Below are 57,671 nucleotides of genomic sequence, written 5' to 3'. Positions count from 1 at the left end.
CCGAGTGAGCGTATAAGGCTCTGGTTTGGTCGTCAATTTCAAACGCCCACGATCAGCGCCGATAAAGTACGCCCATTTCTCATTGGTCTGCCATTCGCTGCGTCTTTTCTCCACCTCCTTGTCAGCGAACCGCATATAACGGTTGATAATGTCAAAAGCGGTACGCTCTGCGTCATGGTAGGTCAGCAGGTCACGCACCGCATAATAGGCTCGCTCATTTTTCAGCCGGATTTCAAAACGGTTCTTGATTTTCGCATCTTCAATCGGAGTATCGTATTTCACATACTGCTCATAGTCCTTTTCATAGATACAGAAATAAACCTCTGATTTGAGCGAACCGATATAAAGCGTATTTCCCATTCCGTATCTGTCCTGTTCATTGCTTCTCACCAGCTCACCGCTGCGGTAACTCTTGAAGCTGCGGAATACGGAAATACATTCTTCACGGTTGCATTTCTCTGTCAGCTCTGGAATATCCAAGATTCCTGCCATATCGTTGATGGCAAGGTCAAGACGTTTCATCACACCTCCTTCCACCAGAGCGTCCATGAGAAAGTCATACCAGCTCCTATGCTGTGCCAGCAGATAACTTTCCATCTGCCGACAGCCTTTGCCTTTCAGCTCCAGCAGTGTGCCTTTCTCTTTATCAGGTGATGTTAGCACGAACACATCACCAAGCACATAATATTCCGCATAGGAGTAGAATCCGTAGTCCTCATGTATCATTACATCCAGCTTTAATTGCAGAATATCTTCAACAACGTGCCGAACGTCCTGTGTGGGGAATCGGATTCTGACGTAATCCAAGACCATTTCCAACGGATTCTCTGGATTCAGCTTTTCCAGAGCGTCCGTGAATTTCCCCTTGATTTCTTCTGTCAAGGCTACTTTTCCAGATTCAATCCTGCTGACATACTCACGACTGATACCAGCCATGACCGCAAGACGATTCTGGGAAACGCCGTATTGCGTCCGTTTTTCCTTAAAATCGTTTATCCAATCGGTATCATTCAGTTTCAATCCCTCCAATCGAAAAAGGAATGTGACAGTTACCGATTTTGTCACACTCCTTTGAATGTTTGAAAAGTCCTCTGTTTTCAAGGACTTTTTGATATGTAATTGACTGTTTCCAGATAATTTGTGCCCCCCTGTTAGATAACGGGGGCAGATGGTTGGGGCGGCTTACGCCACCCCAACACAGGCTAGTCCGTACCTGCGTCTTTCGCTTCGCACGCCGCCTGTCCGTCCTGCCTGTTTTGTGACAATCCTCCTATCTCTTTTAAAAAGTCATGTCCTTTGGGTACAAGGGGAGTGTAAAACTCGGATATGACACTGTTTCCCGTATCAACATAGCCACGCCCTTTAATCTGCTTCAAGAAAAAGTCCTTGTCTACTTCACCGAACATCATACTGTACCCAAGCTCCGACATACGCCCAAGAGCCACACGGAAATTGAACTGGTCACGGATTCCATCACCGAGATACTTTGCGTCTGGACGCTGACAGGCGAGAATGAGAAAATATCCTGCCTGTCGTCCGAGCATGACTATCTGTTTCAGCTTGTTAAGGACAGCAGCATTCTCCTTTGTGGTGAGCATTTCCATGAACGCCACATATTCATCAAAAATAAGGAAGTGGGGCGATAGTCCTAAATAGGCATAGTTTTCACCTGTCCTGTAATTCTCCATGAGCTTCATTGCTTCACTTCTTGCCATCATACCGTCATAGAACCTGTCAATACAGGCGGTTATATCGTCTTTCTTGTACCAGACTTCCGGCATGACAACGGATAAATCCGCAAGGTCAGCGTTCTTTGGGTCTAAAATATACATGACTGCATTGCTGCGGAGCATAGCTTCAATGAGTGTGAGAATAAAATACGTCTTTCCTCCACCAGTACCGCCAGCAATCAGCATATGAGGGAGCTTGTCATACTCCCACCAGACATTTTTCATCAGACGTAAACTGCCATGTTCAGCCTGTACCTCATTGATAGTGATTCTATTAGCGATAGTGTCATAAAGTAAGACATACTCCACATAGGAATCATGTAGCTCTTTTGACACCAGCTCACAGTACAATCCTGTTTCCAGCTTCTTTTCCAAGTGTAAAAGTTGGTCTTGATATTTCCCTAATGTAATTTCTGTACGGATATACAATAGACCATGTTCCATACGGTAATACAGTTTTGGAAAGTAGTTGATTTTCTCTTTCTTGCCGGACGCTGGCAAGTCCTTAAAAAATCCGCTGTCCTGTGTGGATTCTGATTCATACCAGCCATTCTCTAAAATCATGCGTGCCAGCTTTTGACGGTGAAAAAGCTGTTTCACTCTGTCATACTGGAATCTGCGGTAGAAAAGGGCAGACAACACACAGACCAGAGTCGCCACAATGATAGTCACTATCCTATATGGTGTAATCGGCAAGTAGACGCTGCCATCTTCAAAAAGTGAGATTGCTTTCCAATCCGTAGTGATGATTGACTTTAGGTTCAGCAGCATAACCACCGCAAGGAATAATAGAAGCAGCAAACCAGCCGAGAAACGAAAAACCAGTGATTTATCACTGGCTCTGATACGATATCCTCTGTATGTTTGTAATCTCATAGTTCCTCCTTTTAAGCATAAAAAGCAGCAAACTCCATAGAATTTACTGCTCTAACATTTATTTATTCGGAAAAATACTCCTTTTGATTAATTTTTTCTAATTCACATATCAATTTATAATACTCTGCAAAAAAATTATTATTACATTGACTAAAATCAACATCATTTGGAACAACCAATAATCTTTTCATCATGGAATGATAAGTGGAATTTAAGATATCTTCAAGAACTTTCATAAGTTCTACAGAAATATCTGTGGGATAATATTTGTAAAGTTTATCAATTTCATCTTCGGTTTTACGAATACACTCTCCAAGCCATTCTCTTACAGAAAAATAAACCATATTTTCTCGAGTAGTCCTATTTGCATTTAAAACTTTCACTTTATCTGAAAATCGTAACTGTAACAAACTAGACAATTCTTCAGCAGTATAATCAGTACCTGTATGACCATCTAAATAAATTTCTGCAAGCGAAGATAGACTGTTTCGCATATTTTTTATAATTTGTTTTAATCGCATAGAAACATTTCTTCTAGCAATAGAATCCCTCTTATTGTTAGGAACATAAACTTGTGTGATATAAAACATAAAATTTATTATATATCCAACAGATAATTGAAATAAAAGATTAAACCATTGTTCGGCTCCTCTAAACAGTTCGGGCAAATCCAGTGTTAAATAATATGAAGTAATGATGACTATAGATATTATAAAAAATGCAGAAATAAGCGTATTTCTTTTTATGAATATAAGAATATTTTTTCTTAACATTTGTACTAATTCCTTTCCATCGATTTATCTATATGCCAATAATTATAATATCATTTTGCAGATGAAGCAATTATTGCTTATTTATTTTTGTTACTGTTTGTGATGGATTTGTCATAGTGTTTGACACAGAATGCTTATTCTTCAAGACAATATCATCTGCCTTGATATACCAGTCAACGTCTGCACCTTGAAACGTAGCGGTTGCCACCGTATCAGCCACAGGATTGATGATTTCCACCTCTGCATTGTAGTCAAATTCCTTTAACGGAACAGAAGCCGGAATACTTACCTGTATCATACGTCCTTGTTCTTTGCACTTCAAATCGTAGGTACGTTCTTTGATTTCTTCAGAAACCGTACCGTCCTCATTCTGGATATGTACCTCTCGTCTTAATGCGGAGAATTTCAATACTCCGAAAGTCTTTTCCTTGTCAATAATGATTCCGTTTGCTAATCTCATATACTCAATACCTCCTTATGCTTTCACCATATCGTCAGCCGATAAGATATAATTTGTGAATCCTCTTGTACCGATTTTATAACCCTCTGCAGTGATTTTTGGATTGATAAGTTTTACCTTTTCCTCTGATTCAAAGTTCTTCTCACCAGCAGAAGCAGGCAGCACCACGATAATATCATCTGCTCTCTGTACGTCCGAATAAAGGTTGAAGCTACGGGAAACGACCGTCATACGTCCGTTGATCCTACGCTGTTCCACCTTATTCTCACCAGCAAATTCTAAAGTTCCGAATGTTTTTTCCATATTTGGGATAACGTGTTTTAATTCCATAAATTGTTTACCTCTTTTCTTTCTATATTTTTAATGATTGATTGTGTCATTCTGCTATCGGAATAATATCTGTCTGCCTGTGAATTATCAAGGGCAAGCGTTGTGCTGCCGCACCCTTGACAATCCCCATTCAGAAAGATAAATGTTAATCAAGCAGAATTTAGTTGAGTTGCCAGCCACGGACTGACTTTTTTTATGATGGGAGGTGAACGGGGAGTTGCTTTCATAAACCGATACCTCCTGTATTATTTAGACTTCTTTACTCTGCGGAATCTCTTATATCCGGCAAAGATAAAACCAGCAGCGGAAATTCCCATCATGGCGAACAATGCGACAAATGGTGTGTTGTCACCTGTTTTTGGTGAATCGCTTGTCTTTGTTGGTGTGCTAGGTTCTTCTGGTGCCGTAGGGGATTCCAGGTTTTCCTTGACCGTCACAGTCTGCCCCTTGTCCTTGATGTCCTTATGTTCAGCTACCTTGATAGGCTCGTCTGGATTGGTTACGTCATATAATTCTTCAAATGTCACAAGCTCTTTGCCGCCAAGCTCCGAAGCATTGAATGTAAATTCAATCTGAACCTCCATTTTAGAATCCTCGGCAGTAAAAGTAAGGTCATTTTCTACACGCTTGCCATTCATTAGAAGTTCAGCATTTTCAGACTTCACCATTTCCCAACCTTTAAGAGTGTATTTCACGCCTTTTTCAAGACCATCTAAAGTGACCGTATCAACGATAGTTACTTTGTCGTCTGCTTCAATCGTCTTTTCACCTGTCGCCTTATCAGTAGCGGTTGTGTGTATAGTGATGATACGTTCCGTAATCGTCACTGTTTGCCCCTCGTCCTCAATATCTTTATGTTCTGCCACCTTTGTAGGCTCGTCTGGATTGGATAAATCGTACAATTCCTCGAATGTCACAAGGTCTTTGCCACCAAGAGCAGAAGCATTGAACGTATAGGAAACCTCAACTTCCATTTCTGATTTTTTCGCAGTGAATGTGTAATCATTTTCCACAGGTTCACCGTCAATCAAAAGCTGTGCATTTTCAGACTTCACCATCTGCCAGCCTTTCAACTGATATTTTGTGCCTTTTGTCAGACCATCTAAAGTGACGGTATCAACGATAGTCACGCTCTTTCCGGCAACGATTGATTTTCCACCTGTCACCTTATCTGTGGCAGTCGTATGGATAATGATTTCTGGTTCATATTCATCTGTGAGTGTACCCAAGTCCACGACTACTTTATTTCTTGACACCACTACATCAAACGCCGGAATCAGCGTCATTCCTTTGTTGGAATCGCAGCGTAATTCTTCGATTGTGTAAGTATCGTAAAGCAATGCACCTTTGCTGTCGTCTGGTGTGGAAGTACCAAACCAGATACCGTCCTCACTGGTCTTTCCGGCGTTGGTATTCTGTTTATGAGATACCCAGTCAGAAGAAGTGGAGAATTGACCGTTTGCGTCCGTAACAATGATATGGCTCTCACCAGTCGTCTTGCTTGTGATCCTAAAGGGAACATTCGTAAGTCGCTTGTGAGTACCGTCACCAATTTTCACACCCTCGATATCCCCACGGATAATCTGGTTGTAGATGGAATGTGCTTCATCTGTTAAATCCATGATTTCACCGTCATTCACAATGTCAAACTCACAGTCAACCGCACCAGTTGTCAAATATCCTGTCGGATTTTTGGATTCTGAAATTTTATAGTGACCGTAAGGAAGTGTATCAGCGTCAGTCGTAGCGATACCGTCAACGCCTGTATGGATTGTCTTGACTGTTTCATTTTTGTTGCATAATTTGCCATCTACCAATACCGCATTATCATTTAAGGAAATGATTTCAAAGGTAGTATCTTTCAATGTTGCACTGCCTTGTGGTTTTGTGTCTTTTGTTTCAAGGTCACGCTTTTGGATTCTCACACCTCCACGGATAATCTTGTCCGATACGGAATACTGGTTGCTGCCGCTTAATGCTGCAAGTTCGCCATCTTCTGTAATCTGTGCCACATACACGCCTTTTATCTGTTCAGAACTTCCAGCGGCTTGCATATAAGCACCATCTAACAAGTAACCGTTTGGAGCAGCTTTTTCTTCTACAGTGATAGTACCAAGCGGTAAACAGATAGTACCGTTTTGTGTATAGAAGCTGTCACCAGATACCTTATAGGAATCTGCCAATCTTGTGATATAGTGGATAGTGTTATCGCTGCCTTTTTCCGCTTTTGTCTTTGTCGTCCATGTGCGTGTTGGTTCTGATGAAAGATTATCTTTTGTGTAATAACCGTCATAATACTTCCAGACGAACTCCGCACCCTCTAAAGAAGCGTTACCCTGTGCGGTTGCTTTTCCTGTTTCCATATCAATCTTGAAAAGCTCAACCAAAGTGTCTGTGACTTTTGGTGTATCGCTGACTTTCAATGTGGAAGTTTCACCAGCCTTTACCGTAAGGGTATAGACGTTGTTATCTAACTGGAATCCTTTTGGAGCTTCGATTTCTTTTACATAGTATGTAGAAGCTCTCAACTCCACCGTATCCGTATTCCCGTTGCCATCTGTCATAAGTGTGGCAACTGATTTCGTGCAGCCTTTATCAGAATAGACACCATAAGTCGCACCAGATAAAGAATAGCAGTCATTAGATTTTGTAATCGCTGTATTACTGGACGATTTCTGAATCTTGCCATCACCGACAGCTAACTTCGCCCAGAACTGTCCTAAGTCCTGTCCTTCACCAACATAGATGTAACCACCGCAATCGTAACGGTCTTTATTTTCTTTAGCGAAAGCCTTTGCGTTCTCATAGACTTCTGACTGGATTTTCTCTGACACTTCATCATAGGCAGCTCGTACATTGTTGTACCCCCAGCCTAAGTGAACGCTCAATCTTCGCCAGACAACACATTGTTCCAACAGATAGACTTGTTTGCTGGAAAGACTGTGCTTTTCTGCATACTGTTTGACGTATTCCAGATTCAACGCCACATCAGATATTTGGTCGTCGCTCATTCGCTCCGTTGCATTGATACGATTCTTATATCCCGATTGGAAATTTGTGTTTATATCAATACAGTAGGCAATCTGCCCGTCAGCGTTCATTATGCTTTCTTCAAAGCTGGAAACCTCTGAACCGCCATTGTCAATCTTGACGATTGTTCCTGCTTTACCGTCCGTAGTAGTATAGACGGAATCCGCAGCATGAACCTGTGTGACAGGTAATGCAGTAAATACGGTTGCAAGGGTAAGTACACCTGTAAGCAATCGCTTCATAATCTTTTTCATAATGTTTGATTCTCCTTTCATTTTGGGTAAAAAAATAGACGCTCATTGTTGAACGTCTTAGTTGCTGAAACCATTGGAACTATGTAGGATAGCTTGCTTCATCTTCATTTTTCTATGTTTTTGTTCTTATGCAATCGTAGCAGGAAAAGGCTTGTCCTACGCAAAATGGCGTATTTTCAAGGGTTTCCAGCTATGTTGTTCCTACGAGGTCGCACCAGAGCAAAAAGCACGTACAACCTACGATAACATTCTGCGCCTTGTCAAAGATCCGGAAGTCTGCGAACCAATCCGTTTCCTGCGTGAACGCGAAATCGCACACTATCAACGTTTCGGTGAAAGTCTGCGCATCGTACAGGATCATCTGGACAGTAAAAACTTCTATGCGTTTAACCCGGAATTTGACCTCCGGGCATGTTTCAAAAACAAAAACTAAACAGAAAAAGGATTCCCGGAAAAATTCCGGAAATCCTTTTTATTATTTCAATAGCATATATACAATTACTGCTGCTACAACTACGATTGCAATTCCAAGAATGATTACAGGCGCTTTGGAAAGCTTCTCTTCTTCCTCATAAACATCATCGTAATCATAATCTTCTTCTACTCTTGCAGTTTTTTTCTTTTTCTTTCTGCCATCTTCTACTGCTAACAGTTCATCATATGCTTTGCGCATCTCATCTTCACGTTTCTTACGAACGCTCTTTGGTGGAATATTCGAATACTTCTGTTCCTGCTCTTCCTCTTCCTGACGCTGCATAGATGCTTTCTTAATAGATCTGTGCAATGTTTCCTGCGTTGCCGGTTCTCTTCTTTCCGGAGCATGCTTCTGTTCTTTCCTGTTCTGTGGTACTTTGAACTTCTTCTTGCAATTATAACATAACAGGTAATTTGGATCTTTTTTACCCGGCCAGAGCTGTTGGCCGCAAATCGGACACTTCATTGGTATATTTTGCCTCCTCATATCGTAATCTACTTAGCATTATACTACAAATCACAGAAAATGGCAAAAACATTTCTCTTACTGTGTATTTTACTTATTGTGTGCTTTTTCCAAGTGTAACTTTCACGGTACGCTCTTTATAACTTCCATTTGAATTTGGAACCTGGATCGTCACTTTAACTTTCTCGCCAACTTTGTAATACTGCAGTTCTTCTTTTAATGCAGACATACTGTCCACTGTTGTTCCTTCCAGTTCTGTGATTACGCATCCCTTTGTGATCCCTGCATTTTTTGCTCCTCCGCCAGAGATAACATTAGATACATACACACCTGTTGGCATATTATACATCTGCGAACTGTCGGAAGTCACATCCACGCCTTCAATTCCCAGATATCCCTGTTTGCCTTCTGCTACTTTTGTTTTTGTCTTCTGATTCATCAGATTTTTGATTACATCACTTGCGCTGGAAATTGGAATCGCATATCCCATACCTTCTACTGCATCTGTCGCAACCTTAGCAGTATTAATACCAATCACTTCACCCTTTGCATTCAGAAGTGCGCCACCACTGTTACCCGGATTGATTGCTGCATCTGTCTGGATTAGTTTGCCACTAACTCCATCCAGTGTACGTCCGGTTGCTGATACAATACCTGTTGTCACAGACTGACCGTAACCAAGTGCGTTACCAATTGCAATAGCCGTCTCTCCGACCTGCACTTTTTCTGAATCTGCAAGCGTTGCAACTTTAATTTTATTTAATGTAGAATCTTTGATATCACTGAGCTTTACAGCGATAACTGCAAGGTCTCTGGAAGAATCTGTTCCCTTTACCTGTGCTTCCACACTCTTATTGTCAACAAAAGAAACTGTCAGCGTTTTATTACTTTCCACTACATGGTTGTTCGTTACAATCAGAAGTTCTGAATCTGTCTGGGAAATAATAATACCAGAGCCTACACTCTTGCTTTCCTGCTCCTGTACTCCACCAAAGAAATTCTGAACCTGCTGTACACTTAAATTGGTAATTGATACAACCGATGGCATTACATTACTTGCAACTTTGGAAATATCTGAGCTTGTTGAACTACTGTCTGAACTTGTTGAAATCTTTGCACTGTTTACAGTTGCAACTTCTTTTGTCTTACTGCCTGATGTGCTGAAAACCTTGCTACCCACAAGATTACTTGTCTGAAAAGCCGCACTTGCTGCCACACCAAATGCCAGTCCGAAACATACTGCTTTTACCCAATGTGATGTTTTCTTTTTCGGTGGTTTCTCATCCTGCGGCTGATACTGATAACCTCCCTGTCCATTTTGATTCTGATCATCCTGATCCGGTGTATAATAAGTATATTGATTTTCCATAAATCATTACTCCTTTCACTACTTCGTTTATACTAAGTAGTCTAATCTATAATTGTGTTTAAACTGTGATAAAACTATGTTTAAACCTTAAAAAACAACCTGGATCAAAAACATATATAATGCTGTACCAACACCAATACTTAACAGGTTATTACGTTTCCATACATGAAGTCCTGCCGTCACTGCCACAGCAAGAAATTCTGGTATGCCATGTGGCGATACAAAAACTGGTGTATTCTTTAGGCAGTAAACTACTAACATCCCGATCACCGCCGGAGTCAGTACTTTTCCCAGATACTGGATCACTGGCGGTATTTCTTTTCCTTCTGGAAACAAAAGAAACGGAAATACTCTTGTTCCAAAAGTTGTCAATGCAACTGCCAGAATAATAATTGCTGATAACGCTGCATTTACTGGCATGACAGGTTCACCTCCTTTTGAAGCTGTTTTTTCGATACAAATAAAATCATTACAATTAATAACATGGATGGCAGTACAAATCTGGATGCCCCGAAAATCTGCAATCCAATAAATGCTGCTGCCACTCCGATAATTTCCGGAATCCGGTTCTTTTTATCCAGCCACTGTTCAATAAAAATGACAACAAACAATGCCGTCATTGCAAAATCAATTCCCTCTGAATTAAATGGCAGTACACTTCCCGCCACTGCACCAATGATTGAACCAGCTACCCAGTACATCTGATCCAGTGAAGCAATCGCAAACAGGAATTTTCCTTCATCAATGCCTTCCGGAATCTTCGTCGTACACAAAAGGGAATATGTTTCATCTGTCAGGCTGAAAATCATATACCATTTTTTCTTTCCCATACCATTAAATCGTTCCAATAAGGAAATCCCGTAAAAAACATGACGAATGTTAACCATTAATGTCATAAAGACAACCTGAAAAATTGATATTCCGGGAACAAAAAAATTCACAGCAAGATACTGTCCGGAACCTGCATATACGAGAATACTCATAAGCGCAGCCCATAAAAATGAATATCCTTTTTCTGCAAACATAACTCCGAATGCTACTCCAATAAATATATATCCGGTCAAAACCGGAATCGTATATGGGAATGCTTTTTTGTATGCCTCTCTGTATCCTTTCATCTTATTGCTCGCTCCTTTTTTCATCTTATGTATCCAAATGCCGTTTTCTTCGTTGTATAGACACAGGTAAACTTCCGGCACTGTAATGCTATACATAAAAGCCAGATCCTTTTGCAAAGATCTGGCTTCTCGCTCTCTATCAAGAATGATTCAGTGCTTTCTGTAACTCCTTTACCGATTCCTCAAGTAATGCATCCGACTTCAGTGCCGTCTGATACTGTCGGCGGCTATTTTCAAGCAGTGCTTTCACATCATGTTGTCCGGCAAGCAATTTTATATGGTCAATCTCCTGCCTATCCAGTTGTTTCACCCTGACCTGGAAATTCTTTCCATCCTTTTCCGTAATATACAAGGTTCCTACTCCCGGAAGCTCTGTATAGACCTGCCTAATCTTCATCCGGTACATTACAAATGCTACATATGTATCTGCATATTCTCCATCTTTTATATAAATCTGGAGATGATTGTATGTTTCTACAAAGTCCGTCTTCTCTGCTATACATCTGTAATAATCTCTTACCGCCTGTCTTAATTCCGGCGATCTATTCTTACGCAGAGGATTCAGTTGTTCAACTTTACATCCCATATTTCTTGTTCTGCGCTTTTCTCTTACTATCTTTTGTGCTTTCTTCTGTGTGTTATCTCCCGTGAGTCCGATTCCGGTGCTCAACAAGATCAGGATAAAAAATAAGAAAAGCAGGCATCTTCTGCTTTTTCTCTTCTGAATATTCCTGTCTGTGAAGCCCGCTCCTAACGCACCTTTCATAAGAGTACCTCCACATACTATGCACTTTTAAAATACACACCCGGGCGGATTCGAACCGCCGCTCCCGCCTCCGGAGGGCGGTGCTCTATCCCCTGAGCTACGGGTGCATGACAATTTTCTTCAAACTGTATTATTTATACTACCATATTTTTCTTTTAAAGTAAAGGAAATGCTATAGACATTTCGTACATTTCCTTTACTTTATCATTTCTACTTTTCCTGATTCTTTTTACAATCTCAACAACTAATAAATGTTTTTTTACAGCCAATTTATACATTGGATTCTTTTATGCCTTCATATCAGCATATTGCAAGCCGGTCCTCTATTCTGTCATAATAATAGGCATGATTTTCAAGAATTTCTTCCGGCAATACACAGGCTGCATTAATGCTTGCAACCATTTCGTTCAGATTCATGCAGTCATCGGTCTCCTTTTCGGGAACAATGATCACTTCATGCACACTGCTTGGCAAGACGTAAAAGTTTTCCTTCAGATATGTACCAATCTGATTTAAACATCCTGGATATATCATAGTTGCTGCCCCGAAACTTTTCTTTTCATTCGTCAGTACATACATTCTTGCAGCTTTATCTACAGCAATTCCTTCTTCGGAAAGCACATTCTGTATTGAATGAAATCTTGCCGGAAGGTGTTTTTTCATATTCATCATTGCAATTGCAAGAAGTTCCTTTTCATCTACGTTCCATTTTTCCATTGTTTCATTGCTGATCTGCATGGAAGCCATGCCGTCTTTGGTTATCTCTAAAAGTATATAGAAAATAATCTCCAGATCCAGAATCGGCACATGTGGAATTTCTTTCAAAAATTCTTCATTCCTACTTCTCTGGACAAGCCTGAATACGATCTTATTCTTTATCTTTTCATAATTAAAAATCTCCGGCTCTTCCCATGACTGATCAAATTTCACTTTTTCATATACATTTAGAACTTCTTTTGCCAGCTCATCTACCTGGCTTCCAGACTGGTACTGTTCATAATAACCTTCCAGATAAATCGTCGGCGAAACATTCACACGCTGTTCTGAAATCACCAGACCGCTCCGGATGATTCCATTATTCTTTTTATTTATTGTTGCATAATTCGACAGACAAAAGACATCCTGCCATTTCTTTCACACTTTTTTCCAATGCCTCAGTAAATTGATGATAAGTCATATTTCTCCTCTTTGGCCATTGTTGTAGTTATCTTCCGGAAATTGATGCGGGAAAATCCGCTTTTTACATCTTGTAGAAATTTAGAATAAATATTATGGTTTTATTATTATAAAAAAGCCTTGCAGAAAATGCAAGGCTTTTTTAATATTTCTTTTAACTCGAAAAGATTAGTTTGCTCTGGATAAGTACTCTCCGGAACGTGTATCGATCTTAATCTTCTCTCCCTGCTCAACAAATAACGGAACTGCAACCTGTGCACCGGTCTCAACAATAGCCGGTTTGTTTGCTCCCTGAGCTGTGTTACCTTTGAATCCAGGCTCCGTCTCTGTAACAACCAGTTCAACAGTAAGCGGTGGCTCGATTGCGAAAGGTTTCTCCTGATATAAACTTACAGTAACTTCTTCGTTCTCTTTTACGAATTTCAGAGAATCACCAACATCTTCTGTCCCTACAGCGATCTGGTCAAATGTCTCATTATCCATGAAATAATACAGATCTCCATCATTGTACAGATACTGCATTTTCTTTCTCTCAATATATGCTTCCTGGAAAGACTCTGTAGGACGGAATGTTGTCTCTACTACACCACCGTTGATGATATCTTTTAATTTAACACGAACAAATGCTGCACCTTTTCCCGGTTTAACATGCATGAAATCAATAACCTGACATACTTTACCATCAATCTTCAGTGTCATACCATTTCTAAATTCACCTGCTGTCTTTGTTGCCATACTTTTATCCTCCTTAAATTATGTGTTTTCACACTTTATCAATTCTACTCACTTGTTCCATTCTATAATATCTGAGCGTTTTTTTCAACTATTTTTTATCTGTACAGCCCCATTTTACCGTCCTTTTCGCTCTTTTTTATAAAAATAAAGAACGATTTTCTCCAGGTAACGTTTTAATACAATCTGTATCTCTTCTTTTGGATGGATCGGCTTCACAAGAATATTTCTGATTCCGGCTCTTTTTGCTCCCCAGACATCCGTAAAAAGCTGATCTCCCACAAATACTGTATTGGAAACATCCGTTTCCATAATCTCCATTGCTTTTTTGTAATTTTTCGTTGAAGGCTTATGCGCATCACAGATATAATTCACCTGGATATCCTGATTGAACATCTTCACACGTGGCTCCTGATTGTTGGAGATCAGACAGCACTGATAACCAATCTTTTTAAGTCTCGCAAAAAGTGCTTTCGCACGGTCATCTGCCGGTGCACCATGCGGAACAAGCGTATTGTCAATATCAAAAATTACGGCACGTATTCCTTCTTCATACAGTTTCTCAAAATCTATTACATAAGTAGATGCAACATATGCATCCGGGAAAAATCTATCAAACATGTCTATTCATCCATCTCCATTAATCGTTGTACCAGTTCTTCACAGATCTGCAGAACAGTCTTATTATCTGTCTGGATAACAATATCTGCAGCCGCTTCATATTTCTCACGTCTCTGCTCCATCAGTTCGGAAATGCCTTCAACATTCTTGCGGCCGGTCAGAACCGGACGGTCATTGCTGTCCTTTACACGTTCATAGATTACCTGTGGACTTGCTGTCAGAAGTACAACTCTACCATTCTTCTTCATCTCCTGCACATTATTCTTGCGAAGGGCAGCTCCTCCTCCGCAGGAAATAACTGTATTCTTCTTCTCCTGCATTTCCACAAGAAGATTGGTTTCCAGATTACGGAAATATTCTTCTCCATACGTTTCAAAGATATCCGGAATACTCATCTCTTCTCTCTCTGCGATAACCTGATCCATCTCAACAATTTCCATCGCAAACATCGTACTTAAATAATCTGAGATCGTAGATTTGCCTGCGCCCATAAAACCAATGAGTACAATATTGTAATCAAACAGTTTTCTTGCTTGAATCCGCTTGCTGTTCTTGCGGATACAATGGAAAATGTCACAGATCTCATCCTTGTAACGATTATCTGAAAGCTTTTCTTCCAGTCTTCTTTTCTGCTTTGCTTCCTGTCCCGGCTGAAGGATCGGCATACCATATTCTTCTTTGTATGCCATGATTTTCTCTATGATCATGCTTCTTTCCACAAGGGCATCAATAATTTTATCATCACACAGAGCTAACTGCTCTCTGTACAGTTCCAAGTCGTTCATGCTTGCCTCTCCTGTTTTCCTTACGATTTCTTTCTTAATTATGTATAAATATACATACGCTTATATATTATAGCAATATCACTTTGATTTTTCCAGTGCTTTTTTTACATCTTTCCGGAACTGTTTCCAGGCATTTTCATGTTCTACAAAATATTTCGGACAGTTCTTTCCTGTGACATCATAATGCCGAATAATATCATCCGGTGACAGAGCAAACTTCAGGCAAAGCCAGGCACACAAATGTATCACTGAGCGATAAGTCGCTTTATTAAATTCCCCCGTCTTATCCGGATGGCAACACTCAATCGATACCGTATCTTTATTCCGGTTATTGGAAGCATACGCCACTTCCCATGTCGGCACACACTGCACGATTTCTCCATCCAGCCCTACAATGAAATTACTGCTCGTTTTTGTCACATGACTGTCTTTGAGCCCCTCAAAGTAGTTTCGGTTTCCCATTGCTGTTGCACCCGGATTTGCCGTATAATGCACAACAATTCCCTTAATCTTACCGGTTTTTATCCCCGGTCTGGAATACGGATTCGGCGTCAGAAGTTTCACTGTAATATCAGGTTTAGATGCATCAACCTGTGCATTGTCTATTTCACTGTATTTTCCAGACAGCCATTCCGGATGTAAAATCCTGATTCCTGCTGCCAGAACCATAACAATCACCAATAAAAGCAGGCCCAGCCGCATCCTGCGCTGAGCCTGTTTTTTCTGTTGTATAGTTGTGAATGATTTTTTTCTGTTTTTAATCTTTTTTGTTCTCTTCATACTACACATTATTCATATGGCATATATTCTATGCCTTTTGTAAATTCTTATTGAATAGAAAACTGATATACCGTTTTGGATGTAAATAGTTCATTCGCCTTGATAACCGGCTGCGCAAACTCCGAATGATGAATGGCATCCGGGAAAAACTGTGTTTCAAAGCAGGCAGCATTGCGGATACGGTATTCAGCTCCGCCTTTGCCTTTCTCATAATCAACATAGTTTGCTGTATACAACTGCATACCCGGAAGATCTGTATATACATCCATATGGATTCCTGTCTTATCAGAATACATGGAGGCAGCTTTGCGGAATCCTTCACCTCTGATCACCCAGTTATGATCGTAACCTTTTCCATCAATCAACGGCTGGTAATCCGCTTCTATATCCTGTCCGATCGCTTTTGCTTCATTAAAATCCATCGGTGTTCCCTTTACAGGTGTCAGTTCACCTGTCGGAATACTCTGGGCATCTGCAAGAGTAAAATAATCTGCACTGATCGTTACTTTCTGATCCAGTACATCGCCACTTCCCTGTCCGGCGAGATTAAAATAACTGTGATTTGTAAGATTCAGCAGTGTATCTGCATCTGCTGTTGATCCATAAACAATTTCCAGTTCATTCTCCGGTGTAACCGTATAAGTTACTGTCAGCTTAAGATTTCCTGGAAATCCCTGGTCTCCATCTGGGCTGTCAAGTGATAAAGTCACGCTGTTATCTGTAGATTCTTCAACTTTCCACATACGCTTATTCATCATATCTCTACCACCGTGTAGTGTATTATCCCCATCATTCTTTGTCAGTTCATAAGTCTTACCATTTAATGTAAATGAGCCTCCTGCAATACGGTTTGCCACACGTCCTACAAATGCGCCAAATACACGGTCGCCTTTTTCATAACCACTGACATCGTCATATCCGAGAACAACATCCGTCGGATGTCCTTCCTTATCCGGTACGATCACATTTACAATCGTTGCGCCATAATCGGAAATAGCAACTTCCATCCCTTTTTCATTCTTCAACAGATACAATTCTGCCTTTTCTTTTGTTTTCAATGTTCCAAATGCCCGCTTCATATCTTGCCTCCTGCTGTAATGTCTATTATAACGCCAAATTTCTCTGGTATTATTCTCTTTTACTCATCTACACTGTAGTTTGGAGCTTCTTTCGTAATGTGAATGTCGTGCGGATGACTTTCTTTCAGAGATGCAGATGAGATCTTTACAAACTGTCCTCTCTGTTTGAGTTCTTCAATTGTTGGAGTTCCGCAGTAACCCATACCGGAACGAAGACCTCCCATCAACTGGAATACAGTATCTTCTACAGTTCCTTTGTATGCTACACGTCCTTCTACACCTTCCGGTACTAACTTCTTCGCATCTGTCTGGAAATAACGGTCTTTGCTTCCGTTCTCCATTGCAGCAATCGATCCCATGCCACGGTATACTTTGTATTTTCTTCCCTGATATAATTCAAATGTTCCCGGGCTCTCATCACATCCTGCAAAGATTGATCCCATCATACATACATTCGCACCGGCTGCAATTGCTTTTGTCATATCTCCTGAATATTTGATACCACCATCTGCGATAATCGGAATTCCATATTTGTCTGCCGCTTCATAACAACTCATAACTGCTGTGATCTGTGGAACACCGATACCTGCAACGACACGTGTTGTACAGATAGATCCAGGTCCAATACCAACCTTTACTGCATCTGCTCCTGCTTTGATCAGCGCTTCTGCTGCTGTTCCTGTTGCAACGTTTCCTGCGATAACCTGCAGATCCGGGAATTTGGATTTGACCATATCTACGGTACGGAGTACATTAGCAGAATGTCCGTGTGCAGAATCCATAACAACAACGTCTACATGCGCGTTCACAAGTTCCCGTGCACGTTCCAGGCAGTTTGCGGTAATTCCAAGTGCTGCACCGCAAAGCAGTCTTCCCTGGGAATCTTTAGCTGACAGTGGATATTTGATCTGTTTTTCAATATCTTTAATCGTAATAAGACCTTTCAAATTGAAATCTTTGTCTACGATCGGTAATTTCTCTTTTCTGGCTTTTGCAAGAATCTTCTTTGCATCTTCCAGCGTAATTCCTTCCTGTGCTGTAATAAGTCCCTCAGAAGTCATTGATTCTTTAATCTTCTTCGTAAAATCTTCTTCAAATTTCAGATCACGGTTCGTGATAATGCCTACCAGTTTTCCGTTTTCTGTAATTGGTACACCTGAAATGCGGAATTTTGCCATTAAATTATTGGCATCTTCCAACGTATGTTCCGGAGACAGATAAAATGGATCCGTGATAACACCGTTCTCAGAACGTTTTACTTTATCAACTTCCTCTGCCTGCTGCTCGATCGTCATATTCTTATGAATGATACCAATTCCACCCTGACGAGCCATTGCAATTGCCATACGGTGTTCTGTAACCGTATCCATACCTGCACTCATCATCGGTATATTCAATTTAATATTTTTTGTTAAATACGTGGATAAATCTACTTGATTTGGAATCACCTCAGAATATGCCGGTACAAGCAGCACGTCATCAAATGTAATTCCTTCTCCAATAATTTTTCCCATGGTAAACTCCTTTCACTCTTATCCTTATTTATAGCTTATCGGAGTAAAAACTCCGTTTTGCTCTTTCCTATAATTAACTGGTATCATAACGAACTTTGCTATCGTTTGTCAACTTGTTTTTTTATACATACAAAATACATTTTTCTGACTATTTTGCAGATTTGTATGTAACTTTTCCCGGAATCATTCCGGCATACCCGTCTATAATCGTCTGATTCGGTTCAAAAATAATTTTTCTTAATTCTCCTGCCCTGGAAACAACTAGCACATAAGTCTGATCATTGCGTCTGCCCGAGCTATAATCGCTTTTCTTTGCCCGCTGGTACTGTCTGAGTTCACCTGTTCCAAATGGAGCCAGGACCTCTATTTCTTCTAACTTTATTGTACAGATTCGTCTTCTTCTCGACTTATGTATGATCTTGTCAACATCCAGTTCCCCATTCACAAATAAATATTCATATTCCGCATCAAATTCCAGATACAAATATATATCCATTACAAGTAATATAACTGTAAGCACTATAAAAAAAAGACAATGTACGACACCATATACACTCAATAAAGTCGCTGCAAGCACCATTCCTTCCAGAAACCACTGACCTTTGCTTTTCTTCCTTTTAATAAGCTGTTCCGTACATATGTCATTCATGTCTTACATCCTCCGCTTTTCTCAATGTGTCTATTGTAGCACAAAAACAAGAAAAAAGAAAACTCCCCATACAGGGAGTTTTCTTAACTTTTTCTTACATCATGCCCATTCCGGCACCTGCACCTGCAGGCATAGCCGGTGTCTCTTCTTTGATATTAGCAACAACGGACTCTGTTGTCAGCAGTGTAGATGCAACACTTGTTGCATTCTGCAGAGCACTTCTTGTTACCTTAGCCGGATCAAGGATACCATGTTCAACCATGTCTACATATTCCTCAGCTAATGCATCAAATCCGATTCCTGGTTCTGACTCATATACTTTATTAATGATTACTGCGCCTTCCAGTCCTGCATTTGCAGCGATGCGGAGCAGTGGAGCTTCCAGAGCTTTCAGTACAACATTCGCACCTGTCTTCTCATCACCATCCAAATCAGCAACGATCTTGGCAACTTCTTTTGCACAGTGAATATAAGCAGATCCGCCACCTGCAATGATTCCTTCTTCTACGGCTGCTCTTGTTGCTGCAAGTGCATCTTCCATACGAAGTTTTGCTTCTTTCATCTCAGTCTCAGTTGCAGCACCTACACGGATAACTGCTACACCGCCTGCAAGTTTTGCAAGTCTCTCCTGCAGTTTCTCTCTGTCGAAATCAGATGTTGTCTCTTCAATCTGTGCTTTGATCTGTGCTACACGGTCTGCGATTGCCTGTTTGTCTCCGCATCCGTCAACGATAACTGTATTTTCTTTCTGAACTTTTACAGATTTTGCACGTCCAAGCTGATCCAGTGTTGTATCTTTCAACTCCATACCGAGTTCTTCTGAAATTACCTGACCGCCTGTCAGAATTGCAAGATCTTTTAACATCTCTTTTCTTCTGTCACCATATCCAGGCGCTTTAACACCTACTACATTGAATGTTCCACGCAGTTTGTTTACAATCAGTGTTGTAAGAGCCTCACCTTCAATATCTTCTGCAACGATCAGGAGTCTTGCTCCGGACTGTACGATCTGCTCCAGAACTGGCAGGATCTCCTGAATGTTAGAAATCTTCTTGTCTGTAATCAAGATATATGGATCATCCAGATTTGCTTCCATCTTATCCATATCTGTAGCCATATATGCAGATACATATCCACGGTCAAACTGCATACCTTCTACAAGGTCAAGTTCTGTCTTCATAGTCTTGGATTCTTCAATTGTGATAACCCCGTCATTGGAAACTTTCTCCATTGCATCTGCAACCATCTTTCCAACTTCTTCATCACTTGCAGAAATAGCTGCAACTTTTGCGATCTGATCTTTGTCTTTTACTTTGCTGGACATTTTAGCGATCGTCTCAACTGCTTTGTCTGTTGCTTTCTTCATTCCTTTTCTAAGGATGATCGGGTTTGCTCCTGCTGCCAGGTTCTTCATTCCTTCATGTACCATTGCCTGTGCAAGTACTGTAGCTGTTGTTGTACCATCTCCGGCAACATCATTTGTCTTAGATGCAACTTCTTTGATAAGCTGTGCACCCATATTCTCAAATGCATCTTCTAATTCAATTTCTTTTGCAATTGTAACACCATCATTAGTAATAAGCGGTGCTCCGAAAGATTTGTCAAGAACTACGTTACGTCCTTTTGGTCCTAACGTAACTCTGACTGTATCAGCCAGCTTATTAACTCCTTCTTCTAATGCTGCTCTTGCTTCTGCGCCATATTTAATTTCCTTTGCCATGATCAAATGCCTCCTATAATCTTTGTTTCTCTTCTTACATCTACATCTTACTCACAAATTGCAAGGATATCGTCCTGTTTTACGATAATATATTCTTCATCATCAAGCTCTACAGATGTTCCTGCGTATTTAGAATAAATAACTTTCTGTCCTACAGTGACATTCATCTTCACTTCTTTTCCGTCAACTGTTCCACCAGGTCCTACAGCAACGATCTCTGCCTGCTGTGGTTTTTCTTTAGACTGTCCAGGAATTACGATTCCTGATTTTGTTGTCTCTTCTGCAACCAACTGTTTTAATACAACTCTGTCTCCTAATGGTACTAATTTCATATTTATTCCTCCTTAAATGATATACTTATTTATTTTGTTAGCACTCACAAAAAGAGAGTGCTAAGAAACTCTAGATATAAAATAGCACTCTCTTAATATTTTGTCAACCGCCTTTGTTTAGTTTACAGTATTTTTATAAAATCCATTTTCCACATGGAAAACAAGTACTTTCCCTCTCTTATCCCAGTACCGTTCGACAATCTTTCCTCTGCATTTGACCTCTTCTTCCTCATCCGTCATCGTGCACTCATAGATACTGTCCAAAGAAAATTCTGACAGTTCCGTCTTCCCCGTTAACAGATATATGCATTCCTCTTCTTCATTATACTTAATCATCTTACACAGATAGATATTATCGTTAAAATATCCCCCGTCAAGAATCGTTTTTATCATCTCGAGTTTCACCGTATCGTCCTGAAATTTTTCCATTATATCCTCCAGTAAAATTCATCTCATCTTCAATCAAAGAAAAGGGTACCAGTCTCCCGATACCCTTATACTTCATCTTAATTGTTGCGCTCTGCTTTGATCTTATCCAGTTCCGTAAATACATAATCATTCACAACTTTGATATAAGTACCCTTCATACCGGAAGATCTGGATTCAATAACTCCGGCACTCTCAAACTTGCGAAGCGCATTCACGATCACAGAACGGGTGATTCCTACACGGTCTGCAATCTTGCTTGCAACCAGGATTCCTTCTGTACCATCCAGTTCATCAAAAATATGAATGATCGCTTCCAGTTCAGAATAAGAAAGTGTGCTGATGGCTGACTGTACAATGTGTTCTTTTCTTGTTTCCTCCGCACTTTCTTCATTTACAGAACGAAGCATCTCAAGACCAACAACTGTTGTTCCATATTCACTTAAAATGATATCATCAATCTCATATACTTCGTCTTTCTTATAGATGAATAATGTGCCGAGTCTCTCTCCTGCGATATCGATTGGAGTTATAATAGCCTGATAACCTTTTGAGGCTTCTTCCGAAAATCCAAGAGTCTCAAGATTCACATTTTCCTTTGTCGAAAGAATGCTGAGCAGACGTTCATTTAACATATCATCAATATGTCTGCCTACTTCCTTCTGGATCAGTTCTTCTATATACGGAACACCTGTACATTTGCTTCCTCCGAGAACTTTTCCTTTTTTGCTGACCACCAGTACATTCGATGACAGAATCTCTGTCAGAACTTCACAAATATCATTAAAGACCACTTTACTTGAATTATTGTTGTGAAGTAACTTGTTGATTTTTCTAGTTTTGTCTAATAATTGTACACTCATTTGCACTCCTCCATCCTATGAAGTTATATTATCATACAATTCACTATAATTCAACGAATATTATTGTTATTTATCAGAATTTTTCTTATTTTCTACATATCCGCACTGAGCGTCACTACAACAGATCTTATTTCCCTTTTCGACCATATAATTTCCACATCTCGGACACTTTTTCTGAACCGGTTTCTGCCATGACATAAATTCACAGTCCGGATTGTCTTCACATCCGTAATATTTTCTGCCTTTCTTTGTCTTACGGAGCACAACATCTTTTCCACAAAGAGGGCAGGAAACACCGATTTTTTCCAGATAAGGCTTTGTATTTCTACACTCCGGGAATCCCGGACATGCGAGGAATTTTCCGTGTGGACCGTATTTGATGACCATGTTGCGTCCGCACTGTTCACAGACAACGTCAGTCACTTCATCTTCGATCTTGACTGTCTCTAATTCTTTCTGTGCCTTTTCCACTGCGGCTTCAATATCCGGATAGAAGTTCTCGATAATCGTCTTCCATTTTACCTTACCTTCTGCCACACCATCAAGCAGGCTTTCCATGTTGGCTGTAAAATTCACATCTACAATGCTTGGGAAGGACTGTAACATGATATTATCTACAACTTCTCCCAGTTCTGTCAGATACAGATTCTTGTTCTCTTTTGCAACATATCTTCTGGCAATAATCGTTGAAATTGTCGGTGCATACGTGCTTGGACGTCCAATGCCCAGTTCTTCCAGAGCTTTTACAAGTGTTGCTTCTGTATAATGTGCCGGTGGCTGTGTAAAGTGCTGCTTCGTATCAAAACTTTCTTTTGTGAGCTTTGAATCCATATCCAGCCCTTTCATCAATACAGCTTTTTCTTCTTTCTCTTCTCCTGCTTCTGTATAAACCAGTCTGAATCCCTGGAATACAATCTTGGAAGCAGCTACTGTAAAACGATATTTTCCTGCACTGATCTTCACAGATGTTGTCTCATATTTTGCCGGCTGCATTCTGCTGGCAAGGAAACGCTTCCAGATAAGCTGATACAGACGGAACTGATCTCTTGTCAAAGATTCTTTGATTGCCGCCGGTGTTCTTGCCGGATCTGTCGGACGGATCGCCTCATGCGCATCCTGGATGATCTTTCCGCCTGTCTTTGCTTTTGTTTCGCCAACTGCAACATACTCTTCTCCGTACTGTTCTCCGATATAAGCACGTACATTTGCATCTGCTTCATCTGAAATACGAGTAGAATCGGTACGCAGATACGTGATCAGACCGACGGTTCCATTTCCTTTGATATCAACACCTTCATACAACTGCTGTGCGATCTGCATCGTTTTTCCTGTAGCAAAATTCAATGCTTTGGATGCTTCCTGCTGTAATGTACTGGTTGTAAATGGAACCGGTGCTTTCTTTGTACGTTCCCCTTTTTTAATCTCAGCGACTTCATAAGATGCACCTTCTAATTCTTTTAAGATCTTATCCAGTTCCTCTTTGGATGAAATCGTCATCTTTTTCTTATCTGTTCCGTAAAACTTGGCATTCAGGAGTTTTCTCTCACCTTTGACTTTCAGATTCGCATCCAGGCTCCAGTATTCTTCCGGAATAAATGCATTGATCTCTTCTTCACGGTCAGCAATGATACGAAGTGCTACAGACTGTACGCGTCCCGCACTTAAACCTCTTTTTACTTTCGCCCAGAGTACCGGGCTGATTTTATATCCAACCACGCGGTCAAGGACACGTCTCGCCTGCTGGGCATCTACCAGATCCATATCAATCTCTCTGGCATTTTTCAGAGATGCTTTGACTGCGTTTTTCGTAATCTCATTAAAACTGATTCGGTACGTTTTCTTGTTTTCCAGTTTCAGGGCTTTGCATAAATGCCAGGAAATCGCTTCTCCTTCGCGGTCCGGGTCAGTTGCAAGATATACTTTATCTGCTTTTTTCACTTCTTTTCGAAGATTTGCAAGAATCTCTCCCTTGCCACGGATTGTTATATACTTTGGTTCATAGTCATTCTCAGGTCCGACACCAAGCTGGCTCTTCGGCAGATCGCGCACATGTCCGTTAGACGCTACGACTACATAATTACTTCCTAAAAATTTTTTAATTGTCTTCACCTTCGTCGGTGACTCCACGATCACAAGATAACGTGCCATATATGATTTCCTCCATAAAATCCGCCCCGCTTTTCAGCGCATTTTCACATAATAATTCTTCGATATTTCTTTGACAAACCCTTGCAGTTCAAGCGTTATCAACTCTTCCATAAGTATCTCCGGAGCCAGTTTTGTCTCCTGCGCAAGCTCCTGAAGTCCCTTTGGAAACAAACCGACACAACTATACACCATATTTTCTGGACTTTCAAGTACTTTTTTCTCCGATGATTTATTTTGTCTGCTTTTTGACAAACAAATTCCCATCGTTTCCATCAGGTCTTCCGGACTTAGCAAAATCCCTGCACCCTGCGCGATCAGCCGGTGACACCCCTGACTTAAAAGGCTTGTTACAGGTCCCGGAAGTGCATAAACTTCCTTCCCCTGTTCCAGCGCCTGGTCTGCCGTAATAAGAGAGCCGCTTTTTTCTTTTGCTTCTATTACAAGTACGATATCTGCCATCCCGCTGATGATACGGTTACGCGCAGGAAAGTACCTGGCAAGAGGCGGGCTTCCCGGACTCTGTTCTGAAATCACACCGCCTTTTTTGATCAGATCCTGATATAGTCCGCGATGTTCTCCCGGATAACAGATATCCACGCCACATCCTAATATACCATATGTCATTCCCCCGGCATTTAATGCACCTCTTTGTCCGGCGCCATCAATTCCTCTTGCCATCCCGCTGATAATACTAATCCCGTTTTCTGCCAGCTTTTCTCCATATTCTAATGCCATTCTCTCGCCATAATGCGTACAGTTTCTTGCACCCACCAAAGCAGCCGCAGGTCTGTCACTGTCCGGCAGCCTGCCTCTCACATAGAGTGCATATGGAGGCGCCGGAATATTCTTAAGGCGCACTGGATATTCTTCCGAAAAATATGGAATAAAACGGATATTTTTCTCTTCCAGCATCTCCCATTTTTCTTTTATATCCTGCTGTTTTTTTGCTTTTATAAGTGCCTGGATTTCTCTGTCCGTCAGTATCCCCAGTTCTGTTAATTTTATTTCTTCTATATAATAAATCATTTCTGCTGTCTTTAAAATTTCACGCAGTTTTTTCTTTTTCATACAGTTAAGCCCGGAAATCCCCGCATACCAATATTCATAAATCATAAGCCTTTCCCCCAGTATTTTTTATCTACCGTACGGTATCCGATTGCCTCTTTAATATGCGCCGGAGTGATCACCTCACTTCCGGCAAGATCTGCGATCGTCCGTGCCACACGCAGAATCTTATGATATGTCCGCGCTGTCAGACCAAGTGTACAGAATGCCTGCTCCATAATCTGTTCCGTCACAGCGTCTAGCACACAGTGTTTTCGGATTTCCTTTGCTCCCAGCCTTGCATTTACCGAAAACGGCAATCCTTCATATCTCTTTTTCTGTATTTCTCTCGCTGCACACACGCGTGCACGTATATCTACTGAGCGTTCCTGCTTCTGCTGTGTATGGAGTGCCGCATAATCCACGCGCGGTGTTTCGATGCAGATATCCAACCGGTCTAAAAACGGCTGACTGATCCTTGCCAGATAATTCTGGATCTGCTGTGGTGTGCATGTACACGTCTGAGCCGGATAATTTCCGCAGGGACATGGGTTCATTGCCGCAACAAGCATGAAATCTGCCGGAAATGTATAATTTGCCTGATTCCTGGCGAGATGGATTTTCTGCTCTTCCAAAGGCTGGCGGAGCACTTCCAGAACAGACTTTTTAAACTCCGCAAGCTCGTCCAGGAAGAGTACACCTCCATGTGCCAGACTGATCTCTCCCGGAACAGGGTAATTCCCGCCACCGATCAATGCCGCTTTTGTAACCGTATGATGCACCTCCCGGAACGGTCTTCCTAACATCAACGGATGGGTTTCCTCCACTTTTCCAACGACACTGTAGAGACTTGTAACTTCCATCGATTCTTCCAATGAAGGCTTCGGTAAAATGGTTGGAATTCTCTTTGCAGCCATCGTCTTTCCACTTCCCGGTGGTCCAACTAACAGCAGGTTATGTCCACCGGCAACCGCCACTGTCGCAGCTCTTTTTACAATTTCTTGTCCCTGTATCTCACTGTAATCCAAAAGTTCCGAATCCAACAGTCTCCCACATTCTCTGGCATCTTTGCACATCGCCGGTTCCAGCTTTTTTTCTCCTTTCAGATAACTGCACACTTCCTCCAGTGAATTCACACCATATACCGTGATCTTTTCTACCAGTGCACCTTCCGCCGCATTCTGCTCCGGTACAATACAGCACTTAAAGCCTTCTCTTCCTGCTTTCTGTACGATTGGTAAAATTCCGGAGACCTTTTGTACACTTCCGTCCAGCCCCAGTTCACCGGCAATCATTACATCTCGCAATCGTTCTTCTGGAAATATTTCAAGTGCTGCCATAATACTTAATGCAATAGGAAGGTCAAACGCTGTTCCTTTTTTCCTTATTGAGCCGGGCGCCAGATTTACAATGATTTTCTTCGGAGGCAGCACAATACCACTGTTACGGATCGCTGTCCGCACACGTTCTGCTGCCTCCCGTACCTCACCGGACAGATATCCCACCATATGAAACACAGGCAGACCATTGCTGACATCTGCCTCCACCTGTATCATCTTCGCTTCAACACCCTGAATCACTGCTGAATTTACTATACAAACTCCCATGTATCCACCTCTTTCTTCCTGCTTATTCCATGCGTTTACTGCTGTACCTGCAAAACTCCGCCAGCGACAGTTTCCTCCGGCTACTATAACAGCTAAAAAAATGTACGCAGTTTTTCGATCGCACTTTTCTCAATCCGTGATACATAAGAACGAGAAATTCCAAGCTGTCCGGCAATCTCCCTCTGCGTATACTCCTCTTCCCCATAAAGTCCGTATCGCATTTTCAGAACCAGCCGTTCTCTCTGAGATAATTCCGACTCCATTTTTGCATACAAAATCCGGACCGATTCTTTTAATTCCGCATGTCTGTGCGCATCTTCTTCTTTTGTTTCGATCACATCAAAAAGCTGGATTTCATTGCCTTCCCTGTCTGTCCCGATCGGCTCGTACAGTGAAATTTCCCGGGACATTTTTTTCTTCGCACGCAGATGCATCAATATCTCATTTTCAATGCACCGCGCCGCATATGTTCCCAGACGCACACGTTTTTCCGGATCAAAACTTACAACTGCTTTAATAAGCCCGATTGTCCCGATCGACAAAAGATCTTCCACATCCTCCTCTCTGGATGGATATTTTTTCACAATATGTGCAACAAGGCGCAAATTCCGTTCGATCAGAATATGTTTTGCTTTCAGGTCGCCCTCTGTATACTTTTGCATATAATAAGCTTCTTCTGCTGCAGTGAGGGGTTTCGGAAATGATTTCAAGGAACGCACCTCTCAGGGTATTTGCTTATAGTTTATGTAAGAGTATTCTTTTTTGTGCTTTTCCATCTGTTATGATCTTTTTCTGGTATTTTGTTGGATCGTATCTGTTTATGTCTTTGTTGAAAAATTATAAGATCTGTTTATGAAAACCATCACGCATATGTGACAATTTCAGATTATAGATGTTCCGGTTAAGATCTGCCGGACTCTCTTTCTTATGTGGCTAATAGTATACTGTATCTCTATCGAAAATACAATCATTTTTTATAAAAGCGCTTTAGGACGAAGTTTTCTGGCATAGAAAAGAATGCCAGACAGAGTCCGCATATAATAGGTTTCTCTGTCTGACATCCTATATTCTCAAATCATCTGTTTTTAAGCCTCTATGTCTTCCGCTCTTCTTAAAATATCATACTTCTCTGCTTTTTTATCCAGTTCGATATAGAGAACCTGTTTGGAATGCGGGGCACTCTCCTGTGTTTCCCCGTCTTCATTGATAATCGCCCGGACAACCGTCTCTATGTTTTGTCCATCCGGCTTCATAATCTCAATCGTCTCGCCAACCGAAAATTTATTTCTCTGCTCAATGCGGTATCTTCCGTCTGACTCTTTGCCAATAATTCCAAGATATGTGTATTCTCTTACATAAGTGTTGCTGTCGTAAATCTGACTTGTCTCATCCGGTTTTCCAAAGTAAAATCCGGTTGTAAACTGCCGGTATGTGCAATTTGAAATCTGATCCAGATACCACAGCATATGTTCTTCATACAGCTTCGGATCTTTCAGATAGTCATCAATCGCAAGGCGGTATGTTCTTGCAACTGTTGCGACATACAGCGCCGTCTTCATACGTCCTTCAATCTTGAAACTGTCAATTCCTGCTTCGATCATCTCCGGAATGTGCTCGATCATACAAAGATCCTTGGAATTGAAAATGTAAGTTCCTCTTTCATTTTCATATACTGGCATATACTGTCCCGGCCTTTTTTCCTCTACAACTGCATATTTCCAACGGCACGGGTGTGTACAGGCTCCCTGATTCGCATCTCTTCCGGTAAAGAAATTGCTGAGCAGACATCTTCCGGAATAAGAAATGCACATTGCACCGTGAATAAAACTTTCAATCTCCATCTCCTCCGGAATATGCTTACGAATCTCAGAAATCTCTTTCAAGGACAGTTCTCTTGCCGAAACTACTCTTTTTGCTCCCTGTTTCCACCAGAAATTGTAAGTGCCATAATTTGTATTATTCGCCTGTGTACTGACATGACGTTCAATGTCCGGGCAGATCTCTTTTGCCATTTCAAAGATTGCCGGATCTGCAATGATCAGCGCATCTGGTTTTAATTCCTTCAATTCGCAGAGATATTCCCGCACGCCTTCCAGATCATCATTATGTGCCAGAATATTTACGGTAACATGCACACGTACACCATGTTCATGCGCAAAACGGATTCCGGCAGCCATATCATCTTTGGAAAAATTCTTTGCTTTTGCACGTAATCCGAATGCCTCTCCTCCGATATAAACAGCATCGGCTCCAAACATAACCGCCACTTTGAGTACTTCCAGATTACTTGCTGGAATTAATAATTCCGGTCGTCTACCATTCATCTTACTTTTCTTCCTCCTTTTTCACACTCAGTGCCACCCCGTCTCCCAGTGGAAGAATGGATGTCTGAAGTCCTTCGTGGTGTTTCAGTTCATACAAGTATTCCCGCATGCGACTGTGAATTGTACGATTCCTTCTTTCAACAGCAAATCTTGACTGTGTTATATCGCCGTCTTGAAGTACATTGTCTGACATCAGTACTCCTTCCGGCGCCAACAGACGCAGTACTTCCGGCATATAATGAATATACTGTCCTTTCGCTGCGTCCATAAAAATAAAATCATACGGTCCTTCCAGCGTTTTCATCACTTCAAGAGCATCTCCCTCCAGCAATGTGATCTTATCTTCTTTCTCCGCCCTGGCAAAATTTGCTCTGGCAACCGGGATTCTTTTTTCATAATTCTCAATCGTGATAATATGTCCGTCCTTTGGCATATAATGGCTCATTAAGACAGCCGAAAAACCTACTGCGGTTCCTACTTCCAGGATTCTTTTCGGTTTCTGTATCGTCAATAATACTTTCAGGAAACTCTGTGTCTCTTTTCGGATGATCGGCACATAAGCTTCCAGCGCTTCTTTTTCAATCTCTTCGATCACCGGAATATCCGGCATTTCCAGAGAATGTAGGTAGGTTGTAATTCTGTCATCTACGATCACAAAGTCTTCCTCCTTCTGACATAATACAGGACGTAGTAAAGACTGCTCTACTACGTCCTTTTTCTTCTATACGTCCATAATGATCGGAAGGATCATCGGTTTACGTTTTGTTCTCTTCCAGATAAACTCATTCATCGTATCACGGATCACAAGCTTAATCTTGCTCCAGTCCGCATTTCTCTGATGTGTCAGACAATCTTCCACGGCATTTGTCAGAACATTGCGTGCCTCTTCCATCAATCCTTCAGATTCTCTTACATATACAAATCCTCTGGATACAATATCCGGTCCCGCAAGCAACTGATTACTTCCTTTCTCAAGCGTCAGCACAACGATCAAAATTCCGTCTTCAGCAAGGTGCTGACGGTCTCTCAACACAATATTCCCAACATCTCCAACGCCAAGTCCGTCTACAAGGATCTCGCCTGTGTGAACCTTATCCACAACTTTTGCTTCATTCTCACTGACTTCCAGTACATCTCCGGACTGTAACAGGAAAATATTTTTCTTCGGAATACCCAGGGATCTTGCTACTCCCGCATTGGCCTTCAAATGACGGTATTCTCCATGAACCGGAATCGCATATTTCGGTTTTACAAGAGAATAAATAAGCTTCAGTTCTTCCTGGCAGGCATGCCCGGATACATGTGCATCCTGGAAAATAACATTGGCACCTTTGGAAGAAAGCTCATTAATAACCTTGGAAACAGATTTTTCATTTCCAGGAATCGGATTAGAACTGAAAATAACTGTATCACCCGGCATAATTGTAACCTTCTTATGCACATCTGCCGCCATACGCGACAGTGCTGCCATAGATTCTCCCTGACTTCCTGTCGTGATCAGGACCGTCTTCTCCGGTGGATAGTTTTTCAGCTGATCAATCTCAATCAATGTCTTGTCCGGCACATTCAGATAACCTAATTCCTGTGCAACCTGAATGATATTTACCATACTTCGTCCTTCTACAACAACCTTACGGTTGTATTTGCATGCAGAGTTAATGATCTGCTGAACACGATCTACATTTGAAGCGAATGTAGCAATAATAATTCTCGTATTCTGATGCTCTGCAAAAATATGGTCAAATGTAATTCCTACTGTACGCTCTGACTGAGTAAATCCCGGTCTCTCTGCATTCGTACTGTCTGACATCAGCGCCAGAACGCCTTTTTTGCCAATCTCTGCGAAACGCTGCAAATCGATTGCATCTCCGAATACAGGCGTATAGTCTACTTTGAAGTCTCCAGTATGCACAACAATACCTGCCGGAGAGTAAATTGCAAGCGCTGCTGCATCCTGAATGCTGTGATTTGTTTTAATAAATTCAATCCTGAACTTGCCAAGATTAATAGACTGTCCATGTCTGACTACTTTTCTGCGCGTACTGCGGAGAAGATTATGCTCTGAGAGCTTCTTCTCAATAATTCCCATTGTCAATTTCGTTGCATAAATCGGAAGATTCATCTCACGAAGTACATAAGATAATGCTCCAATATGATCCTCGTGTCCGTGTGTGATCACAAATCCTTTTACTTTCTGAATGTTCTCTTTCAGATATGTCACATCCGGAATAACGAGATCGATTCCGAGCATATCATCTTCTGGGAATGCAAGACCGCAGTCCACAACAATAATACTGTCTTCAAACTCAAAGGCAGTAATGTTCATTCCGATCTTCTCCAGACCTCCAAGCGGAATGATACGCAATTTTCCGTTGTTTTCTCTTTTCAATTTAACACCTCCATGTGCCTCTCCGTACTACTTTTTCCGGCATTTTTTACACTGTCCGTAGAATTTCAGCTCATGGTCCAACACATGGAATCCTGTCTCTTCCTCAATATGACGTTCTAGTCCGTCCAGCAGATCGTCCCTGAAAGGGAACACTTTTCCACATGTTTTACAGATCAGATGATGGTGATGATGGTGTGGCTCACCCTCTCCGTCATTTGCCTCACCAATCTCATATCGCACACATCCGTCATCCAGATTGATCTTATCCACCAACTGCATCTCGAGCAAAAGCTGCACTGTCCTGTATATCGTCGCCAGTCCAATCTCCGGATAGTCTTCTTTTACAAGTTCATAGATATCCTCCGCAGTCATGTGTCTGTCCCGATGTGCGGCAAGGACTTCCAGAACGAGCAATCTCTGGTTTGTAACTTTCAAACCTTTTTCTTTCAGCATTTGTTTAAACTTTTCCTGACTGATAGACATAAAGTTCTTACCTTTCAATCTCAATATCTTCCAGTAACTCCTCGAACACTTTTAAAATTGCTGACAATTCTTTCTCGTCTTCTACAATCTCATAAATGCTCTCTTTTTCTTCTTCCGCTGATGTATCTTTTAAAATTAAACACTCTGCATCGTCTTCTTCTGAATCCGTCACAAGAATGTAAGACACTCCATTTAATTTCGTCTGTTCCAACACAAAGAATTCTGTCTCTTCCTGCAGTTCATCCGATGTAAATCTTATTTTTTCCATACAAAAAACACCTCACGACTTTACCGAGTCCAAGTATCCCTGCAAAATAAATACTGCAGCAATTTTATCGATATATTTTTTGCGGTCCTCTCGTCTGATATTGCTTTCGATCAGGGTACGTTCCGCTTCCATTGTTGTAAGTCTTTCGTCCCACATCTGCACTTCCAGACCTGTCCGTCTTTTTAACATCTCTGCGAATTCCATTGACTTCTCAGCTCTGATTCCAATGTCATTGTTCATATGCTTTGGCAACCCGATGACGATCTTCTCCACCTGATACTCTTCGATCAGAGCCTCAATTCTTGCACAGGTCTTACGCAGCTTGTTCTCATCTTTGCGTGTAATTGTCTCAATTCCCTGCGCAGTAATGCCAAGTGGATCGCTGATTGCAACGCCCACCGTCTTCGAGCCGTAATCCAGTCCCATTATTCTCATAGATATTATACCCACTTGTTGTGCTCAATATACGTCTTGAGCATCTCTTCCACCAGTTCGTCCCGCTCCATCTTCATGATCAGGCTTCTGGCTCCGTTATAACTTGTAATATAAGTCGGATCTCCTGACATAATATATCCAACGATCTGGTTGACCGGATTGTATCCCTTCTCAACCAATGCCCGATAGACAATTTCCAGAATATCTTTTGCCTGAATCTGCGGGCCGCTTTCTACCTGGAAAAACTGTGTACTGCTTAAATCTTTCATATACTCACGTCCTTCAAAAATACTTTTCATTTTATTCTAACTTATTAACACCGAAAATTCAATGTATTATTTGCAAACGGCTCTCAATTTCTACATTTATGAGCTGATTTGCCAGATTTTTTTCTGTTTTATATCCAATTTTTACATATTCCTTCGTATGCCCGATCTGCCAGATTCCGTCTTCTCTCTCTATAGCTTCTTCCATCAGCACTTCCTGTGTAGTTCCGATCAGTTCTTCCTCAAAGCGGCTCTGTTTCTCTTCACTTAATGCAATCAGTACTTTGCTTCGCTCTGCCTTGATCTGCTCCGGTACCTGATTCGGCATAACGGCAGCTTTTGTACCTTCTCTTCTAGAATATTTAAAAATATGTGTCTCATAGAAATCAATGCTATCTACAAACGCCCTGGACTCTTCAAATTCTTCCGGTGTCTCTCCCGGAAATCCAGTGATCACATCGGTTGTAAGTGCCGGATGTGCAAAATATTTGCGCAGGAGCTGACATTTTGCAGCATATTCTTCTGCCGTATATCTACGATTCATTCTGCGAAGTGTCGCATTACATCCGCTTTGCAGAGACAGGTGAAAATGTGGGCACACCTTCGGCAGTGCGGAAATCGTCCGGACAAACTCTTCCGTGATAATCCCCGGTTCCAGTGAGCCAAGACGGATACGGTGGATTCCATCCACTTCGTGTACAGCCAGAATAAGAGAAAGCAGGCTATCCTCTATATCTACTCCGTAAGAGCTCAGATGGATTCCGGTCAGTACGACTTCCTTATAACCATTTGCAGCAAGTGTCTTTACTTCCTCGATCACATCTTCTTTGGCACGGCTTCGCACTCTTCCTCTTGCATACGGAATAATACAGTAAGAGCAGAACTGATTACATCCGTCCTGTACTTTGATATACGCTCTTGTATGCTCTCCTGTACGGCTCAGATGAAGATTCTCATACTCCTTTGTATGTCCGATATCAATAAGATCGGTTGTTCTTTCTCTCTCCTCTTCGTACTGTTTGAGGATCTCCACAATATCTTTCTTTTTATTATTACCAATCACAATATCAATGCAATCGTCCACTTCCTGATTCTCAGTCTGCACATAACAGCCGGTTGCCACTACGATTGCATCCGGATTCATCTTTCTTGCCTTGTGCAGCATCTGTCTGGACTTACGGTCCGCAATGTTTGTAACTGTGCATGTATTGACTACATAAACATCTGCACCTTCTTTGAACGGCACGATCTCATAACCGTTTTTTTCCAGAAGCTCCTGCATGGCTTCTGTTTCATATGCATTTACTTTACATCCAAGATTATGCAATGCTGCTTTCTTCATAATTTTCTTTTTTCCTCTCTTTACAAATTATTCCTTGACTTTTTGACTACAAAAAACTAAGATAAACGTGTAGAAAAAAATGAAACCAAGGAGGTATATTCAATGAAAACAGTTAAAATTTCTTTGAATTCCATTGACAAAGTAAAATCTTTCGTAAATGAAATCACAAAATATGATTATGATTTTGATTTAGTATCCGGCAGATACGTGATCGATGCCAAATCCATCATGGGTATCTTCAGTCTGGATTTATCTAAGAGCATTGACCTCAACATCCATGCTGATGACAGCGAAATCGACAAGATCCTCGAAACATTAAAACCATACATCGTAGAGTAATTATTTTTAACCTTTAAAAGAATGTGCCGGAGCACATTCTTTTTTATTTTACGGTGTTACTTCAATCACTTCTACTGTATCGATTGCTTCCTGAACCATAGCATCGATCTTCTCAGCCAATTTCTCCTCTGATCTGCGAATCACTTCTATATTCGGCTTTGTAACCGGATGTTTAGCCACAAAAATCGTACAGCAGTCTTCGTACGGCTGAATCGATGTCTCATAAGTGTCGATCTTCTCTGAAATATCTACAATCTCCTGTTTGTCAAATCCAATGACCGGACGATATACCGGAAGTGTGCATACATCATTTGTCGCTGCAAGGCTATGCATTGTCTGACTTGCGACCTGACCAATGCTCTCTCCTGTGATCATTCCAAGACATCCGTCTGCTTTTGCAAAATGTTCTGCAATCCGCATCATATAACGACGCATAATGATCGTCAGCTCATCATGCGGACACTGATCATAAATATAGAGCTGGATATCTGTAAAGTTTACCACATGAAGCTTGATCGGTCCGGAATATCTTGCTACAATCTTTGCAAGGTCTACAACCTTCTGCTTTGCACGTTCACTTGTATACGGTGGTGCATGGAAATAAGTTGCTTCCAGTCCAACTCCACGTTTGGAGATCATATAGCCGGCAACCGGGCTGTCAATGCCGCCTGACAGAAGAAGCATGGCACTTCCATTTGTTCCAACCGGCATTCCGCCTGCTCCCGGAATGATCTGTGAATACACATAAATCTCATTACGTACTTCAACATGCAGCATTACATCTGGTTTGTGCACATCTACATGTGTCTCCGGGAATGCATCCAGAATTGCCTCTCCCAGATCACAGTTGATCTCCATGGAAGTCTTCGGGTAAGATTTTCTCGCTCTTCTTGCTTCCACTTTGAAAGAAAGCTTCTTATCCGGATATACTTCATCCATATATGCAACGACATCTTTTTTCAACTGGTCAAAGCCCTGATCTTCCATCCGGACAACCGGACAGATACCTACCAGTCCGAACACTCTTTTTAAATGCTCTACTGTATCATCATAATCATATTCACCTTCACAGTCCACATAAATACGTGCCTGTGATTTATAAACAGTGAAAGTTCCTTCTACATCTTTTAAAGCGTAACGCACCTGTCTTACAAGTGCATCTTCAAAAAGATAACGGTTCTTTCCTTTAATTCCAATCTCTCCATATTTTAACAAAAAAGTATGAAATCTCATCTTATGTCTCCTTTTCGCTTCCGGACCGGTTAGTGTCTGGTATATTTTCTAAGCACCGGTACTATATTATAAAGGGTATCCAAAGTATAGTCAATCTCTTCTGATGTAGTAAATTCCGACATACTGAAGCGAAGTGTGGCATCTAAAAATTCCTGCCCTGCTCCGATTCCTTTTAACACGCCGCTCACCTGCGGATGGTTGGAAGCGCAGGCAGATCCGGAGGATATATAGATTCCCTTTTCCTCCAGTGCATGCAGGAGCACTTCGCTTCGGATACCTGCAAATCCGACACTGATAATATGCGGCGCACTCGTCTCATCATAGAGCCCATGGATCGTCGTATTTTCAATCCTGGCAATTCCTTCGATGAAATGCTCTTTCAGCTTACGCATCTTCTGCACTTTTTCATCCAGATCCTCGTAAATTGTCTTCGCTGCAAGAGACAGTCCTGCAATACCCGGAACGTTTTCCGTACCGGAGCGGATATTCTTCTGCTGTTCTCCTCCAAACAGAATTGGTTTGATCTTCACTTTGCTGTCAATATACAGCACTCCCGTTCCTTTCGGTCCATGAATCTTATGACCGCTGATGGAGCAGAGATCTACACCCAGTTTCTTCGGATGGATCCTGTATTTGCCAAATCCCTGTACTGCATCTACATGAAACAGAATATTTTTATTATATGCTTTCACAATACTTGCCGCTTCTGCGACCGGCTGTACAGAACCAACTTCATTATTTACATACATCACAGACACCAGTATCGTTTCATCACAGAGTGCCTCCTTCAATGCCTCTAACTGCACTCTTCCATAACGGTCAACCGGAAGAAATGTAACCCGGAATCCCTGTTCTTCCAGATAGCGCATCGTATTGATGATCGCAGGATGTTCAATTCCTGTCGTGATCAGATGATTACCTGCGCGTCTGTTTGCCATTGCTGTTCCGATCAGCGCTAGATTATCACTCTCTGTTCCTCCAGATGTGAAAAATATTTCTTTTTCCTGTACTTTTAAAAGTCTGGCAAATGTCTCTTTTGCATCTTTTATATATTGTTCTGCTTCAACGCCTTTTCTGTGCAGAGAAGATGGATTGCCATAATCTTCGCACATCACATGCGCAACCAGTTTTCCGACACTGTCGTAAGCTCTGGTTGTTGCTGAATTGTCCAGATAAACTTCTTTCATGTTCTTCTCTCCTGCTTATTTTCACTATTAGCTTATGTATCATTCTTCCAAATGGAACATAAGTACCGACAACGTTGTAAGTCCCGCTGTCTCCGTTCTTAAAATCCTCTTTCCCAGTGTGATCGTATGTGCGCCTGCCGCCAGTGCCTGTTCGATCTCTGCTTCTTCAAATCCGCCTTCCGGTCCGATAAATATCCCAACGCTCTGCCCCGGCCATATTTTCTTAAGAAGTGTTTTTGTTTCTTTCATACCTTCTGCACATTCATACGGTACGAGAATGATATCCAGCTGCTTTGCCTGTTCCAGTGCTTCTTTAAACGTACACACCGGTATAACTTCCGGGATTACACTCCGGCCGGACTGCTTTGCCGCACTTCTGGAAATTTCCTGCCATCGTTCCTGCTTCTTTGCTGCCTTTTTCGCATCCAATTTTACAACGCAGCGCTTCATGGAAACCGGAACAATCTGATAAGCTCCAAGTTCTACCGACTTCTGCACGATCCACTCCATCTTTTCCTGCTTTGGCAGTCCCTGGAACAGATAAATTCTGGATGGAAGTTCTGTACTGCTCTCTTCCTGCGATTCTATTTTAAGTACGGCCTCCTTATCTTCATAAGAATCAATCACACACTGGTATGTCTTTCCAGCTCCGTCACTGACTGTCACACGTTCCCCCGCATGCATACGCAGAACGTTCTTCATATGATTCACATCCGAACCATTCAGACGTATCCACTCACCTTCTGCCTGGGACGGTTCAATAAAAAAATGCTGCATCTTTTTTTCTCCTGTCTGAGCTGCCTGTTTTTATTTATGCATTTTTACGTGCGACAACAGAAACCCATTCCCCCTGGTGGTTCACTTCCAGGACTTCCAGTCCTGCCGCCTTTACAGCCTCTGTTACAACTGTTTCTTTGTCCTCAATGATACCACTTGTAATATATACAGCTCCCGGTTTCATCTGGTGTACGATTACCGGAGTCAGTGGCTCCAGAACATCCGCAAGGATGTTAGCAAGTACAATGTCGTATTTTTCATATCCGACAGCATCCTGCACGTCTTTATCATCAATAATATTACCGATCATAACTTCATATTGATCTTTTACTATACCGTTTACTTCCATATTTTCATGGGTGGCATCAAGCGCACACGGATCAAGATCTGTTCCGATGGAATGTCCTGCACCAAACTTCAGTGCAAGCATACCCAGGATACCACTTCCGCATCCTACATCCAGAACAAGATCTCCATTTTTTACATATTTTCTCAGCGCACGGATACAAAGTTGTGTTGTTTCATGCATTCCTGTACCAAAAGCTGTACCCGGATCAATGTGGATCACCAGTTTATCACTGTCTTCTGCTTTTACATCTTCCCAGGATGGAATTACAAGGATATCATCAATATAGAACTGATGGAAATACTGTTTCCAGTTATTTACCCAGTCCACATCTTCTGTCTCGGATTCCTCAATCGTTGCATCTCCTACATCTACATATGCACGCATCTGTTCCATTTCTTCCCTTACCTGTGCAAGGATCGTTCCTGCATCCAGATCCGGGTCAAGATAAAATGTGAGATAGGCAACTCCGTCATCTTCCGGAATATCTGGTAATATATCCACAAACATCTGCTCTTTGTCCTGCTGTGTAAGCGGGATCTTATCTTCAATCTGCACGCCTTCGATTCCAAGATCCGCCAGCATGCTGCTAACAATATCTTCTGCTTCAGTTGTTGTTTTTAATCGGAATTGATTCCATTTCATGATTTTCTCTCCTTCATACAATATATCATCCGTTATATTAACATTGCTCAAAAGCTCCAGCTCTTCCAAACCCAGGAACAGCCAGAGCTTCACAATTAATCAAGGTCAATGAAATCCACCTTAAAGGTATCATCATCTTCCATATGCCCTCTCTTCTTTTTCGGTGTCTCTCCGAGAAGATCATCTAAATCATCAATCGTAAGTTCTTCTCTTGGAGTATATCCGGCAAATACATTTTTATCCAGATTGCCGTAATCATCCTCTTCATAAGTAATCTCTCCGAATTCGTCTTCGTCATAAGCATCGTATTCGTCTTCAAAATCATCTTCGTCATAAGCATCTTCATACGCGTCTTCTGCATCATATGCATCATAATCATCTTCTACATATGCTTCTTCAAATGTATCTCCATCATCTACATTATCAAAATCTTCTCCGTCGTAAGTTTCAAAATCATCTTCATCTGATTGTTTTTTCTTGCCAAAACGAGATTCTTTTTTATTCTTCTTTTCTTTTTTGTTTTTTACCGGTACCGGCTCTTCTTCCACATCAATACCGTACTCATCATAAAGCTCATCTAACTCTGCATTACGGTTATGCAGTTTGATACCAAGAATAATAAGGATCAGTAAAAGAACAATTGCTCCGATTCCTCCTGCAAGAATAATCATCTGTAAATGATCATTTACAAATGCCGGAAGCTTGTTGGAAGTAGTTTTACTGGATGTATCTGTCTTAGAAGTCTCAGACGGATCATCCATTCTCTGGTAAGTATTCTCCTGGGAATCATACTGATAATATCCGGTCTCGCCTTTGTTATTCATTGCATACAGGACATAATAATCTGTACTGTCACTATTCTGCCATACCGGAAATTCTTTATCATTTAAAGTCAGCTTTGCTTCCTGATAATTCGATGGAAGCTTTACTTTGGACGTATCGCTCAGCACAACAATAGATGTACTGTCAGAAATACTGACTTCCTCATATGGAGAAAAAGTTGCATCTTCTTCATTATACATGAAAAAGTCACCTTTTTTATCACTGTCCATCAAATAACCAAGTGTAATGCCACTGTCTTCATTCTTCACCATCTGACGGTCTTCTCCGTCCAGTGAAACAGTCACTCTGGAATATCCCGTCGGAACATCATTATCTGAAAATTCATCTGTCAGCGTATAAGACTTTCCATTTACTTTTACAGTCTTATCTGCTGCATTTCCAGCTTTGCTGCTCTTGGAATCACTTTTTATCTTGGATGGATCACCCGCTGCAATCTTAACTGTTGAATTCCCCTGATCCAGTGTCAGTGTCGTACCGACATCGGACGCAATCGTTGCGCCGGAAACTTCAACCTTGGTACTTCCTTCTTTTAACGCCTGAAACTTCATTGTAAAAGAAGTTTCTGTAGAGCCGCCGGTTCCTGTATAAGTCAGTGCTCCGCCATTTTCCTTCACACCATCTCCAGATTCAAATTTCAATGAAGCCGTATCATAGCTCAACTTCACTTCCATATTTCCAAGGCTTGAACTTGTGGAGCGTACTACACATTTCACTTCTACTTCATCACCAACTGCTGTGCTTGGATCTGTAAAAGAGATTCTTCCATCTGCTGCATGTGCAACGAAAGAAAAACAAGACACGCACAGACAGAGAGTCAATAAAGCTGCACTGAGTTTCTTAAATGCTTTCATGTTCTTTCTATTCCTCCTAAATCAACTTTTATTCTGTCCCGCCACCAGTTGTATTATTATTACTTTTACTATTTCCGGAGTCACTGGTTGAGTTTGTAATCACCGGTTTATTACTGTTATTGTTATTGTTACTATTACTGTTATTATCTGTATTCGTCTCTTCTTCTGTATTCATATTCGCCGGACGTACAACATTCGTCAGATTGGAAATCTCTGTTGAAATCATCTGCACTGTAGAAGATACCGTTTTTGTCTCGTTCGGGTACAGGAACTTATGCAATTCTTCTACATTCTCAGCCAGTCCAAGCGGTACAACAACATCTCCTGCAGTCCTGTAGATAATTCCATCCGTCTTCTCAAACGGGAAGCCCTGACTGTCACCCAGCTTATAACTTGAGGCACTCGCCGCAAGCGAAAGTACTTCTTTCAGCGAAAAACTCGTAGATACCTGCGGAAATATCTTATCCACAATCTTATTAAGTGTACCAATGTCTGCTTTAATACCTTTCTCGTACAACTTCTTAATCACAAGACGCTGTCTCTCTGTACGCTTGTAATCTCCGCCTTCCAGCTTACGAAGTCTTGCATATGTTACAGCCTGCGGTCCATCCAGTGTATAGACACCACCGCCATTTAACTTATGCGCCTTCTTCTTGGATGCTTTTGCTGTCTCACCGACATACTTATTCAGCATCTTCGCTTCCGGATCGGTTACCTGTATCTTAATTCCGCCAAGCATATCTACCACATCAGACATTGCTTTGAAATCGACGGTTGCATAATCCTGAATATCCAGGTCCAGATTCTTGTTCAGCATGTTGATTGCTGCTTTCGGACCGCCTGAAAAATATGCATGATTCGCTTTATTATAGGTATTATCATCCTGCTGCAGAAGCGTATCTCGGTAAATGGACGCCATACGGATCACACCTTCTTTGTGGTCAAGCGCTACAACTATGATCGTATCCGTGCGCGTACCGGCTTCCAGTTCTCCTTCTCTGGAGTCGCCTCCGAATAACGCTACTGTTGTATATCCTTCCTTCTTCACTCCGGAATTGATTTTAATATCATCTGAGTTAATCTCTACACGCTGGAACTTGTCATACTTCGCCATGACAAAAGCTGTTGCGGACAATGCGAGCAATATGATCACTTCGATTGCCAGTACGATTGCACGCCTTCTTCTTCTGTTCCTTCGCTTTTTTCTGGCCTTGGCAGCCTGCACTGCTTTAAGGTTTCTCTGATTCCTCTTCTTTGCCATATCAAGCCTCACTTTTCTTTTTATAGAAAATACTACAATATATTACTATATTTTCGCAAAAAGTGCAACCTAAATTAACTCTTCTTTCGTAACCCGAAGAGCTTCTGCTACGACATGGTGCATATCCATGTATTTATATGTTCCAAGTCTTCCTCCAAAAATGACTTTCTTTTCTTCCTTTGCAAGTTCCTCATAAGAATGATACAGCATATTATTCTTCTCATTATTTACCGGATAATAAGGCTCATCACCTTTCTTCCATGCTGCAGGATATTCTCTGGATATGACTGTCTTATCCTGTGTGCCAAACTCGAAATGCTTGTGTTCAATGATTCTTGTGTACGGTACTTCGTATTCCGTATAATTTACAACTGCATTTCCCTGATAATTCGGCTGATCCAGTACTTCCGTTTCAAAAGAAACACTGCGGTACTCCAGTTCTCCGAACTGATATCCATAATATGCATCGATCGGGCCGGTATATACTACTTTCTCTGCAAGTGCATCCAGTTCGTCTTTGTGTTCCAGGTAATCCACACCAAGTCTTACTTCTGCCTTTTCAAGCATCTTCTCGATCATAGCTGTATATCCACCAATCGGGATTCCCTGATAAATATCATTAAAATAATTATTATCATAAATATACCGCACCGGCAGACGTTTAATAATCTCCGGTGGAAGCTCTGTTGCGCGATGCCCCCACTGCTTCTCTGTATATCCTTTGATCAGTTTCTCATAAATATCTTTTCCGACCAGGTTGAGTGCCTGTTCTTCCAGATTCGCCGGATGCTCTGTGCGATAAGCTGCTGCCTGTTCTTCAATCTTCGCTTTTGCCTCTGCCGGTGTCACAACACCCCACAGTTTATTGAATGTGTTCATATTAAATGGAAGATTATAGATTTCTCCTTTATAATTCGCTACCGGACTGTTCGTATAACGGTTGAACTCTGCAAACTGCTGTACATACTCCCAGACTTCTCTGTTGCTTGTATGGAAAATGTGCGCTCCATACTGGTGAACCTGAATTCCTTCAACTTCTTTTGTATAAATATTTCCACCAATATGATCTCTTTTCTCCACTACCAGACATTGTTTTCCTTTTTTTCCCGCTTCATACGCGAAAATGGATCCGAATAAACCAGATCCGACAATTAAATAATCATACATCATTTTTCCACCCGTTTTTCTACACTTTTTTGTGTTTATTCTAACAAAAAAAGGATGTACATGTCAATTATGTACACCCTTTCCTTATTATTTTACTTATTCTGCTTCGTTTTCACTGCTTCCGCCTCCGGTATTGCCGTCTCCGGATTCACTGCTTCCGCCTCCGGATTCACTGTTTCCATCTCCGGTGTTACTTCCAGAGTTTCCGCCTGTACTGCCTCCGGTATTTCCACCTGTGTTGCCTCCGGTATTTCCACCTGTGCTGCCTCCGGTATTTCCAGAATGATTTCCCGAATTGTTATTCTTATTGCTGTTGTTATTTTTATTACTGTTTGTACCGCTGTTTCCGTTGTTACGATTACTGTTCGTATTATTATGGTAACTGCTGTTGTTATTCTTATAAGACCTTGTCGGTGTATACTTATTCGACTCCTGTGCCTTATCTTCCGGCGCTGTCTTATATGTCTTACTGTTCAACGTCGAACTGCTTTCTGCCTGTCTCTGTCCGACTCTTGCAACAACTGCATTGCTGATTGTCTTCACTTCACTGGATGTTTTGTAATTTTCATCATCATACAGAAACTTATGCAGTTCTTTTACATTGTTGTCCAGTTTTACCGGAATAACGATACTTCCCAGTCCGGAAATCGTATCTGTCGTTTTTTCAAATGGGAATCCGGATGAGGCACCGATCTTATACTTTGTAAAATCTTTCGCATAAGAGAGGATCTCTGCTGCTGAAAAGTTTGTCTTAATTGTCGGAAGTAATTTATCAATGATCTTGTTGATCGTAGCAAAATCTGATTTCTGTGCCTTCTCAACGATCTTCTGGATAACGAGACGCTGTCTCTCCGTTCGTGTGAAATCCCCGCCCGCTGTTGAACGGATACGTGCATAGGTTGTCGCCTGCACGCCATTGAGATGCTGTTTTCCAGGCTTGGTAACTTTCTTTGCCTTTTTCTTTGCAACTCTGGCTGTCTCACCAACAAACTTATTCAGATACTGGATCTCTTCTTTTTTCACATTTATATCCAGACCACCAAGTAAGTCTATCGTTTCTGAAATAGCTGCAAAATCCACAGTTGCAAACTTTTCAATATCCAGATCCAGATTCTTATTCAGCATATTGATTGCCTGTGTCGGACCACCGAAACTATATGCTGCATTACATTTCTGCAGGTGTCCGTCTTTGATGTCCAGAAGAGTATCTCTGTAAACACTGGACATACGTACTTCTTTTGTCTTATTATTCAGACTTGCTACAATAATACAGTCTGTTCTGGTTCCTTTTTCCAGCTCACCGCTTCTGGAATCGATTCCGAAAAGTGCTACATTCGTATAACCTTCCCCGGTCTCTTCTGCTTCTTTGTTCACCTGGATATCTGCCGCATCGATTTCCTCCGTGTCAAGTTTGCCAAGCTTGGCTGCCACAAATATCACGCCGCTTGCCGCAAGACAAAGCACCAAACTTCCCATACAGAGTGCAATCTTCTTTCCTATGCTTAGACGCGAGAACCAGTTTCCTGCTCTTCTTCTGCGTCTTCTGCGCCTCTTTCCTGCCATGTTGTACCCCATTTCTTCTTAAATTTATCTTGTCATGCCATTCTTCGGATTCGAGTAAAATCCATAAACCTTTTTCGTCCCGTTCTTCTGATATGCACGTATTTTATACTTGTACTTTGTACGCTTTTTCAGTCCTTTATCCGTATAAGAAACAGTTTTTGGATTCGTGAGCGTTTTTATCTTTTTATACGCTTTCTTCTTCGTATTATAGCGGACAATCTCATACCCATCCACACCGATAATCTGTTTCCAGCTTAGTTTTATTTTACTTTTTGAAACAGCCTGTGTCTTAAGAGATGGAAAACCAATGCGTGCTCCCGCACCGGTCTTTATGTAGCTTTTCATTACATATCCCGTCTTCTTCGTTCCGTTCAGCTTCGCTGTAACTTTATACCAACCGCCGCGTGCTCCTGTTACCGATACTGTTTTTCCTCTTGTAAGAGTTCCCTGGCTCTTATAAGAAGTAGATGGTCCTTTGCGGAAATTCACACTTGAAACGCTGACTCTTCCTGTCTCTGCTTTCTTCGTTACCGCTTTTGCTTCTGTATACCCGCTGTATCCTTTTACGCCACTTACCGATTTATATGCACGAATCCGGTATGTATAGGTCTTAGAAGCATCCAGATCCGCATCTGTATAAGATAACGTCTTCGGACTTGTAACGGTCTTTATCGTAGTATAAGACTTCTTCGCAGAATCATAACGCTGTATAATATATCCACTTGCATCTGCTGCCTGTTCCCAGCCAAGTGAAATCCGATTCAGTGCTGTTCCTTTTGCTGAAAGTGCAGTACCGTCAATTCCGGTTACACCTGTAGCTGCCGGTGTGAAAGAACTGTAATCTTCCCCTGCATCTTCCTCTAAAAATGCACGAACTTTATAAGTTCCCGCCTCGCCTTTTACAAGTCCGGTATCTGTATAAGTTGTTGCATCCGCATCTTCGATCGTTGCAATCTTTACATATTTGCCTGCTGTATTTTTCTTAAAAACTTCATAGCCGGATGCATGCTCGATCGGAGCCCACTGTATCGTAATACTGTCCTGTGTTGTCTTTTTTATCTTCAAAGTTTCCTGCTGTTTTACATAACGGAAATTCATATCTACATTATTATCATTGATTCCGCTTATTCTACCAGTCGGGCTATACTGCCAATATTCGTATGTTCTTCCATAAGTAACTTTCGTATTATACTGTGCCAGCCAGATCTTATATTTACCATCGATCTGATCTGCATACATATCATTTGTCAGCATCGAACGATTCGCATAAACCATCGGTGTGTAGCCTTTGGATGCAACTCTTGCGCAAAACGCATTGCAGATCTTCGTCTTCTTCGCTCTGCTGAGTTTCGCAGTTGCCAGTCTTCCCAGCGTCGGCGTTACATATTCGTAATCCAAGACAATCGGAAGCTTTAATTTGTAATTGCTGACTTTTGAAATAATATAATCCGCTTCTTCTCTCGCTTCTTTCTCTGTGATCGCCTGTGAGAAAATATAAGCGCCAACCGGGATGCCCGCATTGATCGCTGCCGGAATATAATTATCTACCTGCTTGTCCGGATATAATTTTCCTTCTCCGTAAGAGCGGTATCCCGCACGGATGATCGCAAACTGCACACCGGCAGCCTTTACTTTCTTCCAATCAATATTCCCCTGATGATAAGATACATCAATTCCGGTCTGGATCTCATATCCGTCTTTAAACTTAGACGCATGCTGATATTTCGAATTGTTGATCACTGCTCTTGCTTTTGCCGAAGCAGGTGTATCATAAAATTCCGGTGCAATCTTTCCGTTCAGACGGTAATCTCCCGGGTCACCATCTTCAGGTATCTCTGCGGCTTTTGTACAAAACGGAAGCATGGAAATACTTACACACATTGTCAGAAGCGCCGCCAGTATTCTTGTTCTCTTTTTCATTCTACTTTTATAATCTCCTCATATTCTGGTATTGCCTGTCATTCCATGAAAGTTAAACTAATTTTTAATTTACAATATACTTACATAACTTGTCAACATATAGCCTGTCTTTTTCTTGCCTTTTACAGAAAATGAGATTTTATACCAGCTTCCCTTTGTTCCTATCACCGAAATCTCTGTTCCTTTTGTAAGAGTTGTCACTTTTTTATAAGAAGTTCCCGGATCTTTACGCACATTGACATTCGTTGCATTTACTTTTGCCTGACGCGATGTGATCTTCACATAATCATCTAAAATATAGCCTGTTTTACTCTTTCCGTTTATACTTGCTTTTACTTTATACCAGCTTCCACTCTTCCCAGTCAGAGTAACATTTTTCCCTTTTTTCAACTGCGCGATCTTTGCTTTAGAAATTGATGCGCCTTTACGGAAATTTACATTACTGCCTTTGATTTTTCCGGAAACCGCTTTTTTCGTAGTCGCTTTCACAGCCGAAGTATAGGAACTGTACACTGTTGTTCCGTTTGCTTTCTTATATGCACGGACACGATATTTGTATGTCGTTGCTGCATTTAAACCTGTATGATTGTAGGACACTGTAGAACCATTGCTAATCGTCTTTATTGTCTCGTAGGCTTTTTTTGAGCTATTGTATTTTTGAATCTTATAACCGCTTGCTCCGTTCACTTTACTCCAGGATAATTTTACCGTATAAAAATTCTTTCCGGATGCTTTAAGAGCCGGAGTCTTCAATGTTCCGGATGCTGTTGTGTCTGAAGTATCTTTTTTTATATAGCGGAAGTTCATATCCACCCTTCCGCTGATTCCATCCACAGCTCCGGCCGCAGAATATTGCCAGAAATTATAATCTCCGGTATACGTCGTTTTAGATGTATAATTGGCAAGCCAGATCATATAGTTTTTGCTGATATCGGATGCATTTAACTTATTTTTCAACATATCAGCATTTGCATATACCATCGGTGTGTAGCCTTTAGATGCCACTCTCGCGCAAAATGCATTGCATATGGCAGTTGCCTTTGATTTGCTTAATTTGGCATCATAGAGACGTCCTTCATTCTTCCCGCTATCACTGTAATATTCAAAATCCATCACCAGTGGCAGTGTAATCTTATATCCTTTTACCTGGGAAATCAGAAGATCTGCTTCTGCTTTTGCCTCTGCTTCCGTCGTTGCCTGTGAAAATATGTATGCCCCTACAGGAATTCCTGCTGCAAGCGCGTTTTTCAGATTTGTCACACCTGTTTCATCTATTCCCATGGATCCGGCAGAGCCATATCCGCGGTAAGCCATACGCACCAGCGCAAACTTAACTCCGGCTTTTTTCGCTCTGCCCCAGTCAATCTTTCCATTCCATTTGGATACATCGACTCCGGTCTGGATTGTATAACCGCTCTTGAACTTATCTGCATGCTCATAGTTCGCCGTTGTTCTTGCCATTGACTGTTCACCAAAAAATTCCGGTGCAATATGTCCGGCTAATCTTCCGGCTCCCGGATCGTCTGCTCCGTTCACATTAGAAGCTTCTGTATTTTCCGTTTCCTGTGTTACTGTTGTTTCTGCCGTCGCATCCTGCGCATATACAGATGCCGGAACTGCGGTCACACAAAGTGCCAGTGCGGTCATCATTGCTACAAGTATATTCCGCTTCTTCATATTTATTATCTCCTGTTCTATTTCCCTACACCCAAATCATCTGCAGAAACTATTTCTAACAATTTCTTTCAGATAATATCTTTACTAAAACAGAATACCGTAACAATGCGGTTATTGTCAAATTTCAGAAAGCTGTATTGGCATTTTCTATAAAATATTTTAATTATAGGAAAAAGGTGGAATTTATTCTTTTCCACCTTTAAAAACTACAAATCTCTGTCCAAAATAATTCAATCCCACAAACAGACACATTCCTGCAAACATGGCAATATTATCTTGTATCTTTGTGCCATACCCGCTGAAGATCTGATATACACATGGCTTTGCGATACCATATGCCAGAACATAACAAATTACAATATTTACAGCAAATGTTATCACTTCGCGAAGTGATTTTTCTTTACTCCGGAACGTAAAATGTTTATTCAGAAAATAACTTACAATACTTCCTATAATATAATTGCACGCGGAAGCAATCCAGTATCCGGTATGGAATCCATTATACAGCAAAAACATTACCGCTGATCCCACCAGTGTATTGATCACTCCGACGATCAAAAATTTTATTGTTACCCAATCAATTACTTTCTTCATCTTTTTTTCGTTCTTCCCTCTTTTGTTTTCTTTTTCTATTACCTTTTATTCTCTCTCATTTTACTTTTTATCAGTTCCCATATCCTGCTTGGCATCTGTATCTTTGTAAGTACGCTCACTGATAATGTAACGTGGGCGATGCTTAGTCTCCAGATAAATCTTTCCGATATATTCTCCGATCACACCAAGAAATAACATCTGGATTCCACCAATAAAACATACAATACAGGTTACACTTGCCCATCCCGGAGTGGTCTCTCCAACCAGCGCACCGATCACTGCCCAAAGGATTCCGATAAAGCTCAGACTTGCGACAAGCAAGCCAAAGGAAGTGATCAATCGAATCGGCTTCACTGACAGACTTGTAATCCCATCAAAGGCAAGCGCAAGCATTTTCTTTAAAGGATAATGGCTTTCTCCGGCGATACGCTCTGCTCTTTCATAATATACAGACGTACTTTTAAAACCAACAAGTGGAACCATGCCACGAAGGAAAATGTTTACTTCTTTATAATTCGCAAATTCCTGTAATACACGACTGGAAATCAGGCGATAATCTGCATGATTATAAACAACCTCTGCTCCCATCCAGTTTAATAACTTATAAAATCCTTCTGCCGTAAACCGCTTAAAAACTGTATCCGTATCTCGTTTTGAACGTACGCCATACACAACTTCACAGCCATCCAGATACGCATCTACCATACGATCCATGGCGTTAATATCATCTTGTCCGTCGCAATCAATCGAAATTGTAATATCACACTGGTCTTTTGCTTCCATAAGACCTGCCAGTACAGCATTCTGATGTCCTCGGTTCCGACTCTGGCAGATTCCAATATAATGCGGATCTTCTGCTGAGAGTTTCCGGATAATATCCCATGTTGAATCTTTTGATCCATCATTTACAAATAATATCCGGCTGTCATCTGTAATCTTTTCTTCTGTTACTAACTGCTGAATCTTTGCCAGAAACTGTTTACTGGTAATCGGCAGTACTTCCTCTTCATTGTAACACGGAATCACAATATAAAGAGTTGGTGTTTTCTCTCTGATATTCTTTATTTCTATATTGTTCTCCATATTTGTTTCTGCCTTCATCTGCTATCGCTCTCCTCTCTCAACATTTTCATTGCAGCGTTTTTTAGGTATTATTACCAGAACAATTGCTGTCCACAGTAAAAAGATTCCTGCTATTACCAGCATCTGTTTTTTGTCACACCACGGCTCTTTTGTCTCTTTATACACTTGCAGATACAAATTTTCAAAATGATTTCTTCCATCTACTTCCAATTTCCCTTTATAACTGTGCATATAAAACTCTTTTCTATACCACACCCGTAATTTGCCTTTATGAGGTTTTTTATTCCAGATTCGTAAATGATAATCCTTATTCTCTTTAGTTGGTGTTACTTTTGGAAATTTAAGTATGACACTTCCATGCTCTCCCACCTTATCAGCCTGTATTTTTCCTCGGTAAATCCGGTTTCCCTTCTCATCTGTTAATTGTACCTGCAAAATATCATTAAACTCTTTTGCACGGTCTCCGGCACTTACGATCAATCCAATTCTGTTAAATGAATGTAATGCCTCAAACTTCTGATTTATATGGACTGTTTTTCCTACATCTTCCATCTTCTTTGCAGATGTTCCATTAATACAGTGCACACTCCACTGATACACAGGAATTTTAGATTTTCTCATCTGTTCTCCACTTACAAGGCAGATACAGATCACACACACAAGAAGCACCAGTTCTGTCCAGCCACATTTATATGCATATTTCTCATCCCTTTTCTGAAATAACTTTTCCTTACTCTCATCAATCCCTGCCATTCCCAATAATAGAAACAGCATCACAAATGGCATACCGTAAGAGCTTTTTATTTCCCAGATACAATAAAAAAGAATTCCACCTAATATAGATACTGCCCAGAATACCTGAAGGATATCTTCTTTTTTCCTTTTCAGCAGTCTCCATAATGCCAGACACAGAAAAGCCATATTAGAGATCCTGAATCCATAGCAGTATTCCCGGAACAGATCGAATCTGCTTCCTAATATCCATGTGTACAGCGGTGTATTCTTCTGATCCTGCGAAATTTTTTCTATCAGGTCTCCTCCATCCGCATAACACCACGAAACCATAAGTTTCTTCTGTTCAAAAGCCATCAGTTCACTGAAACTGTAACTTTTATAATTTTTTATCATCCGGTCAACTGTCGCCTGTGTTTTCTCTTCTTTTGTCCTGAACTGATGTGTATAAGCATAATCTTCTTTATTGTGCTCTCCGTCTCCATGTGACGCCATCATTAACCAATGTGTAATTGGATAATTCTGTGCTGAGACTGTTTCAAAATACGATTGGTTTAATCCCGATATGCCATGCGAAACTACAATTCCTATAAGCAGTACGATTCCAAAGCTCTGTATACTTTCTTTTATTTTCTTTTTTCCAATAAGCTGATCCAAAATATAACAGAAAACAAATGCAATCATCGGGATCATTACCGTTGGACGGATATAATAACCGGTTATTCCGAATACAGCAAACAATATTGCAGAAATAACTCTGTCTTTCCATGACTCTTCTTTCAGAAGTCTGACTCCGAAATAAATTACTGCCGCCGTAAAAGGGATGGAAAATGAGCAGGTATATATCCACATTGGCAAAATATAATAAATCGGATTCAACACACATAATGTCAGAATTTTCGCTCCGCCTTTTAAACCTCCGATACGAATTCCTGTCAAATATAAAAATATTGTCGCAATAATCATTCCTGCCACAGATAAAGCTAACAGAGCAAACTGTACTTCTGTGATCCCGGCACGGGACAACATATTGATAAATTTTGCAAATATAACAGTCAGGAAATAATTATTGGAAAACATTCCGAAATAAGATGCATGCGGTGCTGTATCAGAAATCGGCTTTTCTCCTGTCTTTGCGAGATACATTGCCATATCCTGCATGTTATATGCATCTGTAGACGAAAATGGAAGAAAATTACTAAGAATAACTCCGAAACCAACTAATAATATCACAAATAATATTCCCGTGTATATCCAGAGTCCCTTTTTCCCCATCTTGTCCAAACATCTGAAGAGGATGAGCAGAGAACTGCCAAGCAACAATGCAATAAGAATTGGAAGCAGCAACCGCATTACCGGTGACAAAATACCTGCAAACACCTGGCTTTGTGCTGTCACGATTGTCCCTGCTTCTATAAATACAATAAAAAATAAAGTTAATGCCATAACGGCTTTATATAAATTCAATTGTAATTTGATTCTAAAAGTATGCATATCTTTCTACTCTCGTATTTTATACCTCTATGATTTGTTCTTTTCGTAGTCTAGCACACTTTTTCCATTTATATGTCCATCTTCTGTAAAGCTTCAACAATTCTTAATATTATCTTCAGAAATTGTGGAAAAGGGAGCGACTTAATCGTTCCGCTCCCTTTTTATTACATTAATAGTAATATCTAACTTTATCAGCATCACGTTCATTAATTTTTTCATTTCCTGTAAAATACATTCTTCCACCAGAAGAAAAATCAACGCTTTCTACTTCATAAAACGAATAATCTGTCGACGGTCTATCAAGATCAATTGTTTTTTCATATACAGCTCCCACATATTTATTAGACTCATTCTGCTTTAATCTGTACTTCAATACTCTATTTTTTACACATTGTTTATCAATTTTATTAGACGTAACAACAAAAACATGTTTTCTTTCATCATCTATCTTTATCCCTATATCTTGGCCTGTATTGTATCCATTAGCATTATCTAAAATTTTAAAAACATGATCTTCCCGAGCTTTCTTTTCCTGTTTATTAAACTTATAAACACCATATTGCTTAGTACCATCCTCCAATTTTTCACGCACTAGAAAACTTCCATTCTCGATATGCGCTATGCCATATACTTTATTCTTAAGTATCTTATTATTATTATCTTTTATGACACAAGTCAAACGACTTTCAATAGTTCCGTCTTCATTAAGATGTAACAAAAATATTCTATTATCTCCAGCCACCATATAAATATATGAATTATAATAACTCAATCCATTTGGATGTTCAGGTTTTTCTAATTTATAGGTCGGTTTCCAGACATAATATTCTTGTTTCAATTTTCCATTTTCATAAAAACGAACAGACACACTGTCTTCTTCTGGATTATTCTTAGATTCCTTTGTTCTTAATATGTATACTTGTTTACTAGTTTTTCCCAAAGCCATTCCCTGTGTATTGCTCGGATTTTTCATCTCAAAACAAATCTTTTGTGCAGCATGTCCCTTTAAGCACACCGGCATACTCAATACTAATGTCATAGACACTATTTTTATTATAATTTTCTTTTTCATCTTTTTCTCCCAAATGATCTAACATTATCCGTTTTCTTTCACTTTATTCAGGCATGTTTCCGGGCAACACAAAAATACCATAGATGCAAGCACGCAAAAACATAAGCATATAACAAAAGCCGTTCTTCCAGAACACCATGCTTCCTGCTTTTCCAGATAAACACCCAGATACAGCTTTGACTTCATTTTATCGCCGGAAATTTTCATCACTCCTTTATAACTATGGAGCACACCTTCTTTCCGTTTCCAGATATTTAAATTTCCTGCGTACTCATTTTTCTTCCATATTGTTAATTTATATTTTCTTTTACCTTCTGGTGAAACTTTCGGAATTTTTAATACAACTTCCTGCTGCCTGGAAAGATTTTTTGCTGCAATTTCTCCACGATATAACAATTTTCCGGAAGTGTCCGTCAATTTCACATATATACTTGCATTATTCTCTTTGGCTTTTCCCTTTGCGCCAGCCATGAGAACGATTCTGTTATATGGTCTGTCCGCATAAAAAATCTGCTCCAGACGGAATCGTTTCTGATATCCTTTTATTTTTCTTACAGATCCTATATCTGCACAATGGACTTCCCATTCTTTATGTACCGTTACAGACTGACTGATTTCTGCATACATCATTACTGAAACACTCACGATAAATATAATTATTGTTGTTTTCTGCCAGAAGTTTTTGCCTCCCTCATTTATACAAATACATTTTTTCTTTTTTTCTTTCATCTGCTCTGCTAAATATTCCATTCCATAACTTCCAAGGAGCAAAAGAAACATAAGAAATGGCATTCCATAAGACGCTTTTATTTCCCATATACTGTAAAAACATACGCCACCTAAAAATGATAATGTATAAAACACCTGATTTACATCCTGATTTCTTTTTTTCAGCATCTTCCATAATACAAGCAGAACCATCCCTATATTCGCAATACGAAAAGCATAACAATATGTTCGGAATAAATCCGATTTACTTCCAAGAATCCAGTTGTAAATAACTGTATTTTTCCGGTTCTGTGAAACCTTTTCCAAAAGATCATTTCCATCAGCATAGCACCAGGAAATATCTAATTTTTTATTTATAAAATCAAACAGCTCCGATAGCGAATATGCTTCATAATTCTCTTTTAACCGCTTTAAATCAGCCTTCTGTTTCTCCTCTTTTGACGGAAACTGTATCGTATATTTATAATCTGCAATATCAAGTTCACCAGTTCCATGAGATGCCATCATCATCCAGTGTGTAATTGGAATATTCTGATCAGATACCTCCGAAAAATATCTGTGATTTATCTTTGAAATTCCACCTATTGTAATCGCTGAAACCACGATTACAATTCCAACACATTCTCCTACCTCTTTCCACTGACGTTTTCCTGCAATCAGCTCTACAATAAGGCATATTAAAAAAGCAATAGCCGGTATCACAACGGTCGGTCGTATATAATATCCAACTGCAAGACTTCCTGCAAATAAAGCTGCAGATATACCTCTGCCCTTTCTTCCCTTTTCATGCAACAGACGAATAGCAAAGTATACTGTAGCAGCAGTAAATGGTACTGAAAGTGCATTTGTATATGCCCACAGCGGCAATATATAATATAGTGGATTACCTGCACAAAGTGCCAAAATCTCTGCTCCACCACGAATTCCCTTCACATATACTCCTGTCAAATACAAGAACATTGTTCCAACAAGCATCCCTCCAATTGTTAATATATATAATGGAATATATATATCCTGAATTCCAAGCCACAACAAAATCCTGAAATATTTTGCTAATAAAATTGTTAAAAAATAATTATTAGCATAATATCCAAAATATTCCATTGCATGAGGCGCATCCGCAGACACTCGGTGTTTCCCAGTCTTCGCCAAATAAAGTGCAAGATCCTGTACATTATAAGCATCCGATGAAGCAAATGGCTGAATATTATACAGAATTATTCCATACACAAGTAACATCATGAATACAATTACCAGCGTAGCTATTATAATTGACTTTTTTGAAGCATTTTGAAAAAAACGGAACAATAAAACATAACTGCCTATAACCGTCAAAATTAATATTATTAAAAATGCTATCCTTACCGCTGGCTGTAAAACAGACATAAACACACTGTTATGAGCATGAAAAATCGTTCCACTCCCTATCATCAACAACACGCAAAATGTTATAATCGTAATTATTTTATAAACACTCATACAAAATATTTTTTTATAATTACTCATTCCACTTTTCCTTTCTCCTAAAACATCCATTGTAGCATTTTAACACAAACCCTCTATATATTTTTTGATTTTCAGAAAATATATAGAATAATATTTTCTGTTAGTATATTCTGACATATTTTTATTCTCATTTTGTGGTTATAACCTACAGAACCTGCCAATGGCAGCTTCCTCCGGATGCTATGACAAAAAAGACTTTTTGGACAATTAATTTTCGTCAAAAAGTCTTTCGTAATTCTCAAGCTAATTTTTTTGTAAACTCAGAAGTACTCTTTTCTCTATGAAAAGATCCAAATACTTCAAAGCAACTGCAAGAACAAATGAAATTAAAAGCATACTTCCTTCATATTTTAATCGATATGTAGGATAATCCAAAGTCTTAAATACTTTTCTGAATGCAACATGTATCAAATAAATCTCTATCGTATATTTACCAAACCAGTTTAATATTGCCAAAATACCATTTCTCAACTTTAAAATCACAGAAGATTTATTCTCTGTCCATTCAAAGAGCAACATTAGAATCTCGCAGATTGTCAAATTCATCAATGCAAGTAAATATACTCCCATTATCTTTTTGTTATATAGCTGCAATGGAATCATCATCCAACATAAAAGTATCAGCTGTAACCAGACGCTCCATATGGGTTTTCCCTTCTTTTCCCAGGCTAATTTTCCAATATATACACCGATTATAAATGCCGGAACTCTCTTTGTTGCAATACTAATATTCATATACAGATCTTTTGCATACAATTGCAGCAGCATTGTAACAATTGTAGCTGTCAGACACAATACAAGTACACGCATCTTTGCTTCTGTATGATCCCGGACTTTCTCAATCACATCGAATATATATGGAAAAATAAGGTAACAAAAACCACATAATAATATATACCAGAACCATTTATTTTCTCCAACAAAGAATGTAAGAAAAAATAGATCCGAAAACATCTTTACTAATCCATTATGTTCTTCAATCAAATCCAGCCATATCCATGCCGGTACCGCAACCAGAAAATATGGAATCAGTATTTTTACAAATCTCCTTTGATAAAACGATTTCAGCTCTGCCCTCTTCTTCCAGGAATAATAAAGTCCTAAACCTGATACCAGAAGAAATATATCTACTCCGGAACTTTTAACATAATTATAAAACCAGTAAACTATACCAGAATATCTGACGTTATATCCCTTGCAATCTTCTGTAAAATGGAAAAACACAATCAATAAAATCTGTATTCCCATAATTGCTCCCCTGTATTTCGAGAACATTTCATATGCAAAATAATGTTTTTTCATAATACACACCTGTTACTTTCGCATTTTGTCTATATCAATCTGTTTCTGACTCTTCATTATCTCTTTGTAAATTCTCTTACAGTTATTATGATCTTTATATACAAAGAAATCATCTGCGCGCTTTACATACTTTTCTTTCATAACACAATTGTTTTGCATATATTCACACAGCAGGTCCACAAGCTGTTCTGTCTTCGTGCAAATCTCACCGAATCCCATTGTATCGTAGAAGAAGATTCCATCTTCGTAATGTGGTGGCAGCTCTTCCGGATGGAAATAAACAATCGGCTTTCTCATGTAAGCGAAATCAAACTGAACTCCTGAATAATCCGTAACCATCAAACTAGATTCTGTCAATATCTTTTCATAGCTTAAATCTCCAACAGATGGAATTACTTCTACTTCTTCATTCGGTGTAAAATCATCTGCCTGTGAACTCAAAATCGGATGCAGTAAGAATTTAATCTTATATCCAGTCTTCTTTGCACAGTCAATCAATCGTTTATGATTGATCAGATTATTATACACCTGGTAATATGTAGAGTTTTTAAACTCCGGATTATATCCCCTCTGATCACCTTCACTCGTTGTTACCGGAAGCGCATTGTACATTCTCCAGGTTGGTGAAAGCAAAATCTGTTTCTGGTCATTACTGATCAATCCATCATATCGTCCGATTCCTGTTAATTTCAACACATCAAAATTCTGATATCCATATGCA

At 40.4% G+C, this 57,671-nt stretch carries 53 protein-coding genes, 1 tRNA gene and 1 pseudogene (2 of these 55 running past the window's edge); 2 read left to right on the top strand and 53 right to left on the bottom strand.

Annotated features, from left to right (window positions below; translation table 11 throughout):
• The 6 genes from mobT to DXC04_RS05740 form a co-directional block, all read right to left on the bottom strand.
• Positions 1–1,065: the 5' portion of a MobT family relaxase gene (mobT, locus tag DXC04_RS05765; protein WP_118341699.1), read on the bottom strand. Its footprint begins 186 nt before the window's first position; 1,065 of the gene's 1,251 nt are visible here — the first part of the coding sequence; it begins with the start codon at positions 1,063–1,065; its stop codon lies beyond the left edge, outside the window.
• A gap of 137 nt (positions 1,066–1,202) precedes the next feature.
• Positions 1,203–2,606 carry an FtsK/SpoIIIE domain-containing protein gene (locus DXC04_RS05760; RefSeq protein WP_118341700.1) on the bottom strand — a complete coding sequence of 468 codons (1,404 nt, stop codon included), beginning with the start codon at positions 2,604–2,606 and terminating at the stop codon, positions 1,203–1,205.
• A 62-nt stretch (positions 2,607–2,668) separates the two neighbouring features.
• The gene (locus DXC04_RS05755) at positions 2,669–3,379 is read right to left on the bottom strand and encodes a hypothetical protein (RefSeq protein WP_118341701.1); all 711 of its coding nucleotides are present in this window, start codon (positions 3,377–3,379) and stop codon (positions 2,669–2,671) included.
• A gap of 70 nt (positions 3,380–3,449) precedes the next feature.
• Entirely contained in the window at positions 3,450–3,839 is a 390-nt protein-coding gene (locus DXC04_RS05750; RefSeq protein WP_008393071.1) for a YdcP family protein, read from the bottom strand.
• A gap of 15 nt (positions 3,840–3,854) precedes the next feature.
• Positions 3,855–4,169 carry a YdcP family protein gene (locus DXC04_RS05745; RefSeq protein WP_008393072.1) on the bottom strand — a complete coding sequence of 105 codons (315 nt, stop codon included), beginning with the start codon at positions 4,167–4,169 and terminating at the stop codon, positions 3,855–3,857.
• Between the two features lie 245 nt (positions 4,170–4,414).
• Positions 4,415–7,453 (bottom strand): VaFE repeat-containing surface-anchored protein, encoded by a 3,039-nt coding sequence (locus DXC04_RS05740; protein ID WP_118660370.1) that lies wholly within the window; start codon positions 7,451–7,453, stop codon positions 4,415–4,417.
• A gap of 205 nt (positions 7,454–7,658) precedes the next feature.
• Between DXC04_RS05740 and DXC04_RS05735 the strand changes: the two are divergent.
• Positions 7,659–7,886: pseudogene (locus DXC04_RS05735) on the top strand (manganese catalase family protein); the annotation flags it as partial.
• Positions 7,887–7,928: 42 nt separating this feature from the next.
• Here DXC04_RS05735 and DXC04_RS05730 read toward each other — a convergent pair.
• The 30 genes from DXC04_RS05730 to mtaB all read right to left on the bottom strand — a co-directional run bounded on the left by DXC04_RS05730 (position 7,929) and on the right by mtaB (position 34,629).
• Positions 7,929–8,393, bottom strand: a complete 465-nt coding sequence (locus DXC04_RS05730; protein ID WP_118660368.1) for a hypothetical protein — start codon at positions 8,391–8,393, stop codon at positions 7,929–7,931.
• A 94-nt stretch (positions 8,394–8,487) separates the two neighbouring features.
• Positions 8,488–9,762 carry a S1C family serine protease gene (locus tag DXC04_RS05725; RefSeq protein WP_118660366.1) on the bottom strand — a complete coding sequence of 425 codons (1,275 nt, stop codon included), beginning with the start codon at positions 9,760–9,762 and terminating at the stop codon, positions 8,488–8,490.
• 87 nt (positions 9,763–9,849) lie between these two features.
• Complete coding sequence (locus DXC04_RS05720) at positions 9,850–10,182, bottom strand: branched-chain amino acid transporter permease (protein ID WP_118287766.1); 333 nt, start codon at positions 10,180–10,182, stop codon at positions 9,850–9,852.
• Positions 10,173–10,880 carry an AzlC family ABC transporter permease gene (locus DXC04_RS05715; RefSeq protein WP_117538188.1) on the bottom strand — a complete coding sequence of 236 codons (708 nt, stop codon included), beginning with the start codon at positions 10,878–10,880 and terminating at the stop codon, positions 10,173–10,175. The genes DXC04_RS05720 and DXC04_RS05715 overlap by 10 nt, the downstream gene beginning before the upstream one ends.
• Before the next feature lie 139 nt (positions 10,881–11,019).
• Positions 11,020–11,646, bottom strand: a complete 627-nt coding sequence (locus DXC04_RS05710) for a hypothetical protein (RefSeq protein ID WP_118660364.1) — start codon at positions 11,644–11,646, stop codon at positions 11,020–11,022.
• A gap of 35 nt (positions 11,647–11,681) precedes the next feature.
• Positions 11,682–11,753 (bottom strand) — tRNA-Arg (locus DXC04_RS05705).
• A gap of 193 nt (positions 11,754–11,946) precedes the next feature.
• Positions 11,947–12,738 (bottom strand): DUF5688 family protein, encoded by a 792-nt coding sequence (locus DXC04_RS05700; protein WP_279220495.1) that lies wholly within the window; start codon positions 12,736–12,738, stop codon positions 11,947–11,949.
• A gap of 252 nt (positions 12,739–12,990) precedes the next feature.
• Positions 12,991–13,557, bottom strand: a complete 567-nt coding sequence (gene efp / locus DXC04_RS05695; RefSeq protein WP_118660360.1) for an elongation factor P — start codon at positions 13,555–13,557, stop codon at positions 12,991–12,993.
• Between the two features lie 114 nt (positions 13,558–13,671).
• Positions 13,672–14,175: a YqeG family HAD IIIA-type phosphatase gene (locus tag DXC04_RS05690; RefSeq protein ID WP_118660358.1), complete on the bottom strand. Its 504-nt coding sequence runs from the start codon at positions 14,173–14,175 to the stop codon at positions 13,672–13,674.
• Between the two features lie 2 nt (positions 14,176–14,177).
• Positions 14,178–14,960 (bottom strand): shikimate kinase, encoded by a 783-nt coding sequence (locus DXC04_RS05685; RefSeq protein WP_118660356.1) that lies wholly within the window; start codon positions 14,958–14,960, stop codon positions 14,178–14,180.
• A 78-nt stretch (positions 14,961–15,038) separates the two neighbouring features.
• Positions 15,039–15,749: a peptidoglycan recognition protein family protein gene (locus DXC04_RS05680; protein WP_408640160.1), complete on the bottom strand. Its 711-nt coding sequence runs from the start codon at positions 15,747–15,749 to the stop codon at positions 15,039–15,041.
• A 38-nt stretch (positions 15,750–15,787) separates the two neighbouring features.
• Positions 15,788–16,819: an aldose epimerase family protein gene (locus tag DXC04_RS05675; protein WP_021861593.1), complete on the bottom strand. Its 1,032-nt coding sequence runs from the start codon at positions 16,817–16,819 to the stop codon at positions 15,788–15,790.
• A gap of 59 nt (positions 16,820–16,878) precedes the next feature.
• Positions 16,879–18,333 (bottom strand): IMP dehydrogenase, encoded by a 1,455-nt coding sequence (gene guaB, locus DXC04_RS05670; RefSeq protein WP_021861594.1) that lies wholly within the window; start codon positions 18,331–18,333, stop codon positions 16,879–16,881.
• Positions 18,334–18,481: 148 nt separating this feature from the next.
• Positions 18,482–18,982, bottom strand: coding sequence for a DUF6106 family protein (locus DXC04_RS05665; protein ID WP_118660354.1), 501 nt, complete (start codon positions 18,980–18,982; stop codon positions 18,482–18,484).
• A gap of 94 nt (positions 18,983–19,076) precedes the next feature.
• Positions 19,077–20,702 carry a chaperonin GroEL gene (gene groL / locus DXC04_RS05660; protein ID WP_021861596.1) on the bottom strand — a complete coding sequence of 542 codons (1,626 nt, stop codon included), beginning with the start codon at positions 20,700–20,702 and terminating at the stop codon, positions 19,077–19,079.
• A 47-nt stretch (positions 20,703–20,749) separates the two neighbouring features.
• On the bottom strand, positions 20,750–21,034 hold the full coding sequence (locus DXC04_RS05655; protein ID WP_117538150.1) for a co-chaperone GroES: 285 nt from the start codon (positions 21,032–21,034) through the stop codon (positions 20,750–20,752).
• A 117-nt stretch (positions 21,035–21,151) separates the two neighbouring features.
• Positions 21,152–21,463, bottom strand: a complete 312-nt coding sequence (locus DXC04_RS05650) for a hypothetical protein (RefSeq protein ID WP_021861598.1) — start codon at positions 21,461–21,463, stop codon at positions 21,152–21,154.
• Positions 21,464–21,540: 77 nt separating this feature from the next.
• Entirely contained in the window at positions 21,541–22,323 is a 783-nt protein-coding gene (gene codY / locus DXC04_RS05645) for a GTP-sensing pleiotropic transcriptional regulator CodY (RefSeq protein WP_021861599.1), read from the bottom strand.
• A gap of 66 nt (positions 22,324–22,389) precedes the next feature.
• Positions 22,390–24,471, bottom strand: coding sequence for a type I DNA topoisomerase (gene topA / locus DXC04_RS05640; protein WP_118660352.1), 2,082 nt, complete (start codon positions 24,469–24,471; stop codon positions 22,390–22,392).
• Positions 24,472–24,504: 33 nt separating this feature from the next.
• The gene (gene dprA, locus DXC04_RS05635) at positions 24,505–25,584 is read right to left on the bottom strand and encodes a DNA-processing protein DprA (RefSeq protein ID WP_021861601.1); all 1,080 of its coding nucleotides are present in this window, start codon (positions 25,582–25,584) and stop codon (positions 24,505–24,507) included.
• Positions 25,581–27,122: a YifB family Mg chelatase-like AAA ATPase gene (locus tag DXC04_RS05630; protein WP_021861602.1), complete on the bottom strand. Its 1,542-nt coding sequence runs from the start codon at positions 27,120–27,122 to the stop codon at positions 25,581–25,583. Before DXC04_RS05630 ends, dprA begins: the two co-directional genes overlap by 4 nt.
• 92 nt (positions 27,123–27,214) lie before the next feature.
• Positions 27,215–27,832 carry an RNA polymerase sporulation sigma factor SigK gene (sigK, locus tag DXC04_RS05625; RefSeq protein ID WP_117538148.1) on the bottom strand — a complete coding sequence of 206 codons (618 nt, stop codon included), beginning with the start codon at positions 27,830–27,832 and terminating at the stop codon, positions 27,215–27,217.
• A gap of 375 nt (positions 27,833–28,207) precedes the next feature.
• Positions 28,208–29,446 (bottom strand): peptidase U32 family protein, encoded by a 1,239-nt coding sequence (locus DXC04_RS05620; protein ID WP_021861604.1) that lies wholly within the window; start codon positions 29,444–29,446, stop codon positions 28,208–28,210.
• A 1-nt stretch (position 29,447) separates the two neighbouring features.
• Positions 29,448–30,101 carry an O-methyltransferase gene (locus DXC04_RS05615; RefSeq protein ID WP_118287759.1) on the bottom strand — a complete coding sequence of 218 codons (654 nt, stop codon included), beginning with the start codon at positions 30,099–30,101 and terminating at the stop codon, positions 29,448–29,450.
• A gap of 66 nt (positions 30,102–30,167) precedes the next feature.
• Positions 30,168–31,835, bottom strand: coding sequence for a ribonuclease J (locus tag DXC04_RS05610; protein WP_118660350.1), 1,668 nt, complete (start codon positions 31,833–31,835; stop codon positions 30,168–30,170).
• A gap of 27 nt (positions 31,836–31,862) precedes the next feature.
• Positions 31,863–32,318, bottom strand: a complete 456-nt coding sequence (locus tag DXC04_RS05605) for a Fur family transcriptional regulator (protein ID WP_021861607.1) — start codon at positions 32,316–32,318, stop codon at positions 31,863–31,865.
• Positions 32,319–32,325: 7 nt separating this feature from the next.
• A complete protein-coding gene (locus DXC04_RS05600) occupies positions 32,326–32,586 on the bottom strand; it encodes a DUF1292 domain-containing protein (RefSeq protein WP_117538145.1) in 261 nt (86 codons plus the stop codon).
• 12 nt (positions 32,587–32,598) lie between these two features.
• Positions 32,599–33,021, bottom strand: a complete 423-nt coding sequence (gene ruvX, locus DXC04_RS05595) for a Holliday junction resolvase RuvX (protein ID WP_117538144.1) — start codon at positions 33,019–33,021, stop codon at positions 32,599–32,601.
• Positions 33,022–33,026: 5 nt separating this feature from the next.
• On the bottom strand, positions 33,027–33,290 hold the full coding sequence (locus DXC04_RS05590) for an IreB family regulatory phosphoprotein (RefSeq protein ID WP_021861610.1): 264 nt from the start codon (positions 33,288–33,290) through the stop codon (positions 33,027–33,029).
• A gap of 58 nt (positions 33,291–33,348) precedes the next feature.
• The gene (gene mtaB, locus DXC04_RS05585; RefSeq protein ID WP_118660348.1) at positions 33,349–34,629 is read right to left on the bottom strand and encodes a tRNA (N(6)-L-threonylcarbamoyladenosine(37)-C(2))-methylthiotransferase MtaB; all 1,281 of its coding nucleotides are present in this window, start codon (positions 34,627–34,629) and stop codon (positions 33,349–33,351) included.
• A 102-nt stretch (positions 34,630–34,731) separates the two neighbouring features.
• Between mtaB and DXC04_RS05580 the strand changes: the two genes are divergently transcribed.
• Complete coding sequence (locus tag DXC04_RS05580) at positions 34,732–34,968, top strand: HPr family phosphocarrier protein (RefSeq protein WP_021861612.1); 237 nt, start codon at positions 34,732–34,734, stop codon at positions 34,966–34,968.
• A gap of 48 nt (positions 34,969–35,016) precedes the next feature.
• Here DXC04_RS05580 and thiI read toward each other — a convergent pair whose 3' ends face one another.
• The 17 genes from thiI to DXC04_RS05495 all read right to left on the bottom strand — a co-directional run.
• Positions 35,017–36,201 (bottom strand): tRNA uracil 4-sulfurtransferase ThiI, encoded by a 1,185-nt coding sequence (thiI, locus tag DXC04_RS05575; RefSeq protein WP_021861613.1) that lies wholly within the window; start codon positions 36,199–36,201, stop codon positions 35,017–35,019.
• Positions 36,202–36,230: 29 nt separating this feature from the next.
• The gene (locus tag DXC04_RS05570; RefSeq protein ID WP_118660346.1) at positions 36,231–37,388 is read right to left on the bottom strand and encodes a cysteine desulfurase family protein; all 1,158 of its coding nucleotides are present in this window, start codon (positions 37,386–37,388) and stop codon (positions 36,231–36,233) included.
• A gap of 39 nt (positions 37,389–37,427) precedes the next feature.
• A complete protein-coding gene (locus tag DXC04_RS05565; RefSeq protein WP_118660344.1) occupies positions 37,428–38,165 on the bottom strand; it encodes a 16S rRNA (uracil(1498)-N(3))-methyltransferase in 738 nt (245 codons plus the stop codon).
• Between the two features lie 34 nt (positions 38,166–38,199).
• The gene (prmA, locus tag DXC04_RS05560) at positions 38,200–39,156 is read right to left on the bottom strand and encodes a 50S ribosomal protein L11 methyltransferase (protein WP_021861616.1); all 957 of its coding nucleotides are present in this window, start codon (positions 39,154–39,156) and stop codon (positions 38,200–38,202) included.
• A 95-nt stretch (positions 39,157–39,251) separates the two neighbouring features.
• On the bottom strand, positions 39,252–40,850 hold the full coding sequence (locus tag DXC04_RS05555; protein WP_021861617.1) for a cohesin domain-containing protein: 1,599 nt from the start codon (positions 40,848–40,850) through the stop codon (positions 39,252–39,254).
• A 28-nt stretch (positions 40,851–40,878) separates the two neighbouring features.
• Complete coding sequence (locus DXC04_RS05550; protein ID WP_118287753.1) at positions 40,879–42,111, bottom strand: LCP family protein; 1,233 nt, start codon at positions 42,109–42,111, stop codon at positions 40,879–40,881.
• 69 nt (positions 42,112–42,180) lie between these two features.
• Complete coding sequence (gene glf, locus DXC04_RS05545) at positions 42,181–43,278, bottom strand: UDP-galactopyranose mutase (protein WP_118660342.1); 1,098 nt, start codon at positions 43,276–43,278, stop codon at positions 42,181–42,183.
• A gap of 96 nt (positions 43,279–43,374) precedes the next feature.
• Positions 43,375–44,841, bottom strand: coding sequence for an LCP family protein (locus DXC04_RS05540; protein WP_118287751.1), 1,467 nt, complete (start codon positions 44,839–44,841; stop codon positions 43,375–43,377).
• Between the two features lie 24 nt (positions 44,842–44,865).
• Complete coding sequence (locus DXC04_RS05535; protein WP_118660340.1) at positions 44,866–46,761, bottom strand: GH25 family lysozyme; 1,896 nt, start codon at positions 46,759–46,761, stop codon at positions 44,866–44,868.
• A 69-nt stretch (positions 46,762–46,830) separates the two neighbouring features.
• On the bottom strand, positions 46,831–48,438 hold the full coding sequence (locus tag DXC04_RS05530) for a GH25 family lysozyme (RefSeq protein WP_118660338.1): 1,608 nt from the start codon (positions 48,436–48,438) through the stop codon (positions 46,831–46,833).
• 183 nt (positions 48,439–48,621) lie between these two features.
• Positions 48,622–49,032: a GtrA family protein gene (locus DXC04_RS05525; protein ID WP_021861623.1), complete on the bottom strand. Its 411-nt coding sequence runs from the start codon at positions 49,030–49,032 to the stop codon at positions 48,622–48,624.
• Between the two features lie 60 nt (positions 49,033–49,092).
• Complete coding sequence (locus DXC04_RS05520; RefSeq protein WP_118660398.1) at positions 49,093–50,115, bottom strand: glycosyltransferase family 2 protein; 1,023 nt, start codon at positions 50,113–50,115, stop codon at positions 49,093–49,095.
• A 21-nt stretch (positions 50,116–50,136) separates the two neighbouring features.
• Positions 50,137–52,314 (bottom strand): hypothetical protein, encoded by a 2,178-nt coding sequence (locus DXC04_RS05515; RefSeq protein WP_199692527.1) that lies wholly within the window; start codon positions 52,312–52,314, stop codon positions 50,137–50,139.
• Between the two features lie 196 nt (positions 52,315–52,510).
• Complete coding sequence (locus tag DXC04_RS05510; protein ID WP_118660334.1) at positions 52,511–53,413, bottom strand: hypothetical protein; 903 nt, start codon at positions 53,411–53,413, stop codon at positions 52,511–52,513.
• A gap of 24 nt (positions 53,414–53,437) precedes the next feature.
• The gene (locus DXC04_RS05505; RefSeq protein ID WP_147366233.1) at positions 53,438–55,372 is read right to left on the bottom strand and encodes a hypothetical protein; all 1,935 of its coding nucleotides are present in this window, start codon (positions 55,370–55,372) and stop codon (positions 53,438–53,440) included.
• 519 nt (positions 55,373–55,891) lie between these two features.
• The gene (locus DXC04_RS05500) at positions 55,892–56,896 is read right to left on the bottom strand and encodes an acyltransferase family protein (protein WP_158580447.1); all 1,005 of its coding nucleotides are present in this window, start codon (positions 56,894–56,896) and stop codon (positions 55,892–55,894) included.
• A 66-nt stretch (positions 56,897–56,962) separates the two neighbouring features.
• Positions 56,963–57,671, bottom strand: partial view of a CDP-glycerol glycerophosphotransferase family protein gene (locus tag DXC04_RS05495; protein WP_243112111.1) — the 3' end only. 2,132 nt of this gene lie beyond the right edge of the window; the window shows 709 of its 2,841 coding nt (coding positions 2,133–2,841); its start codon lies off the right edge, out of view; the stop codon is at positions 56,963–56,965.

The organism is Dorea sp. OM07-5 (genome assembly GCF_003481355.1).
GTDB classification, from domain to species: Bacteria; Bacillota; Clostridia; order Lachnospirales; family Lachnospiraceae; genus Dorea_D; species Dorea_D hominis.
Note: the sequence above shows the minus strand (reverse complement) of the source record. Positions and strands in the feature narration are given on the sequence as shown.

Coding starts and splice junctions, on each gene's coding strand:
- DXC04_RS05750 (WP_008393071.1), bottom strand. CDS start 3,839: ATGAGATTAGCAAACGGAATCATTATTGACAAGGAAAAGACTTTCGGA.
- DXC04_RS05710 (WP_118660364.1), bottom strand. CDS start 11,646: ATGAAAGGTGCGTTAGGAGCGGGCTTCACAGACAGGAATATTCAGAAG.
- DXC04_RS05690 (WP_118660358.1), bottom strand. CDS start 14,175: ATGTTTGATAGATTTTTCCCGGATGCATATGTTGCATCTACTTATGTA.
- glf (WP_118660342.1), bottom strand. CDS start 43,278: ATGTATGATTATTTAATTGTCGGATCTGGTTTATTCGGATCCATTTTC.
- DXC04_RS05655 (WP_117538150.1), bottom strand. CDS start 21,034: ATGAAATTAGTACCATTAGGAGACAGAGTTGTATTAAAACAGTTGGTT.
- DXC04_RS05580 (WP_021861612.1), top strand. CDS start 34,732: ATGAAAACAGTTAAAATTTCTTTGAATTCCATTGACAAAGTAAAATCT.
- thiI (WP_021861613.1), bottom strand. CDS start 36,201: ATGAGATTTCATACTTTTTTGTTAAAATATGGAGAGATTGGAATTAAA.
- ruvX (WP_117538144.1), bottom strand. CDS start 33,021: ATGAGAATAATGGGACTGGATTACGGCTCGAAGACGGTGGGCGTTGCA.
- DXC04_RS05665 (WP_118660354.1), bottom strand. CDS start 18,982: ATGAATGACATATGTACGGAACAGCTTATTAAAAGGAAGAAAAGCAAA.
- DXC04_RS05720 (WP_118287766.1), bottom strand. CDS start 10,182: ATGCCAGTAAATGCAGCGTTATCAGCAATTATTATTCTGGCAGTTGCA.
- DXC04_RS05540 (WP_118287751.1), bottom strand. CDS start 44,841: ATGGCAGGAAAGAGGCGCAGAAGACGCAGAAGAAGAGCAGGAAACTGG.
- DXC04_RS05500 (WP_158580447.1), bottom strand. CDS start 56,896: ATGGGAATACAGATTTTATTGATTGTGTTTTTCCATTTTACAGAAGAT.
- DXC04_RS05530 (WP_118660338.1), bottom strand. CDS start 48,438: ATGAAGAAGCGGAATATACTTGTAGCAATGATGACCGCACTGGCACTT.
- DXC04_RS05650 (WP_021861598.1), bottom strand. CDS start 21,463: ATGGAAAAATTTCAGGACGATACGGTGAAACTCGAGATGATAAAAACG.
- prmA (WP_021861616.1), bottom strand. CDS start 39,156: ATGAAATGGAATCAATTCCGATTAAAAACAACAACTGAAGCAGAAGAT.
- DXC04_RS05510 (WP_118660334.1), bottom strand. CDS start 53,413: ATGAAAAAGAAAATTATAATAAAAATAGTGTCTATGACATTAGTATTG.
- DXC04_RS05535 (WP_118660340.1), bottom strand. CDS start 46,761: ATGAAAAAGAGAACAAGAATACTGGCGGCGCTTCTGACAATGTGTGTA.
- DXC04_RS05565 (WP_118660344.1), bottom strand. CDS start 38,165: ATGCAGCATTTTTTTATTGAACCGTCCCAGGCAGAAGGTGAGTGGATA.
- DXC04_RS05520 (WP_118660398.1), bottom strand. CDS start 50,115: ATGGAGAACAATATAGAAATAAAGAATATCAGAGAGAAAACACCAACT.
- DXC04_RS05755 (WP_118341701.1), bottom strand. CDS start 3,379: ATGTTAAGAAAAAATATTCTTATATTCATAAAAAGAAATACGCTTATT.
- DXC04_RS05630 (WP_021861602.1), bottom strand. CDS start 27,122: ATGGGAGTTTGTATAGTAAATTCAGCAGTGATTCAGGGTGTTGAAGCG.
- DXC04_RS05730 (WP_118660368.1), bottom strand. CDS start 8,393: ATGAAGTGTCCGATTTGCGGCCAACAGCTCTGGCCGGGTAAAAAAGAT.
- DXC04_RS05675 (WP_021861593.1), bottom strand. CDS start 16,819: ATGAAGCGGGCATTTGGAACATTGAAAACAAAAGAAAAGGCAGAATTG.
- DXC04_RS05715 (WP_117538188.1), bottom strand. CDS start 10,880: ATGAAAGGATACAGAGAGGCATACAAAAAAGCATTCCCATATACGATT.
- DXC04_RS05620 (WP_021861604.1), bottom strand. CDS start 29,446: ATGAATGGTAGACGACCGGAATTATTAATTCCAGCAAGTAATCTGGAA.
- DXC04_RS05740 (WP_118660370.1), bottom strand. CDS start 7,453: ATGAAAAAGATTATGAAGCGATTGCTTACAGGTGTACTTACCCTTGCA.
- guaB (WP_021861594.1), bottom strand. CDS start 18,333: ATGGGAAAAATTATTGGAGAAGGAATTACATTTGATGACGTGCTGCTT.
- DXC04_RS05570 (WP_118660346.1), bottom strand. CDS start 37,388: ATGAAAGAAGTTTATCTGGACAATTCAGCAACAACCAGAGCTTACGAC.
- DXC04_RS05745 (WP_008393072.1), bottom strand. CDS start 4,169: ATGGAATTAAAACACGTTATCCCAAATATGGAAAAAACATTCGGAACT.
- efp (WP_118660360.1), bottom strand. CDS start 13,557: ATGGCAACAAAGACAGCAGGTGAATTTAGAAATGGTATGACACTGAAG.
- codY (WP_021861599.1), bottom strand. CDS start 22,323: ATGAGTGTACAATTATTAGACAAAACTAGAAAAATCAACAAGTTACTT.
- topA (WP_118660352.1), bottom strand. CDS start 24,471: ATGGCACGTTATCTTGTGATCGTGGAGTCACCGACGAAGGTGAAGACA.
- DXC04_RS05680 (WP_408640160.1), bottom strand. CDS start 15,749: ATGTGTAGTATGAAGAGAACAAAAAAGATTAAAAACAGAAAAAAATCA.
- DXC04_RS05550 (WP_118287753.1), bottom strand. CDS start 42,111: ATGGCAAAGAAGAGGAATCAGAGAAACCTTAAAGCAGTGCAGGCTGCC.
- groL (WP_021861596.1), bottom strand. CDS start 20,702: ATGGCAAAGGAAATTAAATATGGCGCAGAAGCAAGAGCAGCATTAGAA.
- DXC04_RS05555 (WP_021861617.1), bottom strand. CDS start 40,850: ATGAAAGCATTTAAGAAACTCAGTGCAGCTTTATTGACTCTCTGTCTG.
- DXC04_RS05725 (WP_118660366.1), bottom strand. CDS start 9,762: ATGGAAAATCAATATACTTATTATACACCGGATCAGGATGATCAGAAT.
- DXC04_RS05605 (WP_021861607.1), bottom strand. CDS start 32,318: ATGTCTATCAGTCAGGAAAAGTTTAAACAAATGCTGAAAGAAAAAGGT.
- DXC04_RS05525 (WP_021861623.1), bottom strand. CDS start 49,032: ATGAAGAAAGTAATTGATTGGGTAACAATAAAATTTTTGATCGTCGGA.
- DXC04_RS05600 (WP_117538145.1), bottom strand. CDS start 32,586: ATGGAAAAAATAAGATTTACATCGGATGAACTGCAGGAAGAGACAGAA.
- mtaB (WP_118660348.1), bottom strand. CDS start 34,629: ATGAAGAAAGCAGCATTGCATAATCTTGGATGTAAAGTAAATGCATAT.
- dprA (WP_021861601.1), bottom strand. CDS start 25,584: ATGATTTATGAATATTGGTATGCGGGGATTTCCGGGCTTAACTGTATG.
- DXC04_RS05590 (WP_021861610.1), bottom strand. CDS start 33,290: ATGAAAGATTTAAGCAGTACACAGTTTTTCCAGGTAGAAAGCGGCCCG.
- DXC04_RS05760 (WP_118341700.1), bottom strand. CDS start 2,606: ATGAGATTACAAACATACAGAGGATATCGTATCAGAGCCAGTGATAAA.
- DXC04_RS05685 (WP_118660356.1), bottom strand. CDS start 14,960: ATGAACGACTTGGAACTGTACAGAGAGCAGTTAGCTCTGTGTGATGAT.